We start from the raw sequence: 55,477 nt of genomic DNA on the forward strand, positions 1-55,477 counted from the left end.
GGCTGGCCGACGGTCGGCTGGTCGTCTCCACCTGGGGCGGCAGCGACCAGTCCGGCACGTCCCAGGACGGTGAGGTCTGGATCCTCGGCAACACCGGCGGCGCGACCACTCCGGGCGCAGTGACCACCAAGAAGATCGCCGGTGGGCTGAAGGAGCCGATGGGGCTGAAGATCGTCGACGGGGTCGTCTACGTCACGGAGAAGCAGCGGCTGACCAGGCTGGTCAACACCGGCGGCGACGAGGTGGTCGAGCGGCTGGAGACCGTCGCCACCTGGCCGTACGGGGGCAACTTCCACGAGTTCGCGTTCGGCCTGCTCTACCAGGACGGGTTCTTCTACCTGAACCTGTCGGTGTCGATCAACTCCGGTGGCGCCACCACCAACCCGCAGCCCGCCGCCAACCGGGGCAGCACCCTGAAGATCAGCAAGGACACCGGCGCGGTCAGCTACGTCGCCGGCGGCCTGCGCACCCCGCACGGCATCGGCTGGGGCCCGGAGGGCGGCATCTTCGTCACCGACAACCAGGGCGGCTGGCTGCCCTCGTCGAAGCTGGTGCACGTCAAGCAGGGCCGGTTCTTCAACCACTACACGAACCCGGCCGGCCCGTTCGACGGCAACCCGGTCACCCAGCCGGTGCTCTGGATGCCACAGAACGAGATCGCCAACTCACCCAGCACCCCGCTGTACCTGACCACCGGCCGCTACGCCGGTCAGTTCGTCATCGGCGACGTGACCTACGGCGGCCTCCAACGGGCCTCCGTGGAGAAGGTCAACGGCGAGTACCAGGGCGCCCTGTTCCGACTCACCCAGGGCCTGGAGGCGGGCGTCTCCGAGGTCAACATCGGCCCGGACGGCGCGATCTACGTCGGCGGGCTCGGCGCGGGCGGCAACTGGGGCCAGACCGGCAAGCTGTCGTACGGCCTGCAGAAGCTCACCCCGAACACCGCCACCACGTTCGAGATGCTCGCCATGCGCGCCACCACGACCGGCTTCGAGGTCGAGTACACCCAGCCGGTGTCGACGGCGACCGCCGCCGACCTGGCCGCGCGTTACAAGCTCAAGCAGTGGCGGTACGTGGCGACCTCGAACTACGGCGGTCCGAAGATCGACGAGGAGACGCTGACCGTCACCGCGGCCACCCTCTCGGCGGATGGCAAGAAGGTCAGCCTCACCGTGCCCGGTCGCAAGGCCGGCAGGGTGGTGCACCTGCGGTCACCGCGCCCGTTCACCGCCACCAGCGGCCAGTCACTGTGGAGCACCGAGGCGTGGTACACGCTCAACTCGATCCCGGGCAGTCCCCCGCCGCCGGTCGGCGGGACGATCACCGGCGTCGGCGGCAAGTGCCTGGACGTCGACAACGCGGGCACCGCCGACGGCACGAAGATCCAGCTCTGGACCTGCAACGGCACCACCGCGCAGTCGTGGACGAGGGCCGGCGACACCTACCAGGTGCTGGGAAAGTGCCTGGACGTCGACAACGCCGGCACCGCCAACGGCACGAAGGTGCAGCTCTGGACCTGCAACGGCACCGCCGCGCAGGTCTGGCAGCCGCAGTCCGACGGGTCGATCCGCAACCCGCAGTCCGGCAAGGTCCTGGAGGCGGCCGGCGGTAGCAGCGCCGACCGCACCCAGATCCAGCTCGGCACGTACGCGGGCGGCGCCCACCAGAAGTGGGTGGTCAGTGCCGGGGTAACCGGCTGACGTCGGGCGAGGGGCGTGGTCCGACCTCCCGGTCGGGCCGCGCCCCGAGCCAGTCCCGTCGGGAAGGGACCGTGGCGCCTTCGGTCGGTCAGGGACCGTGCGGCAGCGGCTGCGCCAGCGCGCGGAGGTCCGAGGGGAGCTGGGCCAGGGCGTCCTCGAACTCCCGGTGCCCGATCACCCGGTGCATCGTCTGGAGGACCGCCCGGGTGCCCCGCTCGGCGGCCGGACGGTCGATCCCGGCGCGGTCGGCGACCCGGCGGAGGAACTCGTCGTAGCCGAACGCCTCCGGCGCCTCGGCCGCCTTGACCAGCAACGGGCTCAGCTCGTCGGCCAGGTGGGGGGCCAACGCTCCAGCCTCACCGCCGCTGAGCCGCTCGGTGAGGGTCCGCAGAACGGCCTCGGTCAGTGGGCGCGCCTGCTCCGGCGGAACGCCCGCCCGTGCCGCGACCTTCTCGACGAACCCCAGCTCGGCCATTCCCCCGCCCTTCGTTTCGGAGATGCGTGGCTACCCGGGCCGGTCGACGGCAAACCCGGCGGCCGGAGCGGGACGGGTCTGATGGTTGCTCCGCGAGGCACCGTCACCGTCTCGTACGGTGAGGTCGGACCGGGAACCCGACGGCTGCCCGACGGCGGCCCGTGCCGCAGGAGGAGCAGATGGCCGTCGACCTACCCGACGTGATCGACCGGTACTTCCGGGCCGTCAACGACCGGGATCTGGACGCCTTCGTCGCCTGCTTCGCGGACACCGCGAGCGTCGCCGACGAGGACCGGCTGTACGACGGACGGGCCTCGATCCGCGCGTGGCGGCAGAAGACGATGGATGCCTACTCCTACACCGTCGAGCCGGTACGTGTCACCGAGCAGGCGGGCGACTCCTACCTGGCCCTCACCCGGGTCTCCGGCGACTTCCCCGGCAGCCCGATCGAGCTGCGGTACCGGTTCACCCTGCGCGACGACCTGATCGGCGCCCTGGACATCCGCCCGTAGCAGTTCCGGACCTACCCGGCGGGAGGGACGCCGTGCCACGGGTCTGGCTCATCACCGGTACGTCCCGAGGTCTCGGTCGCGCGCTCGCCGAGGCCGTGCTGGCCGACGGCGACCACCTGGTCGCCACCGCCCGCGACCCGGCTCAGCTCGGCGCCGACGCAGTGGCCGGCGCTTCGGCGGCTGCCGAGGCGCTCGCCGCGTCCGACGCGCGGTGGCGGGAGCTGAGCGAGTCGATCGCCTTCGACGCGACACCCTGACCGCGCCGAATGCCGCACCGACGATGCGTGCGCGGGCGGTCCGCACGTGATCAACCGCCGAACGGACGAGACGGCCCAGGGGTCAGCGGATGACATGATGTGGCGACAACGGCTGTCGCTATTCGAAGGGTTGCTGGTGTCCGATGGCGCACGTCGAGGCGAACACGTCCACCGCACCCGGGCGTGCCGTGGTGACGCTGACCGGCGACCCGCGGCCGGGGGGCTGATGCCGGCCGAGCGACGCGACACCGTGGTCGAGCAGACCGTCCCCGCCCCGGCGGACACCATGACGTACCAGGTGGCGACCGACGTCCGGGCGCTGCGCGCGTTCGTCAGCGCCGGTGCGCTGGCCCGGGGCCTGCCACCGCATCGGGTGGAGTTGCTGACACTGGCCATCAGCGAGCTGGCCAGCAACACCTTGCAGCACACCACCGGCGGCGGCAGGGTCCTGCTCTGGGCCGAGTCCGGTCAGCTGTTCTGCGACGTCGTCGACCGGGGGCCGGCGCGGGAGTTCGGCCAGGGGATGCCGTCCACCGACTCGATCCGGGGCCGGGGGCTGGCGATCGTGGAGCAGGTCTGCGACGAGGTCGCCGTGCTGACCGGGCCCGGGGAGACCGTCGTACGGATTCGCCTGAGCCTGTGAGTCAGGCGGCGATCCACGCCCACTCGGACCGCGTTGGCTGCCACAATGCGGTCAGCCCGGGGCGGACGGTGACCCGGGTCGAACCCGACCGGGAGGACGGCACGATGCCGGACAGCGCACGCGAGGCAGAGCTGCTCGATGCCGAGCGCACCCTTCAGGCCGCCCAGCGGGCCGGCGACGTCGACGCTCTCGATCAGCTGCTGGTCGACCAGCTCATCGCCATCGGCCCGGACGGCCGTACGTACAGCAAGCAGGACGACCTGGCCGCGTACCGGGACCGCCGCTCGGTGGTGCAGGAGCTGGTCGAGGAGGAGCTGGACCTGCTCGTCGTGGAAAAGACCGGGGTGACGTTCTTCCTGGGCCGGGTGACCGGGGTGGCGGAGGGGGCGCCGTTCGCGGCTCGCCTGCGCTACACCCGGACCTGGGTCCACGACGACCCGCACGGCTGGCGGGTTCTCGCCGCGCACATCAGCCCGGCCTGACTCAGCCCACGTCCTCATCCTCGTCATCGAGCAGACCCTGCTCGTCGAGGAACGCGAACCACCGGTCGTCCGCCGGGGTCAGGTCGGCGTACCCCGGCCCGAGCAGGTAGTAGTCCACGAAGGATCCGAGGTCCGGGGCCAGCTCCTCGAAATCGTCGGACATGAACCACTCGGCGCCGTTGGGTGGGAAGTACCAGATCGCTCCGGTGCCGAGGTCCATGAAGATCGGCTCGTCACTGCGGGTGCCCACCACCAGCCAGCCCGCCCGGTCCTCGGGGATGGTGGAGAAGTCCGGCGCGTAGTCGAGGTGGTACTGGATGCCCGCGAGGGTCGACGTGGACGCCAGCTCGAGCCGACCCGCCCGCAGCCCGTCGACCACCAGCAGGAGATCACGCAGGTCGGCCGGGAGACTCGCCGGGACGACGTCGATGGCGGCGCCCTCGCCGAACTCGGCGTACGCCAGGCTGGCCGGCTGGTCGGCCAGGTCGGCCCGCAGCTCCTCGATGAGCTGCCGCAGCTCGGGGTTCACTGCACCACCTCTGTTCGGATGAGGTCCTGTCCGGCAAAGCTCCCGGCTGCCCGGAGACCTGCGAGCCGATGTGCGGATTGGTTCTACCACGCGGCGGCTTCCCGGGGCGTCACCTCGCCGAATCCGCCCACGTCGGCGCACACCATGCCCGTCCGGGCCGCTGGCGTCGAGCCCTTTCCTCAGTTGACGATCGCGTCGACCGGGCCGACGCGCAGGGTGCCGTCGTTGAGGGGGGTGCAGCGGATGCCACCGGTGGTGCGCAGCGCCTTCCACGTCCCCGGGCCGACGGTGACGTCCATCCAGGCGCAGGGCCGGGCCGCCCGGTTGACGCGCAGGCTGACCGGGCCGTCGCCGGAGTCCAGCACCAGCACCCTGCCGATCAGCTCGTCCACGGCGATCCCGGCGGTGAGGATGTTGCGCCGCACCTCCGCCAGGCCGATGCCGACCGGCAGCGACTCCTGGGCGATGACTGTGACGCTGGCGTCGCGGTGCGCCTGTTGGCCGAAGTACCGGTCGCCGACGATGCCGAGGTCGGCCCGGATCCGGACCGCCTCGACCAGCTCACCGGGCGGGGCCGGGGCCGGGCCGTCGGCGGGCCGGCCCAGGAAGCGGTGCACGGGCGAGGCCAGCAACTCGACGATCTCCGGCATGGCAGGAATTGTACGAAGCGGACCGGACTCTCCGGGGCAGGTCCACGGATGACCCGGTGGGACGGCGGCACGTTCGCCGCCGTCCCCACCGTCACGGTTCAGGCCGGCGTGCCGGTCACCGTCAGGTTCCGTACCCGGCCCACGTTGTCGAACGAGCCGAAACCCACCCGCCCGGAGCCGAACGTGGTGTCCTTCGCGGTCATCAGCGGGTCCTTGTGACCGTCGACGTAGACCGCGATCTCGCCGGTCGTCGGCAGGTGCACCACCCGGACGCGGTGCCAGTCGGCATCGGTGATCGCCGGGTTGGCGCCTCGGGACCGGCCGTTCCACTGGTGGTCGATGCGCTCCCGGTCGGCATTGTCGACCTTGAAGATGCCGTTGTGCGGGTAGATGGTGTTGTCGGTGGAGAGGTGGGCGTAGTAGAACTCGGTGTCCGAGCGCCAACCGAAGACGATGATCACGTCGCGGTTGCTGACCTCCACCGGCGTGTCGAGGCGTACGCGGGCGTCGACCTGCACCGACGACCAGGCCGGGCCGGCGGTCAGCACGGCGTACTCGAAGGGCCGGCGCGGCCCCGGCCGGCTCTCCCCGGCCTCGGCGAGGATGACCTCGTCGCGGGTGAACTGCCACTTCGCCGGGGTCACCGGCGCCCAGTTGGACGCCCCGGCGGTGCGGCGCAGGGTGGTGTCGCCGACGTCGCCGTCGGCGAACTCCCTCGTGCCGGTGACCTTCCAGATCTTTCCGTTGGCCTTCGCGACGAGGTAGAGCTCACCGGCGGCGTCGGTGCCGAAGCGCAGGTCCACCCGGTTGGGGTCGCCGGGCGCGCCGGGCCCGGAGAGGTCCCGCATCCGGACCGGGCCGCCCGCCGCGTCGAAGAGCGCGAGTTGGTGGATCGGGGCCAGGCCCTGGCCGCGGCGCATCTCGTTGGCCTCCGTGTAGAGCACCCGGCCGTCGACCAGGTCGCCGAAGACGTACTTGCCGCGCAGCGCCGGCAGCGTGCGCCCCCGGTAGACGAACCCGCCGGCCACCGCGACACCGACGTCGTCGGTGCAGTTCCAGCCCGGGGCGGGGTCGTGGTCGTACGCGGCGACGGGGTACGTGTAGCCGTACCGGTCGTCGTCGGCGGGCAGCGGGAGCAGCCGGTCGCAGGGGCTCGTGGCGGCCTTGTCGAAGACGAAGGAGCCCTCGCGCTCGCTCCAACCGAAGTTGTCGCCGGCGCGGACCTCGTAGATCGCCTCGACGGCGTGCTCACCGATGTGCCCGAGGTACATCCGGCCGGTGGCCCGGTCCCAGCTGAACCGGTGCGGGTCACGGAAACCGAGGGCGTAGATCTCGCCGAGCGCGCCGGCCTGCCCGACGAACGGGTTCCCGGGCGGGATGCCGTAACGCCCGTTGGCAGAGTTGGTGCCCCGAGGGTCGATCCGCAGCAGCTTGCCGTGCGGCAGGGCCAGGTTCTGCGGGTCGGTGTTGCGGGCGCCCTGGCCGCCGTCGCCCACCGCGAGGTACAGCAGGCCGTAGTCGCGGTCGTGACGCTTGGCCGTGGGGTTGAAGTTGATTTCCTGGATGCCGTGCACCTGGCCGCCGAAGCCGATGCGCAGCACCTCCCGGTGCGTACCGGCGAAGGTGGCGGCGCTCGGATCGGTCGCCGTCCACTCGGTGATGACACCGTGGAAGAGCGAGTTGGGCTGAGCGTAATCCGGTGTGGTGGTCGTCGTGGACGCCAGCTCGGTGTGGATGGTGTAGAACCGGCCGTTGACGCCGAACTCCGGGTGGAAGGCGACGTAGCCGAAGCCCTGGCCCAGCCCGCGACCGGAGAAGAACCGCGGCGCGAACGTCGCCGCCACGTCCAGGTAGACGTGCGGCACGCCGCCCTCGACCAGGTAGAGGCTGCCGTTCAGGTCGGGCACCGCCCGCCGGCCGGAGCCGTCGGGCAGCTCCATCACGGTGTTGATCCGGGCGGTCCGCATGAGGCGGGGATCGGTCGGGGCGGGCGTGGGGTACGACTGCGGGAAGCTGGCGTACTCGCTGAGGACCAGCCCGATCCGGGACTGGACCGGCATCTCGGGGATCGGGTCGTCGACGGCGTCGGCGGCCCGGGCGGGCGACGCGAGCAGAGTGGACAGGACCAGCACGAGGGCGGTGAGGCCGGCCGTCAGCGCGGGTCGGCGGGCACCTCGGGCGCGGCGGTGGAGGACGAGCACGCGTGTCTCCTTCTCGGTGGGACGGTGCCGAGGGTGGTCAGCGGGCCAGGTGGCGGTACTGCCTCCGCACGTCGCTCGCGGAGACCACGCTGTCGAGGAACATCAGGCCGTCCATGCGGCAGTCGCACGGGTTGCGCTCCAGGGTGTCCTGGGGGAAGCTCCCGCCGATCTTGACGCCGCGCGGGTCGGAGGCGGTGGTGAGGTGTGGGCCCGGCCCGGACACCAACCAGGGGTCGTCGGTGCGGGTGTAGAAGCCGTCCACCGGCTCGCCGTTGCGGTAGAGGGCGAGGCCGCCGGTGTCGAAGTCGAAGGTGGCGGCGAGGTGCACCCACTCCCCCACCGGCAACAGCTCGCGCCAGTCGGGGTTGGCGGCGAAGGTCTGCGAGTTGCCGCCGTCGAGTCGCCGCCCGAGCGCGACCAGGCGCAGCTCCCCGTCGACGTCGATCAGCTCCAGCAGGGCCCGGACGCCGTGGCCGTCGGAGTCGCCGGTCAGCACCCCGGCCAGCCCGATCGCGTTGTACCGGTCCGTCGGGTCAGCGGTGGTGGAGTTGGGCAGCGGGCTGTCCATGTTCAGCTTGAACCAGCCCATCACGGTGGTGCCCGCGGTGGCACCGAAGGCGCGCAGCGTCCGCACCCCGCTGGCCGACCAGGTGCCCGCCTTCCAGTCGTCGTTGCCGGCCACCGCCGGGTCGACCTGCCGGGTCTGCACCGCGTTGCGGCTGCCCCGGTAGGCGCGGTCCGGCACCCGCATGGCGGCACCGCCGTTGATCAACTCGATCTCGGTGCCGGAGCGCCCCTGGTCGCGTTCCAGCGCGGGGTCGCCGGGCACCGGGTGGTCGAAGTCGTACGCGGCGACCAGGTGTGCGCGCAGGGCCGGGTGGACGTCGTGCGAGATGCTCCGATCCGCCTGCGCCGGTGGCGTCCCCACGCTGGTCAGTGCGCCGATCGCCAGGAGGGAGATGGCCGCTCGGCGGGCCCTGGACATGGCTGTCACCTCGTTTCGCGGCATTCCTGATGCCGGTCACGTAAGCGCTTACGTAAGCGCTTACGTACCCTAGGCTTCGATGAATGCCACTCGCAATAGATCGGGTGACATAGATGTTTCCGGAGGGTTGCGGATGCCCAGGGCCAACCAGCGGCCGCGCCTCGTGGACGTCGCCGAGCACGCCGCCGTCTCGCTGGCGACCGCGTCCCGAGCCCTCGCCGGTCGCGAGGGAGTCAGCGCCGAGGTGGCCGACCGGATCCGGCAGATCGCGGCCGAGCTGGGATACGTCGCCAACCCGTACGCCCGTACCCTCGCCGGTGGAGCCAGTTCCACAGTCGGGTTGATCGTCCACCAGGTCGACGACCCGTACTTCGCCGAGATCGCCGCCGGCGTCATCCAGCTCGCCGCCGAACAGGGTCTGCTGGTGCAGATCTGCCAGTCCGGCCGCGACCCCGGCTACGAGCTGCAACAGCTGCGGCACCTGATCGCCCAGCGGGTCGGCATCGTCCTGATCGGCGGTTCCGGCTACGACGACCCTCGCATGGAGGCCGCCGCCCGCGCCGAGCTGGCCGCGTTCCAGAACCACGGCGGACGGGCCGCCGCCATCGGACGGCACGCGCTCGGCATCGACGCCGTCCTGCCGGACAACGAGGCCGGCGGTCACGCCCTCGCCCAGCACCTGATGGATCTCGGCCACCGGCGGATCGCTGTCGCCGCGGGCAGCGCCGGGCTCACCACGGTCGCCGATCGGCTGGCCGGCGTGTCGTCGGCCCTGCGGCAACGCGGGCGGTCCTCGGCCGACCTCGCCGTCGTGCACAGCGACTTCACCCGCGGTGGCGGGCGCGCCGCCGCCGAGCAGATCCTCAACGAGCACCCGGACACGACGGCGATCATCGCGCTCAACGACGCGATGGCCATGGGTGTGCTGTCGACGCTGCGCACCCGCCGGGTGCCGGTGCCCGCGCGGATGTCCGTCGTCGGCTTCGACGACGTCTCCGTGGCGGCCGACCTAGCCCCCAGCCTCACCACCATCCGTCTGCCGATGACCGAGATGGGCCGCACGGCGCTCACCCTCGCCCTCAAGCCCCGCTCGACCCGCATTCGCCGCCGTCCCACGGGGCACCTGCTGGTCGTCCGCGACTCGACCGGGCCCGCGCCGGCGACCTGACGGTCGACGACGCTGCCCGCGGGTCACACGGCCCATCGGCTCAGACCGCGAGGGCCGCCCGGACGTCCCTTTCCGCCGTGACGCCACCGTCCCCCTGCGAGGTCACCCGGCCGGATTCCAGCACCTGGTAGCGGCTCGCCACCCGCAGCGCGAAGCCCAGATGCTGCTCCACGAGCAGCACGCTGAACCCGGACTGCCGGGTCAGCTCGACGATCCGTTCCTGGATCTCCGCGACCACCGACGGCTGGATGCCCTCGGTCGGCTCGTCGAGCATCAGCAGTCTCGGCCGGGTGATCAGCGCACGGGCGATGGCCAGTTGCTGGCGCTGACCGCCGGAGAGCAGCCCGGCCCGGCGTCGCAGCAGCGTGCGCAGCGCCGGAAAGAGATCCAGCACCTCCGCGGTGGCCACCGCGCCGTCGCTCCGACCGTCGGCGACCAGGCGCAGGTTCTCCGCGGCGGTCAGGTGCGGGAAGCACTGCTGCCCCTGCGGGACGTACGCCATCCCCCGCGCCACCCGCTCGTGCGGCCCGAGACGGGTGACGTCCTCGCCGTCCAGCTCGACGGTGCCGGCGCTCGGGCGCAGCAGGCCGGCCGCGACCCGCAGCAGGGTGCTCTTGCCGGCACCGTTGTGCCCGAGGACCGCGGCGACCCCGTCGGGCGGGACGGCGAGGTCGACCCCGTGCAGCACCCGAGAGCGCCCGTACCCGGCGTGCACCCCGCGCAGCGTCAGCATCATGCCTCCAGACCGGTGGGGGCCGACCCGGCGTCGACCGGGTGGCCCAGGTAGACCTCCTGCACGCGCGGGTCCGCCTGGACCTGCGCCACGGTGCCCTCGCTGAGCACCCGGCCGGCGTGCAGCACGGTGACGCTGCGCGCGAACCGGCGCAGGAAGTCCATGTCGTGCTCGATCACGACGACCGTGCGGTCCCGGCTCACCGTCTCCAGCAGGGCCCCGGTGGCGTCGCGTTCCTCGTGGCTCATGCCGGCGACCGGCTCGTCGAGCAGCAGCAGCCGCGCGTCCTGCACCAGCAGCATCCCGATCTCCAGCCACTGCTTCTGCCCGTGCGCGAGCGTCCCGGCGAGGTGCTCGGCCCGTTCGGCCAGACCGATGGTCTCCAGTGCCGCGGCCACCTCGTCGGGGACGCCCCGACGGCGGCGGGCCAGGGTCGCCCAGCCACGTCGGGCACCGGCCGCGATGTCGAGGTTCTGCAGCACCGACAGCTCCTCGAAGACCGAGGACGTCTGGAACGTCCGCCCGATGCCCAGTCGGCTGATCCGGTGCACCGGGCGGCCCAGCAGCTCGTCGGCACCGAAGCGGACCGAGCCGGTGGCCCGGACCAGGCCGGTGATCGCGTCGACCAGGGTGGTCTTGCCGGCGCCGTTGGGCCCGATCAGGAACCGGATGTCGCCGGCGGGCACCTCCAGCGAGACGCCGTCGACGGCGGTGAACCCGTCGAAGCTGACCCGCACGTCACGGACGGACAACCCGTCCAGTCGGTCGCCGCTCATGCCGCCGGCACCTCCGTCCGCCGCGCGGCACGTCTCCGGGCCAGCGGTGACCACCCGCGCCGGGCCGGTGCCGCGCTGCCGTCGCGGCGGCGGGCCAGCGCCCACAGCGATGCCAGGCCGCCGGGAAGGAACGCCACCACGACCACGAAGAGCAACCCCTGAAGGTACGTCCAGGTGCCCGGGAACCGCTCCGAGAGGGCGGTACGGGCCCAGGCCACCGCCACCGCGCCGAGCACCGGACCGAGCAGGGTCGCCCGACCGCCCACCGCGACCCCGATGACGAACTCGATCGACGGGACGATGCCGATCAGCGCGGGCGAGATGATGCCCACCGCGGGCACGAACAGCGCCCCGGCCAGGCCGGCCATCCCGGCCGCGACCACGTACGCGACCAGCTTGACCGAGGCCGGGTCGTAGCCGAGGAAGCGGACCCGTTCCTCGCCGTCGCGGACCGCCACCAGCAGCTCGCCGTAACGGCTGTGGATCAGCTGACGGGCCAGCGCGAGCAACGCCAGCAGGGTCCCGGCGATGATGAAGTAGACCATCCGCTGGTTGACCGGGTCGTCCAGGTCGTACCCGAAGAAGCCCTTGATGTCGGTGAGCCCGTTGGTGCCGCCCGTGGTGCCCTGCTGCCCGATCAGCAGGATCACCATCGCCGCGGCGAGGGCCTGGCTGAGGATCGCGAAGTACGCGCCCCGCACGCGGCGGCGGAACACCAGCGAGCCGAGCCCGAAGGCGACCGCCATCGGCAGCAGCACCGTCGCGGGCAGCGCGAACCACGGGCTGGCGAACGGCCTCCACCACAGCGGCAGCTCGTCGAGCTGCCCGTACAGCTGCATGAAGTCCGGCATCCCGGCCGGGCCCGCGTCGGCGAGCTTGAGGTGCATGGCCATGGCGTAGCCGCCGAGGCCGAAGAAGACGCCCTGGCCGAGGGTGAGCATGCCGCCCCGCCCCCAGGCGATCCCGATGCCGACGGCGACCATGGCGACGCAGAGGTACTTGGCGAGCAGGGAGAGCCGGAAGTCCGACAGCACCAGGGGCGCGACGGCGAACAGCAACGCCGCACCGAACGCGAAGCCGGCCGCCGTCCGCAGTCGCGGTCGGCCCCCGGGCCGGCTCGGCGGTACGGCGCTGACGGGTGCCGGGTCGACGGCGGTGCTGGGCGGCGCGGGGGTGACGGCGGTCATGCGAGGCTCCTGGTCCGCAGGGTGAACATGCCCTGTGGCCGCCACTGGAGGAACGCGACGATCGCCACGAACACGATCACCTTGGCGACGCTGAGGGTGGTGAGGTACTCCCCGGTGGCCTGGAGCACGCCGAGGGCGAAGGCGACGATCACGCTGCCCTTGAGCTGGCCGATCCCGCCGACCACGACGACCAGGAAGGCGTCGATGATCAGGTTGGTGCCCATGGTCGGGCCGATCGGGCCGAGCAGGGTGAGCGCCACCCCGGCGAGCCCGGCCAGGCCGGAGCCGACGAAGAAGGTCGTCCGGTCGACCCGGGAGGTGGCGATGCCGGACACCGCGGCGAGGTCGCGGTTCTGCACCACCGCGCGGATGCGACGTCCGAGCGGGGTGAGCCGCAGCGCGAGGGTGAGCGCCGCGACGGCGGCCAGGGCCAGGCCCAGGATGAACAGCCGGTTGTTGGCGATGGTCAGCCCGCCGGGCAGCGCCACGTTGCCGGTCAGCAGCTCCGGCGCGCGGGTCTGCACGTTCGGGCTGCCGAAGACGTCGCGGGCCAGTTGTTGCAGCATCAGCGACACACCCCAGGTGACCAGCAGGGTGTCCAGTGGCCGGGCGTACAGCCGGCGGATGAGCAGCACCTCCAGCAGCGCGCCCATCGTGCCGGCGACCACGAACGCCACCGGCAGTGCGACGACCAGCGACAAGCCGGCCCCGGTGATGCTCTGTTGCAGGACGTACGTGGTGTACGCCCCGGCCATGATGAACTCACCGTGCGCCATGTTGATCACGTTCATCTGACCGAAGGTCAGCGCGAGGCCGAGCGCGATGAGCAGCAGCACCGCGCCGATGCTGATGCCGGTGAAGAGTTGACCGAAGAGGACTGTCACGGTGGGTACTCCGTACTGCTGGTCGGGTGGCCCGGGCGGGGCGCGTCGCCGCGCAGCCCGCCCGGGCCGGCGTCGTCAGCTCAGGCCACTCGCCCACGGATAGGTCTTGAGGAACGGGTCCGGCTGCACCGGTTTGCCGGAGTTCCACACCTCGGTGATCAGACCGTCCGCGCCGATCTTGCCGATCCGGGCGGTCTTGGCGATGTGCTGGGTCTTCCCGTCCACCGTGACCATGCCCTCCGGCGCGTCGAAGGTGATCCCGTCCGAGGCGGAGCGGACCTTCTCCACGTCGAAGACGCCGGCCTTCTCGACCATCGCCTTCCAGAGGTACACCCCGACGTACGCGGCCTCCATCGGGTCGCTGGTCGGCTTGTCCGCGCCGAACTTCGCCTTGTACGCGGCCACGAACTTCGAGTTCGCCGCCCCCGGGGTGGTCTGGTAGTAGTTCCAGGCGGTCAGCTGCCCCTCCAGGTACTGGGTGCCGATGCCCTTGACCTCCTCCTCGGCGATCGAGACGGACACCACCGGCATCGCGGCGGCGGTCAGACCGGCCGACTTGTACTCCTTGAAGAAGGCCACGTTGCTGTCGCCGTTGAGAGTGTTGAAGACGGCGTCGGCGCCGGCCGACTTGACCTTGTTGACGATGGTGCCGAACTCGGTGGAACCGAGTGGCGCGTAATCCTCACCGAGGACGGTCATCCCGTTGGCGGCCGCGTACGCCTTGATGATTTTGTTGGCGGTTCGCGGAAAGACGTAGTCGCTGCCGACCAGATAGACCGACTTCGCACCCTGCGCCTTCAGGTAGTCGAGCCCGGGAACGATCTGCTGGTTGGTCGTCGCACCGGTGTAGAAGATGTAGGGCGACTGTTCGAGCCCTTCGTACTGCACCGGGTAGAACAGCAACGCCTTGTTCTTCTCGAACACCGGCTTGACCGCCTTGCGACTGGCCGACGTCCAGCAGCCGAAGACGGCGGCAACCCGGTCCTCGGAGATGAGCTTCTCGGCCTTCTCCGCGAAGGTGGGCCAGTCCGAGGCCCCGTCCTCGCCGACCGGCTGGATCTTCTTGCCGAGGACGCCGCCGGCCGCGTTGATCTCCTCGACGGCGAGCATGATCGAGTCGCGGACGGTGACCTCGCTGATCGCCATGGTGCCGGAGAGCGAGTTGAGCAGCCCCACCTTGACGGTGTCGCCGGAGACGTCGGCGGTGACGCCGGTCGCGCCGCCCTCATCGGTGGTCTTGCTGCCGCACGCGGTCATCGCGGCCGCGGCGACCAGGGTCATGGCGCCCGCCAGGATGCGGCGGCCCCGGAATAGTGACATCTATTCTCCCTGCGGTGCACTCAAGTGGCGAAAGGACGGTCGGTGCGGTCCGGTGGAGCTGACGTGGGCGATGCCGAGGTCGACGGGTGGACGCCGCCCGGGGCACCGGATCGGATATGGGCACCGAAAGCGTCGACCGGCATGATTGCGCGCGTGTTTCCCAGCCCTTAATTGACTGTTTCCGCGCGATGGGGCCCGCGCACACCAAAAACGGCCGGCACCGTTGGGGAGGAAACGGTGCCGGCCGCTCGGAAAAACGCAGAATAGGTGTCGCCACAATGGTCGACGGGCAATTCCGTCGACGGTGGGGACACAGTGGTGAGATCCGGCCGCAGGGCCAGATACTTCACGCAGGAAGCATCTTAGGACGGCATCGGGTGGCGCTGTCAAGGGTCCGGGTGGGCCGGGCGGCGGCGCCAGGGCTCAGAGCTGGGCGAGCACGCTGAAGTCGAGCCCGTCGGCCTCGGCCAGGTAGATGCGCTGGCGTACGTGCCGTTGGCGTAGCCGCAACCGCCCGCGTGGCCCGTGGTAGGCCACCGTGTCAGCGGCCGTCTCGATAGCCCGTACGTCGAGGGTGCGGGCCTGGCCGATCAACGCCGCCAGCAACATCACGCCCTCGTAGCAGGACTCCCCCAGGCTGCCCAGCGGCGGCGCCTCCACCCCGAAGCGACGGGCGAACTCGCCGTGGAAGTCGAGGTTCTCCTGGGTGACCAGCCCGGCGAAGAAGCCCGCCGTGCTGTACAACCGCCGGGTCGCGCCGGCACCACTGGCCAGCAGCATGTTCTCGTCCATCAGGGTGCTCAGCCGCAGGCACCGCTGGTCCAGGCCGGATCGGGCGAACGCCCGGTTGAACCGCACCGCGTCGGCACCGACCAGCAGCATCAGCACCCCGTCGGCGTCACTGTGCTCGATGCGGCGCAACACCTCGGTGAAGTCGTGCGCGTCCAACGGCAGGAAGTGCCGGCCCACCACCTGCCCGCCGCCGCGCAGCGCGTACCGCTGGGCCGCCCGCGCGGTACGACGCGGCCACACGTAGTCGTTGCCGACCACGAACCAGCGACGCACCCCCTGCTCTCCCGCGAGCAGCCGCATCGCGGGCCACAGTTGGGCATCCGGCGTCTCGCTGGTCAGGAAGACCCCCTCGGTACGTTCACCACCCTCGTAGAGTGCGGTGTAGACGTACGGCACCCGGTGCGCGACGCGGGGCGCCAGCGCCTGGCGCACCGAGGAGATGTGCCACCCCGTCACCCCCTGCACCGCCCCCACCGACACCAACGCCTCGACCTCGGCGGCCACCTCGGCCGGCGGTGCGCCGCCGTCGACCGGCACCAGCCGCACCTCCCGGCCCAGCACACCGCCAGATCGGTTGATCTCCTCGACCGCGAGCTGCGCGCACAGCTCGCAGGTGGGACCGAACATGCCGGCCGGCCCGCGCATCGGGTAGACCAGCGCGATGCTGACCACGGCACGGTCGACGGTCAGCCACGGCGGTGCCGGCGCGGACATGAGCACATGATTGCCCGGCCCACGACCGAAGGCCAGGACTCACCACGGACCGGGACGACTCGCTACCATGACAGGGCCACCGGACCAGGGAGTTCCATGTCAGACGTGCCCGGGGCGCCAGCCGACCTGCTGCGCTCGCTCACCCGCGCCGAACGGCTGCTCTCTCGCCGGCTGGGCGCCGTCCTCGCCGAGGACGCGCTGAGCATCGAGGCATGGCGGGTGCTCTGCCTGCTCGCCGACGGCCAGGGCCACCCGATGAGCGAGGTGTCGGCCGAGGCGTCGCTGCCTCCCGGCACCCTCACCAAGCTGGTCGACCAGCTCGTCGACCGTAATCTCGTCTTCCGCCGCACCGACCCGATGGACCGTCGGCGGATCCGCGCCTATCTCACGGCCCGCGGCCGTCGCGAGCACGACCGCCTCGACCAGCGGGTCCGGGCCAACCTCGCCGAGCTGGGCGTGCCACAGTCCGGCGAGCTGACCGGTCAGCTCGCCGACCTGATCAGTCGTCTCGACCCGGCCCGCCGCCCCGCCGAGGCGATCGCCCCACGCCGGTGACGAGGCTCAGTCCACCCTGGTGAGCAGCGGCTTGCCCTTCTCGACGACGTACGTGGCCAGTTCGACGGCGACGCCGTCGCCGACGTTGCGAGCCTGGTGGTGGACCCCGTAGGGCACGGTCAGCGCATCACCGACGGTGCACACCACCGGCGACTGACCGTCGAGCGTGTACTCCAGAGACCCCTGGAGCACGCAGATGATCTCCTCGCCCGGGTGGAAGTGCTTGAACGGCGGCGAGTCCGGGGTGAACTCCACCCGACTCTGCACGACCTCCCGCCCGGGGATGCTGAGATCGTGCTTCTGCAGGTCGACACGCCACAGCCCCGGCGCTGCCTCCACAGCCGTCGGACTGATGCCCTCGGGCCGATCTCTTCCACTCATCACGGCCTCCTGTGAGCCGGCGGTCGGCTTGGCCTTCCGAGGATATGGGGCCGCAGACCCGTCCCGGGGCGGGATGGGCGAACACGAAGGCGCACGGCGCCGCGGGGTCGAGTGGTGCGGGCGCCTCGCGTCACCCGGTGAGGTGGGCACGCAGGGTGTGCGCGTCGGGCGCGGTGGCGGTCCACAGTGTCGCCGGGCCCCCGGCCAGCGGCAGTCGGGCGACTGTCCCGTCGACCGTCGCCGGTTCGGCGGGCCGCGACGGGTCGACCACCAGCAACGAGCCGGTGGCCGATGCGCCGCCGAGCACCGCGGGGCCGGCCCAGCCGGGCGCGCGCGGCCCCACCGCCAGGGACTGGCGCAGCAGCGGCCGACCACCGTAGTCGACCTGCGTGTGCACGACGGCACCACCGGGTGCCTCGCCGTACCGGCCGCAGATCAGCTCGTCGCGCCAGCGCAGGCTCGCCCCGGCGGCCACCGCGACGCGGGACTCGGCGAGGTGCGCGCAGCCGGCCGCCGCGACCAGCTGTTCGGGGAGCCAGTGCAGCGTGGCCCCGGCGTGCACCACCGCGGACACCGCCATCCGGGACACCGCACCGGGCCGGCCCGGCAGGGCGATCGACGCGGCCACGGTGTGCACGCGGACCGCGGCGCCCGGTCCCACCTCGATCTCCAACCGCAGGTCGTCACCGGCGAGCGGGCCGGCCGCCCCGCCGACGAGGTGCACCGTGGCGACACCACCGTCGGTCGGGGTCTGGCGCAGCAGGAGCGGCGTCTCTCCGTGCAGCTCGACCAGGACCGTGCCACCCCGGCCGTCGGCCCGGGCGACCAGCCGGGCGAGCGCCCGCATCAGGCCGGTCCGACCGGTACGGCGAGCGGGTGCAGGGCGGCGTGGTGGGCCAGCTCGTGCCGGATCCAGTCGGCGACCCGGCTCGCCGTCGGGTCTCCCACGATGGACAGGAAGAGGGTCGGAAGGTCACCGCGCCGGGCCCGCGCGTCACGGTCCATCACGGCGAGGTCCGCGCCCACCATCGACGCCAGGTCGGTCTTGTTGATCACGAGGAGGTCGGCGGCGGTGACCCCCGGCCCGCCCTTGCGGGGCACCTTGTCCCCGCCCGCCACGTCGACCACGAAGATCTGCCGGTCGACCAGCCCTCGGCTGAAGGTGGCGGTCAGGTTGTCTCCCCCGCTCTCCACGAGGACCAGGTCCAACGGGCCGACCGCCTCGGCCAGCTCGTCGACGGCGTCCAGGTTGGCGCCGATGTCGTCGCGGATCGCGGTGTGCGGGCAGCAGCCGGTCTCCACCGCGCGGATCCGGGCCGGGTCCAGCACGCCGGCCCGCCGCAGGAAGTCGGCGTCCTCGGTGGTGTAGATGTCGTTGGTGACGACGCCGAGCCGCAACTCGTCGGCGAAGGCCCGGCAGAGCGCGGCCACCAGGGCCGTCTTGCCGGACCCGACCGGGCCACCGATGCCGACCCGCAGGGCACGACCGGCACGGGCCAGCGGTGGGTGCGGGTCGACCCCCGGCTCGGGATGGGTGTGCGGGACGGTCTCGTCGTGCGGCGGGGCGGTCGGTGGCGGCGTGGTCGGGTCGACGGGCGTAGCGCTCGGCACAACAGTCTCAGGACGCAAAGAGACGCACCTCCCAGGTGGCATGGATTTCGGCATGGATGTCGGCGAGTGGAGCGGCGGCGGCCGGCAGCCGCTCCGGTGGGTCGTCGGCGGCCCGGGCCGCTTCGGCAGCCGTGCCGTCGCAGGCGTCGGCGAGGCCGACCAGCAGGGCCTGGACCTGGTACGGGTCGAGGCCGAGCAGGCGTACGCCGGCACTGGCCGCCCCGGTCACCGTCCCGTAGGCGGCGACCGTTGCGGTGTCGAGACGGGACAGCCCCGCCGCGGCGCAGAGCAGCCCGAGCACCAGCGGCTGGTGTGCGCCGCCGGGCGACGCGGGCAGATCGCCGAACGGGGCGTCCGGCCAGATGGCCCGCCCGGCCCGCAGCAGCGCCCGGCCCTGCCGGCGGGAGACGGTCCGCAACGTCGGCGCCGCGGTACGCGCGTCCAGCTCCACGTCGAGCTGGGCCAGCGTGCGCGACCGCGCCGCGGACCGGGCCAGCGCGTCCGGCCGTCGGGCCGACCCGGCGGATTCGGCCACGCCCGCGGACCCGGCTGCCTCGTCCGCGTCGGTGATCCCGGGCACCGCGGCCCGGTGTGCGGCCGCTGCGAACGCCGCACCGACCAGCCCGGCGGTGGCAAGCCGCCCGGCCAGGAACGCCTCCAACGAGGCCAGGTCGGTGACCCGGCCGGCGGCGACGGCCGCCTCCAGCCCTCCGGAGTGCGCGTGCGCCCCGGCCGGGAAGCGCCCGTCGGCCACCAGCAACAGCAGGCTCGGCGTGGCCATCAGAACAGGAAGTACCGCTGGGCCATCGGCAGCCGGGTCACCGGGTCCGGCTCGACCACCACACCGTCGATCCGCACCGTGAAGGTGTCCGGGTCCACCTCGATGCGCGGCATCGCGTTGTTCTCCGGCAGGTCGGCCTTTCCCCGTGACCGCACGTCGCCCACCGGCACCACCCGGCGGCGCACGTCCAGCCGAAGCCCGGCGTCCAGGGCCGCCGGCGCCACGAACGCCAGGCTGGTGGCGGCCGCCGCGGCACCGTACGCCCCGAACATCGGCCGCGGCAGCATCGGCTGCGGCGTCGGGATCGAGGCGTTCGCGTCACCCATCTGGGCGTACGCGATCATGCCGCCCTTGAGCACCAGGTGCGGTCGTACGCCGAAGAACGCCGGGTCCCAGAGGACCAGGTCGGCGAGCTTGCCCGGTTCGACCGAGCCGACCTCGTGCTCCAAGCCGTTGGCCATCGCCGCGCAGATGGTGTATTTCGCCACGTACCTTCGGGCCCGGTGGTTGTCGGCGGCGTTGTCGCCCGGCAGCGCGCCGACCCGCTCCTTCATCACGTGGGCGCTCTGCCAGGTCCGCAGGATCACCTCGCCGACCCGGCCCATCGCCTGCGCGTCGGAGCCGATGATGGAGATCGCGCCGAGGTCGTGCAGCAGGTCCTCGGCGGCCATCGTGGACGGCCGGATCCGGCTCTCGGCGAAGGCCAGGTCCTCCGGCACGGACGGGTTGAGGTGGTGGCAGACCATCAACATGTCCAGGTGCTCAGCGAGGGTGTTGGCGGTGTACGGCCGGGTCGGGTTGGTCGACGACGGCAGCACGTTCGGCTCGCTGGCCACCGTGATGATGTCCGGTGCGTGCCCGCCGCCGGCGCCCTCCGTGTGGTACGAGTGGATCGCCCGCCCACCGATCGCGCGCAGGGTGTCGGCGACGAAGCCGGCCTCGTTGAGCGTGTCGGTGTGGATCGACACCTGGACTCCGGACGCGTCGGCCACCCGCAGGCAGGCGTCGATCGCCGCCGGCGTGGTGCCCCAGTCCTCGTGCAGCTTGAAACCGCCCGCACCGGCCCGCAACTGTTCCCAGAGCGCCTCGCTGGAGACGGTGTTGCCCTTGCCGAGCAGCAGCACGTTGACCGGCATGGTGTCCAGCGCCTCGTGCATCCGGGCCAGGTGCCAGGCGTTCGGGGTGACGGTGGTCGCCCGGGTCCCCTCGGCCGGCCCGGTGCCACCGCCGACCAACGTGGTGACACCGCTGGCCAGGGCCTCCGTGACGATCTGCGGGCAGATGAAGTGCACGTGGGTGTCGACCGCGCCAGCGGTGAGGATCCGCCCGTTGCCGGCGATCACCTCGGTGGACGGGCCGATGACCAGGTCGGGGTGGACACCGGGCATGGTGTCCGGGTTGCCGGCCCGGCCGAGCGCCACGATGCGCCCGTCGCGCAGCCCCACGTCGGCCTTGACCACTCCCCAGTGGTCGAGCACCACCGCGCCGGTGATGACGGTGTCCAGTGCCCCCTCGGCGCGGGTGGCCCGGGACTGTCCCATCGACTCGCGGATCACCTTCCCGCCGCCGAAGACCGCCTCGTCACCACCGACGCAGTGATCAGTCTCCACCTCGATGAGCAGGTTGGTGTCGGCCAGCCGGATCCGGTCACCGGTCGTCGGCCCGTACAGGTCGATGTAGCGGTCCCGCCGCACGGCGCTCACTCCGGTGACCCGTCGGCCGCCGGCCGGTCCAGCGGGCCCGCGCACGCGCCGCGCAGCCCCGGCACGACGCGCGCGCCGCCGAACGGGACGAGGTCGACACTGCGGTTGATGGCCGGCTCGAACCGGACCGAGGTGCCCGCCGGCACGGCGAGCCGTTGCCCCCAGGCCGCGTCCCGGTCGAACGACAGGGCCGGGTTGGCTTCGGCGAAGTGGTAGTGCGAGCCCACCTGCACCGGCCGGTCGGCGGTGTTGACCACGAGCAGGGTGGTCACCGGACGACCCACGTTGATCTCGACCGGGCCGGCCGCCGGCAGGATCTCCCCCGGGATCACGGGATCGGGTGGTGCACCGTCACGAGCTTGGTGCCGTCCGGGAACGTCGCCTCCACCTGCACCTCCCTCAGCAGCTCGGGGATGCCGTCCTGGACGTCGTCGCGGCCGAGCACGCCCCGGCCGGCCGACATCAGGTCGACCACGGAGCGGCCGTCGCGGGCCCCTTCGAGCAGGAACGCGGTGATCACCGCGACGGCTTCGGGGTAGTTGAGGCGCAGGCCGCGCTCGCGGCGGGCGCGGGCGACATCGGCCGCGACGTGGACGAGCAGGCGGTCCTGCTCGTGCGGGCTGAGAAACACGGGCTTCTCCCGGTGGGGTGGGCGTGCCCGGCTCGCCGTCGGCCCGCAAAGGGCCACGCCGGGCAGCAGATCACCCGGGGGTACGAGCTGGAGTCACACGACCGCCGAGTGTCCCGCCGACGGGGCGATCCGGGACTCCACCATCCCGGCCCGCGCGACGGGCAACCGGCGGTGTCGGGTCGGATGCGGACCGCACCGCCCACCGCTGAGCCGACCGTAGAGGATCACCACCGGCCGGGGCAACAGCCGATCCGGGATCGCGCCGGCCCACTTCTGGGTGCCGGTGCTCATTCCCCTCGCCGACAACCCGGGGAATGATCACCGGATGACGGCGACGAGGGGTACGCGCGCACTGCTCGGTGTTCTGTTTCTGACGGCGGCCACGGTCGGGGCGTGGCTGCTCTGGCTGGGCTGGGACACCGACTACACGGTCGACGCGCAGACCGGCGCGAGCAGCGGCCCGTACGAGCCGTGGCAGGTGATCGGCTGTGTGCTGACGCTGGTCCTGCTGGCCGCGCTCGCCGGGACGCGGCTCAGCCCGTGGCTGGTGGCGCCGGTGATGACCGTGGCGTTCACGGCGGTCTGGTCGTGGCGGGCCGCCGGGACCGACGACAGCGGGCTGTGGGTGGTCGGGGCGATTCTGGTGCTGGTCGGGATGGCGGCCGGCAGCACTGTGGTGAGCCTCGCAGGGCGGCGGGTCGGCCAGCGGTTCGCCGGCTGACCTGCCGCGGGCCTGTTTCGTGAGGGCGATGCCTACTCCCACCAGCGGATCAGTTTCACCCCCTTGGCCAGCTCCACCCGGAAGCCGGTGGTGATCTCACCGCTGTCGCCCGGCGCGAGCGACAGTCACCAGGCCAGTTCTCCCATGGGTGCGTCACTCTCTGTGCCTTCCACGGCAATCGCAGGCGGTACGCGGTACGCGGTGGGTGTACCTTGGCCAGTTGCCAGATGCGGCCCGGCCAGTTCGCCGGCAGATTGGCGGCACGAGGGGGCAGGCCGATGGTCGATGACGACGTAGCGCAATTGGCTGAGATCTGGGGACCTCCAACCTGTTCCGCTCCGGTCCACGCTGATCGCCTGGCTCAGTTCGCAGGTGTCGTGCCTGAGCTACTGCTGGCCTGTTGGCGTACGTACGGATTCGCCGGCTTTGGCAGCGGGTCGTTCTGGTTGTGCGATCCCGATGTGTGGCAGCCGGCGATCGACGCGTGGACCAACGGCCTTGCCCTACCGGAAGAGGAACGATGGGTTGCCGTGAGCCGTAGTGCGTTCGGCGATGTGCAGGTGTGGGGGCAGCAGACAGGCTCACGGTTGACGATCACCGCGCAGTACGGGTGGGTAGTCCACACGGATCGGGCGGGCCGCGCGATGTCGGACGATCGCCGCGATGACCGGCTCTACGCGCTGTTGATGTGCCAGGACCGCAGCAGCGTTGACCTTCGCGGCGCCGACCGGAAGCCGTTGTTCGATCGGATACTCGCACTGCGTGGTCCGGTGGGCCCCGACACCATCTATGGCTTTGTCCCAGCCTTGGGTCTCGGCGGGGCGCTGCGTCCCGACCAGGCCGAGATCTTCGACGGACCCGTCCATCTGGAGCTGCTCGCCGAGCTCTCCGAGCGCCGCATCATGGACAAGGAAGACCTCCTGCACATGTGGATCGGTCAGTGACCGGCCCAGGCGCCGCCGACAGCCGGACGGCAGCTGGGCACCACCGAACACGGCCGCGCCTTCGCGTGTGCCCGTCAACCAGCCGACCGGGCCGGCGTTGATGGTGTGGCGGCCGGTGCGGGCCACCGATACGGGCCTGAAGGGACGTGCCGCACGCCTCCTGACCAGTGACCCGACCGACGATGCCGGATGGCCTGCCGACCTGCCGGCAGGTGTGACGGACGTGGTCATCGTCGAGGACACGCCCAGCGCTACAGCCACTCTGACGGTGCAGACCAGCGGGGACGCCGCGCCGACGAGCACCCGGGTCAGGTTTGACCAGCTCGCGGTGTGCGATGCGGTCGTAGAAGGGTGACTGCGGCCCCTTCTCATCTGCGCGCCACGGCCAGCCTTGGTCGACTCAATCGCCGGTTGGCCGGAGGCAGCCGGTCAGCGGGATCCGGCGGGCTGCGGCGCCGGCACTCCGGCGAACGGGACGTCGACGTGGTCGGCGGTCCCGGGCTGGCCGTCGGGGTGCTGCCACAGCCCTCGGTCGCGCAGGATCGGCAGCACACCCTCACCGAACCAGTACGCCTCCTCCAGGTGCGGATAGCCGGAGAGGATGAACTCGTCGATGCCGAGCGCGTGGTACTCGGCGATCCGGTCGGCGATCTCGCGGTGGCTGCCGACCAGCGCGGTGCCGGCCCCGCCACGGACCAGCCCGACGCCGGCCCACAGGTTGGGCGAGACCTCCAGGCTGTCGCGGGAGCCGCCGTGCAGGTCGAGCATCCGGCGCTGCCCCTCGGACTCACTGCGCCGTAGCCCGTCCTGCACCGCCCGGATGTCGGCCTCGGCGACGCCGTTGAGCAGGCGGCGGGCCTGCGCCCACGCCTCGTCGGCGGTGTCCCGGGCGATGACGTGCAGCCGGATGCCGAACCGCAGCTCGCGCCCGGCGTCGGCGGCCAGCGCGCGGACCCGGTCCAGTTTGTCGGCGACCTGGGCCGGCGGCTCGCCCCAGGTGAGGTAGACGTCGCTGTGCCGCACGGCCACCGGCAGGGCGGCGGCGGACGAGCCACCGAAGTAGACCGGCGGCACCGGGTCGGGCAGCCGGTGCAGCCGCGCCTGCTCGACGCGCAGGTGGGCGCCGGTGTGGTCGACGGTCTCACCCCGCCACAGCGCGTGCACGACGTGCAGGAACTCGTCGGCCCGCGCGTACCGGGAGTCCTTGTCCAGGAAGTCGCCGTACGCCCGCTGCTCCTGCGACTCGCCGCCCGTGACGACGTTGAGCAGCAGTCGGCCCCGGGACAGCCGCTGGAAGGTGGAGGCCATCTGGGCGGCCAGCGTCGGGGCCAGCAGCCCGGGTCGGAACGCGACCAGGAACCTGAGTCGCTCGGTCACCTCGGTGAGCATCGCGGTGCTCAGCCAGGCGTCCTCGCACCAGGCACCCGTCGGGGTGAGGGCGCCGACGAAGCCCAGTTGCTCGGCGGTGCGGGCGATCTGCCCGAGGTACGCCACGCTGGCCGGGCGGGCACCTCCGGCAGCACCGGTCGGTACGCCGTGGCCGCCCCCGACGATGTCCCGGCTGTCGCCGTTGGTGGGCAGGAACCAGTGGAAGGTGAGGGTCATCGCGGCTCTTTCCTCGGGTGCGCGGCGGGTGCGGGGACTGGTGCACGCGCCGCCGGCGGGCACCTCCTGAGGGGTGGGACGATCCCGCCGGCAGCCTACCCATAAAACCTATCGGGTTAGTAGGCTACCTGCCACGGCGCCGACGCCTGTCGATGCGCCCCAATCCGCATGTTCGACCCGAGGAGCCGCCATGCCCACCCCGTCGACGAGCCGTCCACCGCATCGCCGCCTCCTGACGGCCGCCCTCACCACCGTGGCGCTGCTCGCCACGGCAGCGGTGAGCGCGTGCGGCGGGTCCGCCGATGCCGACGGCACCGCCAGCAAACTCCGGATCGGCTACCAGCGCTTCGGCGGGCTGAGTCTGGTCAAGGCGCGCGGTGCGGCGCCGGACGTGGAGTGGTCGCTGTTCGAGAGCGGTCCGGCGCTCACCGAGGCGCTCAAGGCCGGCTCCATCGACATCGGACAGGTCGGCGAGGCGCCACCCGTCTTCGCCGCGGCCGGGAAGATCCCGTTCTCCATCATCGGCACCTCGGCGCCGATCCCGCAGGGTGAGGCCGTGCTCGTCAAGGCCGATCGAGGCTTCCGCAGCTTCGCCGACCTCAAGGGCAGAACCGTGGCCCTCAACAAGGGGTCGAACGTGCACTGGCTGCTGGTCCAGCTACTCAAGGCGAACAACATGACCCTGAAGGACATCCAGGTCAAGTACCTCAAGCCCGCGGAGGGACGGCCCGCGTTCGACGGCGGTCAGGTCGACGCCTGGGTGATCTGGGACCCGTACTTCGCGCTGGCCGAGCAACCGGGTGTCCAGGTGCTCGCCGACGCGACCGGACTGGCGAGCAACCGCGAGTACGTCCTCGCCGCCCCGGACGCCGTCACGAAGCGACCGGACGAGATCCGGGCCTTCCTCCAGCGCTACCGCGAGGTGACCGACTGGGGCATCGCCCATCCCGAGGAGCGGGCCAGCACGCTCGCCCCAGAGCTGAAGATTCCGCAGGACGTCACCAGCCGGGCCCTGGCCCGCAGCGCCAGACCCCTCGCCCCCGTCACCCCGGCCATCGGCGACGAACTTCAGGCCATCACCGACAGCTTCATCGCCCTGGACCTCATCCCGGGGCCGGTCGACATCCGGACCCGGGTGGACAGCCGGTTCAGTGAGGTGTTCCAGTGAGCCGTACGACGCTGGTCGAGGCGCCCGCGGAGATCGCGGCGGTGCCGGCGGTCACGCCCCGCCGTGTTCGCCCGGCCCGACGGTGGTGGCGGCTGGCCAGCCCGGTGGCGCTGGTCCTGGGCTGGGAGCTGGCCTCGCGGACCGGCCTGCTGGCACCCGAGAAACTGCCCGCGCCGAGCGACGTCCTGGCCACCGGCTGGCGGCTGAGCCAGGACGGGACGCTCGGCATCCACCTGCTGGACTCCCTCACCCGAGCCGGGGCCGGGCTGTTGATCGGCGGCGTCCTCGCCCTCGCCCTGGGCACCCTGGCAGGGCTGCTGCGGCTCGGCGACGACCTGGTCGACCCACCGGTGCAGATGGCCCGGATGCTCCCGCACCTGGGCCTGGTCCCGCTGCTGATCATCTGGGTCGGCATCGGTGAGTCACTCAAGATCAGCCTGGTGGCTCTGGGCGCGTTCTTCCCGATCTACTTCAACACCTACGCCGGCATCCGGGACATCGACGAGCGGCTGGTGGAGGCGGCCCGCACCTGCGGCCTGGGTCAGGCCGCCCGACTGCGGCACGTGGTGTTGCCGGGCGCGCTGCCGGCCCTGTTCCTCGGCCTGCGGCTGGCGATCGGGGCGGCCTGGCTCAGCCTCGTCGTCGGCGAGCAGGTCAACGCCCAGACCGGGATCGGCTTCCTGATGATGGAGGCACGGGAGTTCAGCCAGACCGACGTGGTGGTGCTGGGGCTGCTCGTCTACGCGCTGCTCGGGCTGATATCCGACCTTGCGCTGCGCGTCCTGGAGAGGAGGATGTTGACATGGCGTCGCGGACTGCGGGCCACCTGAACGACCCGGCACCGGTGCTGACCGCCCACGCGGTGCGACGGTCCTTCGGGCCGACGGTCGTGCTGGCCGGGGTCGACCTGGCCATCGCACGTGGCGAGGTGGTGGCCCTGCTGGGCGGCAGCGGTTCCGGCAAGAGCACGCTCCTGCGGGTTCTCGCCGGGCTCGACGGTGAGGCCAGCGGCACGAGCGTCGTGCACGGCACCGCCGCCGTGGTCTTCCAGGAACACCGGCTGCTGCCCTGGAAACGAGTGGCGGACAACGTCGGGCTCGGGCTGTCCGGGCCGGACTCCACCGACCGGATCCGGCGGGCGCTGGCCGAGGTCGGGCTCGCCGATCGGCACCGCGCCTGGCCAGCGGAGCTGTCCGGCGGGCAGGCGCAACGGGTGGCCGTCGCGCGGGCACTGGTGCGCGAGCCGGACGTGTTGCTGCTCGACGAGCCGTTCGGCGCCCTGGACGCGCTCACCCGCCTGCGGATGCAGATCCTGCTGCGCCGGCTGCGCGCCGAGCACGGCTTCGCGGCCCTGCTGGTCACCCACGACGTGGAAGAGGCGCTGTTGCTCGCCGACCGGATCCTGCTGCTCGACGAGGGCCGCATCGCCGCGGAGCTGCCCGTCGACCTGGCCCCCACCCGTACGCCGGACGACCCGGCCTTCGGCGCGCTGCGCCGCCACCTGCTCGACCGACTCGGCGTTCCCACCACCTGACGAGCGGAGATGCGATGACCCGCTGGACCCCCGACCCCACGTTCTACCCGTCGCCCCGCGAGGCGGTGACCGCACCGGCGGAGAAGCTCGCCTACGTGGCCGCCTTCGACCGTACGGCCAGCCGCCCGGACGCCATCGTGGTGTTGGACACCGACCCGGACTCCCCCGACTACGGCCGGGTGGTGGGCTGGACCGACCTACCCCACGTCGGCGACGAGCTGCACCACTTCGGTTGGAACGCGTGCAGCAGCGCGCTCTGTCCGACCGCCCCGCACCCGCACGTCGAGCGGCGCTACCTGATCGTGCCCGGCCTGCGGTCCTCGCGGATCCACGTGATCGACACCCAGCCGGACCCGCGTCAGCCGCGGGTCATCAAGGTGATCGGCCCGGAGGAGCTGGCGAAACGCGCCGGCTACTCGCGCCCGCACACGGTGCACTGTGGGCCGGACGGGATCTACCTCTCCGCGCTCGGGGGCGCCGACGGCGCGGAGGGCCCCGGGGGCATCGCCATCCTCGACCACACCACGTTCGAGGTCCGCGGGGCGTGGGAGGCCGACCGGGGCCCGCAGTTCCTGGCGTACGACCTGTGGTGGCACCTCACCCAGGACGTGCTGGTCACCAGCGAGTGGGGCACGCCGTCGATGATCGAGGACGGGATCATCGGCGAGTTGCTGCTGGGTCGACGCTACGGTCACGCCATCCACTTCTGGGACCTGGCGAAACGTCGGCACGTCCAGCGGGTCGACCTGGGCGATCAATATCAGATGCCGCTGGAGCTGCGCCCGGCGCACGACCCGTCGGCGTCGTACGGGTTCGTCGGGGTGGTGATCAGCGTCGAGGACCTGTCCGCCTCGGTCTGGCTGTGGCACCGCGACGGCGACGCCTGGGCGGTCACCAAGGTGATCGACATCCCGGCCGAGCCGGCCGACCCGGCGGATCTGCCCGACCTGCTCAAGCCGTTCGGGGCGGTGCCACCACTGGTGACCGACATCGACCTGTCCGTCGACGACCGATTCCTGTACGTCTCCTGCTGGGGCACCGGAGAGCTGCGCCAGTACGACGTCAGCGACCCACTGCACCCCGTGCTGACCGGCTCCGTGCATCTCGGTGGGATCGTGCGTCGCACGGCGCACCCGTCCGCCCCGGACGAGGCCCTGGCCGGCGGCCCGCAGATGGTGGAGGTGAGCCGGGACGGGCGGCGGGTCTACGTCAGCAACTCGCTCTACGGCGCGTGGGACGACCAGTTCTACCCCGACGGGGTGGGTGCCTGGCTGGCCAAGCTCGACGTGGACGTCGAGGCCGGCGGGCTCACCCCCGACGAGCGGTTCTTCCCGCACGGGGAGGAGTTCCGGGGCCTGCGGGTGCACCAGACCCGGTTGCAGGGCGGCGATGCGTCCTCCGACTCGTACTGCTTTCCGTGACCGTCTCCACCCTGGCGACGCTTGCCGCGCTCGGCGCGTTCCATGGTCTGAACCCGGCGATGGGTTGGCTGTTCGCGGTGGCCCGGGGCCTGCAGGAGCGCAGCCGGTCGGCGCTGCTGCGCGCCCTGTCGCCGATCGCGGCCGGCCACCTCGCCTCGGTGGGGATCGTCGCGGCACTGGTCACCGCGACGCGTTCGGTGACGGCGAGCACCGCCCTCGCGGTGGTCGGCGGCGTGCTGCTGGTGGCGTTCGGGTTGTGGCGGCTGCTCTCCGAGCGGCACTTCCGCTGGGCGGGGATGCGGCTGTCCGCGGCGCAGCTCGCCGGCTGGTCGTTCCTCATGTCGTCGGCCCACGGCGCGGGTCTGATGCTGTTGCCGGTGCTGGTGGCCGAGCCGGTGCCCGCGGGTCACTCCGGGCACCTGTCCAGCGCGCCGGCGGGTGCGCTGCCCGGGCTCGCCGCCGCCGGCGTGCACACCGTGGCGATGCTCGGCACCGCCCTGGTCATCGCCATGCTGGTCTACCAGGTGCTCGGGGTCGGGGTGCTGCGTCGGGCGTGGTTCAACGTCGATCGGCTCTGGGCCGGGGTGCTGGTGGCCGCCGGGTTGGTCACGCTGCTGCGGGCGTAGATCGCCCATCGTGGACGGACGTGATCTGTGGTCTCATGACGGCATGATCACTCCGACTCCCCTCATGCGTCTGGTGGCTGGTGTGTGGGGGTTCAAGACCCTCGCGGCCGGCGTCGAACTCGGTCTGTTCACCCGGCTCGCCGGGGGTCGGACGATGACCGTCGAGCAGGCCGCCGCCGAATTCGGGCTGCCCAACCGGCCCGCGGACCTGCTGCTGGCCGCCAGTGCGTCACTCGGCCTGTTGGAGAAGGCCGGCGACGGTTACCGCAATTCCGAGTTGGCCGAGCAGTTCCTCGTCGAGGGCCGCCCGTACTACTTCGGGGCGCAGGTCCGCTACTCGGACCTACGCACCTACCTGCCCTGGCACCGCATCGGCGAGGCCCTGCGCACGGATCGGCCGTTGACCTGGGACCCGGAGGCCCAGCAGTCGATGTTCGACACCGAGGACCCGGAGATGCTGGCCCAGTTCTGGGACGCGATGTTCTCCACGTCCAGCTTCACCGCCGCCGCGCTGGCCGACGCGTACGACTTCTCCGCCCACCGCCGACTGCTCGACGTCGGCGGTGGGGCCGGGGCGTTCCCCATCGAGTTCTGCCGCCGGCTGCCCGAGCTGCGGGCCACCGTCCTGGACCTGCCGCACGTCTGCGTACGGGCACAGGAGCGGATCGCCGAGGCCGGCCTGACCGGGCGGATCGACGCGGTGAGCGGCGACTTCCTCGCCGACCCGGCGCTGCCGGACGGGCACGACGTCATCCTGCTCAGCATGATCCTGCACGACTGGGACGAGCCGACGAACCGGGCGCTGCTGGCCCGGTGCCACGCGGCGCTGCCGCCCGGCGGGGCGATCGTCGTCTGCGAGCTGCTGCTCAACGACGAGCGGACCGGGCCGCCGGAGGCCGCGCTGATGGGGATGAACATGCTGGTCGAGACCGAGGGCGGCCGCAACTACTCGGGTGCCGAGTATGCCGCCTGGCTCACCGACGCCGGTTTCGTGGACGTGCGTACCGTGCCGTTCGACGCCCCGGGCGCCAACGGCGCGGTGGTGGCCCGGCGGGCCTGACCGACGACGACACCCGGCCCCGGTGCGAACCGTGGGCCGGGTGTCGCGGCGCCTCACGGCGCGGGCGTCCGATCGGCTACCGGGACGGGTCAGGCGCGAGCCTTCGCCGGCTGCTTCATGAAGTCCATGATCGCCTTGTTGACCTCGTCGGCGTGGGTCCACGGGATGCCGTGCGGCGCGCCCTTGAGCGTGATGAGGTTGGCGGTCGGCATCATCGGCCCGAGCCGCTGACCGGTGACCGGGTAGGGCAGCACGTTGTCCTTGTCACCCTGCACGATCAGGATCGGCACGTCGATCTTCGGCAGGTCGGGGCGGAAGTCCTCCTGCCAGGCGTCCACGCTGTCGTGGGTCGCCCTGGCCGAGGCCATCGCGCCGATCTGCCAGTGCCCCCGGTACGCGTCCTCACTGACCAGCTTGCCCTTGTTCTCGCTGTAGTTGAAGAACGCGTCGCAGAACTGGGTCAGGTAGGCGTAGCGGTCCTTGATGATGGCCTGCTGGAATCCCTTGAAGAGGCTCGTGTCGACACCCTCCGGGTTGTCCTTCGCCTTGGCCAGCATGGGCTGCAGCGGGCTGAGCAGAACACCGCGGCTCACTCGCTGGGAGCCGTAGTTGCCCAGGTAGCGAACGACCTCGCCGGTGCCCATCGAGTGACCGACCAGGGTCACGTCGTTCAGGTTCAGCTCGGTCATCAGCACGTCCAGGTCCGCCGCGAACGTGTTGTAGTCGTACCCGAACGTCGGCTGGGCCGAGTTGCCGTAACCGCGTCGATCGTAGGTGATCGTCCGGTATCCGGCGTTGAGCAGCGCGTTGGTCGCCTTCTCGAAGGTCGCCCCGTTGAACGGGAAGCCTGCGATCAGCACGACCGGCTTACCGGAACCGTGATCCTCGTAGTACAGGTCGATGGGCGCGGAGTTTTCCGTCCCCACGGTGATGAAAGGCATGTTTGTCTCCTGCTCCGGTCTCGGGCTCTCGGACGCCCCGCGCTTTCCCGTCGGGTCGCCGGATATGCCGGCCGTCGACAGCACAGCCCGACCACTCAGCCATCGACAGTTATCGACACCTTCGGTAGGGTCGGCGGTAGGAGAGTTTCGCGCACCCGGTCTACAACGGGTGGGCCGCATCGTTCGACTTCGGCCCCAACGACTGGGGCTACCTGCGCGCCGAGTGCATCGGCGGGTACGACTCGTGGTGAGCGGCCGGCGCACCCGAGCGACAGCCGGCCTGCTGACCGCAGTCGTCGCCGCGACAGCGTGAGCCGCCGAGATCGACTCGGTTTTCAGAAAGTCGGGGTGTCCCATCGACGTCGACACCGCGACTTCCTGAAACGCGGGTTGATCATCGTCGCGGTCTCGATGAGTGGGAGGATTTTTCCGGATGCTGGACGCCGCCCCAGCCAGACGGTGAGCGGCTACCCGAGGTCCGACGACGCGGGCGCGGGCGCGGCCGCCGACAGGGGCGATGCGTTCCCGCCCTGGCCGCGTGTCCGGCGAGGCCCGAGCGGGCGGCCGCCGCTCCCCCGGCGGCCGCCCTGCTCGCCCGGTCAGCTCTGGTAGACCTCCAGCGCCGCCAGTTGCCCCGCCGGCCAGCCGGTGTTGCCGGTGACCGTGATGCGCAGGTAACGCGTCTGCGCGGCGGTGAAGGTGATGCTCACCTGGTTGCCGGTGGCGGGGTTGAAGGTGCGTCCCGCCGAGCCGGCCAGCGTGCCGAAGCTGCCGCCGTCGGTGCTGCCCTGAACGGCCAGGGTCTGCGTCCGGCTGGCCCACGCCGACGAAGGGGGCAGCTTGAGCACCACCCGCCCGACCGTGCGCGCGGCGCCCAGGTCGACCTGCACCCACTGCGGGAACGCACTGTTGGCGCTCTCCCAGTAGCTGTTCGCGTCACCGTCGACCACGTTGCCGGAGGCGTAACTCTGGACGTGACTGCTCTCCAACGTGGGTCGACCCCGGGCGAGGTCCGAGTTGGCGGCGGCGTCCGTGGTGGCGGTGACCGCGTTGGAGGCCGCCGAGGTGTTGCCGGCGGCGTCGCGGGCGGTCACCGTGAAGGTGTACGCGGTGGCCGGGTTGAGCCCGCTCACCGTTGCCGTGGTGCCCGTGACGGTGGCGACCACCGCGCCGCCCTGACGTACCTGGTAACCGGTCACCCCGGTGTCGTCGGTGGACGCCGTCCACGTCAGCGACACACTGGTCGACGTCTTGCCGGTGACCGTGAGGCCGCTCGGGGTGGTCGGTGGGTTGTCCGGGACGGTGGTGCCCGCGTACACCTCGACCTGGGCGAGTTGGGCGGCCTGCCAGCCGGTGTTGCCGCTGATGCTGAGGCGGACGTAGCGGGCCGTGGTGGTCGTCAGCGTGCGGGTGACGGTGTTGCCGGTCGCCGGGTCGAAGGTGAACGCGGAGGCCCCGGCGATGGTGGCGAAGGAGCCACCGTCGACGCTGCCCTGCACGGTGATGGTCTGGGTACGCGCGCCCCAGCCGGTGGGCAGCCGCAGCACCAGCTTGTTGACCTGGTGGCTGGCGCCGAGGTCGACCTGCCACCAGTGCGGGAAGGCGCCGCCGCTGCTCTCCCAGTAGCTGCCGACGTTCGAGTCCACCGCGTTCGACGCCGGGAACCCGCCGCCCTGGCTGCTCGCCGAGGTGGGCCGGCCGGCGGCCAGGTTCCCGCCGGTCGGTGGCGGCGGGGTGCCGATCATCGGTGGTGTGGGACGGACCGCGGTGAGCGCCAGCTGCCCCTTGAGCATCCGGCCGCCGTCGGCCGTGATCCGCAGGTAGTAGTCGGAGGAGCAGGCGACGCCGTCCTCGTCCAGCGCCCGGATGTTCGCCCCGGCCGGGGTGGTGGCCTGGGTCTCGGAGGTCTTGGCGATCTGGTTGCCCTCGTTGTACTCGTCGAACATGGACACGTAGAGGCCCTGGGAGCCGAGCCGGACCATGTTGTAGATGTGCCGCCAGTAGAAGTCGCCGTGCTTGCGGTGGCCCCCGGCGAGGTCGCCGGGCATCACGCAGGGCAAATAGTCGATGCCGCGCGCCGCGCAGTCGGCCATGTCGCCGACGTTGACGTTGTTGTAGTACGAGTCCAGCTCCTCCACCGTCCTGGCCCGGTAGACCATCCACGGCGAGATCGCGTGGAACGCGTGGTAGACGTCGAGGAAGCCGGGGCGGGAGTCCTCGATGCCCTGCCGCCACCAGGTGGGCACGCCACCGATGACGTAGCAGCCCTGCGCCTTGAACCAGTTGATGACCTCCAGGCAGGGCCCGGGGGTGAAGGGTCGGCTGGGCTCGCTGAAGCCGAACCCCCAGATGCAGACGACCGGTTTGCCGTTCTGCCGGGCGTACGCGGAGGACGCGGTGTACGCGGCCATCTTCGTCGTCCAGTCGGTCTTGATGTCCGCCTGGAAGGTCAACCAGTCGGTGACGTCGTACATGATGTAGAACTTGCGGTTGTGGCGCTCGGCGGCGGAGCGGACCTTCTGCGTCATCGCGTCGCGGGTGGGGCCCTCGTCGCCCATCGGGTTGAACCGTTGCAGCGCGGCGGTGTCGCAGCCGTTCTCCTGCATCCAGCGGAAGTGGGTGTCCACTGTCTGCTGGTCGTAGGAGGAGAAGAGGGTGGCCGGCTGGCCGTTGCCGAGATTGGGGTACGCGGTGGGATAGGTGCGCGTGTACTCGCGCATGTCCGGCCAGGACACGATGGTGGTGTTGGCGGGCGAGGGCGGCTGGAAACGGTCACGGCTCCAGTGCCACCAACCGCCGATCGGCGCCGAGTCACCGGGGGCGCTGAACCAGCCCTGGTAGCCGACCGTCACCTTGCCGACCACGTCCCCGGGGGGACTGGCGGCGGAGGCGGGGCTAGCCAGGGTGGTGAGCAGCTCGGTGCTGGAGGCGGCGGCGAGGGCGGACCCCGCCATCACCGATGTGACGAACCTACGGCGGGAGACCGCCATGACGACCACTCCTTCGGGACGGAAGGCATTGACGGCCATCGTGGCAGCAGTGGATGCCGACCCGCAAGAGTTAGACTGATCGATGAAAATCCCGATCAGATGACGGGAATTACCCGCTGAGCCATCAGTGGGTCAGGGCCTGGTCCAGGGCGCGCACCGGGGACAGGATCTGGCTGCCGGCCTGGCGACGGCGGGCGTCGCGCACCGTCATCCGTACACCCTCGGTGAAGCCGACCTTCGGGTGCCAACCGAGCAGCTCGCGCGCCTTTCTGGTGTCCAGCGCCATGTTGCGGACCTCCCCCGGCCAGGGCAACGGCTCGTAGCGGGCCGCGTTGCCGACGCCGGACGCCTCGCGGACGGTGTCGTACACCTCGTTGATGCTCGTCTGCCGACCCGAGGCGATGTTGACCATTCCGACCCCGTTGTTGTGGCTGGCGACGGCCACCGCCTCGGCGACGTCACTGACGTGGATGAAGTCCCGTGTCTGCGTGCCGTCGTCGTAGATCACGACCTGGCGGCCACCGAGCAGGGCGTCGGCCATCAGGGACACGACCCCGCAGTCGCCGCCCTCCTGCCGGGGCCCGTAGACGTTGCCGAAGACCATCGACGTGTACGACAGGCCGTGCTGGCGTCCGTACCAGTCGAGATAGTGCACGCCGGCGGCCTTGCTGATGCCGTACGGGCTCACCGGTGCGATCGGGTGGTCCTCGCGGACCGGCAGGTCGTGGGCGGGGACGCTGCCGAAGATGGCGCTGCTGGCCGCGTTGACCACCAGCCGTACGCCGCTGCGGGCGCACGCGTCCAACACGTTGACGGTGCCGAAGACGTTCACGTCGGCGTCGTAGAGCGGTGATCGGCGACCCGCGGGAACGCTCGGTTGCGCGGCGAGGTGCACCACGACGTCCGGCTGCCACTGGTGGATGACCTCGACACCTTCCGGCGTCCGCACGTCACCGGAGACGACGTCCGCCTCGGTCAGCCCGCCATAGGCGGCATCGGCCAGATTCTCCAGCCGGCCGGTGGAGAAGTTGTCGAGCACCCGGACCTGACTGCCCATCAGCATCAGTCGGGCGACCACGTGGCTGCCGATGAAGCCGGCGCCTCCCGTGACCAGGACACGCCGGGGGGTGAGGTCGGTCGACGGGTCGACACCGACGGCGGTAGCTGGCAGATCCATGCGGAACTCCTTGGAACGACAGGGCTGTCGGCCCGCTCCGGAAACCAGGACGGCCGGGCACGACAGTAACCCACCAAACAACCATCAAAAGGACTTTTGCCCCAACCGCGGGGGCAGGTATGCGTGCTTCATGGTTAGAAGTCCTATTTTTGCGCATCCGGCACTATTGGGGCTTTTGTCGCTAGTAATTTACTCCCGGGGTGCTGGTCGGCATGCCCGGCAGGCACCGGACGGAGGAGGAGGTCGGCGTGTTGAGGAAGACCCCAGGTCCCGTCGCGGCAGACACATCCCCGGTACTGGGCATCGACGGGGCGGCCACGTACGACGTCACCACCCCCCGATCACCGTCGGCGTCCGGCCTGGGCATTCCGACCCGACTCGAGGAACTCCTCGACCGCGCTGAGCGGGCCACCCGATCGGACCAGAACGGGCGGCGGACCCGCGTCGTGGTGCTCGAGCCCAACGACACCGTCACGCCACCCGACCGCCTCGACGAGGAGTTCGACGTGGCCGCCCGACTCCCGGTGCCGGCCTGCGCCGAGGATCTCGTACGGCTCCTGGTCCGCGTCCGCCCCCGGCTCCTGCTGCTCAAGCACTCACTGGACAGCATCGACGAGCGCATCATGACCAGCTGCATGAGCGTCGGCGTCGAGATCATGGTGCTGGCCCGGCCGGTCTACGGCCTGCTGCGGGCACCCGCCATGGCTCGTTTCGGTGGGCTGCCGTGGATCCGGCTGGGATCAGGCGCGGGCCGACCCCGCCGCGAGTGGCCGAAGCGGTTCTTCGACCTCAGCGTGATCCTGCTCAGCGCCGTCGTGGTGGTCCCGCTGATCGTCGCGATCATCGCCGTCGTGTCGTTCACCGGCCCGCCGTTCTATCTCCAGCAACGCGTCGGAGCGGGTGGCCGGCTGTTCCGGGTGGTCAAGTTCCGGACCATGCGGGTCGGCGCCGAGCAGGCCACCGGCCCGGTCCTGGCCCAGCGGGACGACGTCCGGATCACGCGGGTCGGACGCTGGCTGCGACGGTCCCGTCTGGACGAGCTCCCCCAGCTGTGGAACGTGGTGCGCGGCGACATGAGCCTGGTCGGGCCCCGCCCCGAACGCCCGGAGTTCATCGCCGGCTTCGAACGGCTGCCCCACTACGACCTGCGGCACCTGATCCGACCGGGGCTGACCGGCATCGCACAGCTCACCGGCGGGTACGCGGCAACCGTCGAGGACAAGCTCCGGTGCGACCTGCTCTACCTCAACTGCCGCTCGGTGCGCGTCGACCTGGCCCTGCTCCTGCTGACCGTCGTCGAGCTGTTCCGGGGGTTCCCCCGTGGCTAGCGCCGCCACCGCGGTCGGGACCCGGGTCACCCGCAACACCGCCAGTATGCTGGCCGCGCGGGTGATCATGGCGCTGTCCGGGCTGGTCTCGGTGCCGGTCATCTACCAGCACCTCGGGCCGCAGGAGTTCGGGATCTGGGTGGTGCTGGCCGGTCTGCTGGCAATGGCCGCGCTGATCGACCTCGGACTCGGCTCCGCGCTCGTGCGCGAGGTGGCCCGGGCCGAGAGCGCGGCCGACCGCGAGCTGGTGCGACGACTGCTCGGGCTGGGGCTGGGCTGGGCCGTGCTGCTGGGCCTGCTCACCCTGGGGGCGATCGGCGCCTGCTGGCCGTGGCTCGCCGGGCTGCTGCGCCTCGGGAACCTGGCCGACGAGGCGTGGCACGCCACCCTCTGGTTGGTCGTCGGCCTGGTGGCCGGTGCCGTGGAGCTGCCGTGGCGGGCCGTGCTCGAAGGCGGTCAGCGCTACGGGTCACTCGCGGCGATCACCGCCGGCACCGCGATCCTCGCGGCCGCGCTGGCCATCCTGGTCGTACGCCTCGGTGGCGGCCTGGTGGCGTTGGCCGCCTCGGCCGCCGCGACCGGCGCTCTGCGCACCCTCCTGCTGGCCTCGGCCACCCACCGCCAGTGCCCGGACCTGTCCCCCCGCTGGGGGCGGATCGACCTGGGCGACGTACGCCGGATCGGTGGCTACGGCATGCGGGTGCAGGTTTCCAGCGGCGCCGGCATGGTCAACGTGGAACTCGACCGCCTCGTCCTCGGTGGCGTCTTCGGCCCCGCCGTCGCCGGCGGCTTCGACCTGGGCAGTCGCCTGCTCAACCTGCTCCGCCTACCGCCGGGTTTCGCCCTCATCGTGCTGTTCCCCGCCGCCGTCGCCCGCACGGTCACCCGGGGTGCCGGCTGGTTGGACCGGTTCTACCTGGTCACCACCCGTTATCTCGCGCTGTTTCTCGCCCCGGCCACCGCGGCCCTCATGGTGAGCGCCGATCCGCTGGTCCGGCTGTGGCTGGGGCACCAGGTCTCCTGGGCCGCGGCGAACATCGTGATCCTCGCGCCCGCGTACGCCCTCAACCTGATCACGGGGGCGGCGACGATCGTCGCCCGCGCCGAGGGTCGACCCGGGTTGGAGACGCGGTACGTGCTGCTCTCCGTCGTCCTCAACCTCGCCCTCACGGTGCCGCTGCTGCTGCTGTGCGGGCCACTGGGCGTACCGCTGTCGACCGCGCTGGCGGTGGTGCTCAGCACCGGGTACTTCCTGGCGTACTTCCACGCGGCCACGGCCCGGCCGCTGGCGCCGCTGGTGCGGGCGGTCTGGCCGCCGGTCGCCGCGGCGGTCGCGGCCGGGGTGGTCACCGCGGCGGCCAGCCAGTTCCTGCCGGACGGGCCGGGACGACTCGACGCCGCCCTCGCCGTGTCCACCCGGGTGGGTCTGACCCTGCTCGTCGCCGCCGCGTTGCTGGCCGCCAGCGGGCACGTGGGCGCGAGCGACCGGATGCGGCTGCACCGGCTGCTGCGCGCCCCCGCAGCCCTACTGTCGCCGACGACAGGCGGCCCGCGATGAGCGTCGACCACCGCACCGCTCGGTGCCTGGTGTGTGGGCCACGGCAGGAGCACCGGCCCCGACTCGGCGGACTGCTGCGCCGCTGCGAGGCCTGCGGGTTCAGCTGGACCGCGCAGGAGCAGGCCGGGGTGGACGGGCTCTACGACGAGGACTACTTCGCGGCCGGCGGCTACGACGACTACTTCCGGGCCGAGCCCCGCCGGTTCGAGGCGAACAGACGGCTGCGCTGGCTGCTGTCCACCGTCCGCCCCGGGGTCCTGCTCGAAGCTGGTCCCGCGGGCGGCTACTTCCTGGAAGCCGCCCAGCAGGCCGGCATCACCGCCAGCGGCATCGAGGTCAGCCACGCCGCCGCCCGCTTCGCCCGCGACCACCTGCACGTGCCCGTACGCCAGGGGCACTTCGAGGACATCGCACCCACCCTCACCGCCGACGTCGTCTGCGCCTTCCACGTCCTCGAACACGTCGAAGACCCCCGCGCCTTCCTGCACGCCGCCCACGACGCCCTCACCCCCGGCGGCTGGCTCGCCCTCGAAGTGCCCAACATCGCCTCCGCCGCCGCCCAGCGCCTCGGCACCGCCTGGCCGGGTCTGCAACCGCGCTACCACCGTTGGCACTTCACCCCGGACACGCTGGTCCGGCTGGTGACCGACGCCGGCTTCGAGGTGGTCCAGCAGGACACCACGGTCTTTCGCTACTACATGCCGCTGCGCTACCGGCTGCGGCACGCACGACACCTCCTACCCGCCGACCTGATCGGGCTCCGCTCACCGCGGCTGACCCATCCACGCCTCGGCGATCTGCTCCGGGTGATCGCCCGGACGCCACGAACCAGACGGAGTACCTGATGAAACTGGATGGGATCGAGCTGGTCCGTTGCCAGCTCTGCGGCCGCGCCGGCGGGCACTCGCCGACCCTCGGCGACCTGCTGTGGAGCTGCCCCGACTGCGGCTTCGTCTGGACCGCCGGCAGCGCCCCGGCGCCGGAGGAGCTGTACGACGAGGCGTACTACACGACGGACGGGTACCAGGACTACTTCACCTCCGCCGACCAACGCCGGTTCGAGGCGGGCCGGCGGCTGCGCTGGCTGCGGTCCACCGTCCGCCCCGGCGTCCTTCTCGAGGCCGGCTGCGCCGGTGGCTACTTCCTGGAGGCGGCCCACCGCGCCGGCATCAGCGCCAGCGGCATCGAGGTCAGCCACGCGGCGGCAGGTTTCGCCCGCGACCACCTGCACATGCCCGTACGCCAGGGCTACTTCGAGGACATCGCACCCACCCTCACCGCCGACGTCGTCTGCGCCTTCCACGTCCTCGAACACGTCGAAGACCCCCGCGCCTTCCTGCACGCCGCCCACGACGCCCTCACCCCCGGCGGCTGGCTCGCCCTCGAAGTACCCAACATCGCCTCCGCCGCCGCCCAGCGCCTCGGCACCGCGTGGCCCGCGATCGCCCCGGCGTACCACCGCTGGCACTTCACCCCGGACACGCTGAGCAAGATGCTGGTGGAGTCCGGGTTCCGCGTGATCGCCCACGACACGGTGTTCTCGCGGTTCTACTGGCGTCCCTGGGGGCGGCTGCGCAACGCGAGGGATCTGCTGGTCGCCGACGTGGCGGCCAGCGGCTCGCCCCGCGTGACGCATCCGCAGCTCGGCGATCTGCTGCGGGTCTTCGCCCGGCGCGACGACCGGGCGGTGGCGTGATGAGTACACCCCACCTGTCGGTGCTGCTGGTCAGCTGGAACACCCGAGAGCAGACCCGGCAGTGCCTGGAGTCGCTGGCCGCGACCGCCGACGCCGACCTGGACTACGAGGTGGTGGCGGTCGACAACGGCTCGTCCGACGGTTCGGCGGACCTGCTGGCCGGCCAACCCCGGGTGCGCCTGATCCGCAACAACCACAACACCGGGTTCGCCGCCGCGGTGAACCAGGCGTACCGCCGGGCGACCGGGGAGCTGATCCTGCTGCTCAACAGCGACGTCCGGTTCCACCCGGGCGCGCTGTCCCGGATGATCGACTACCTGCGGGAGCGGCCGGACGTGGCGGGGGTCAGCCCGCTGTACCTCAACCCGGACGGCACGTTCCAGCAGCACTACGTCCAACAGCCGAGTTTCGTCGCGACCATCGCGCTGGTCACCGCGCTGCGCCGACTGCCCGGGTTCCGGCAGGCGCTGCACCGCTTCCAGATGCGCGGTGAGGATTTCAGCCGTCCGCGGCAACTCGCCTCGGGCAGTTGCATGCTGCTGCGCCGTGGGGTGCTCGGGCAGCAGACCATCTTCGACGAGACCTTCCCCGTCTACTGGAACGACGCTGTCCTCGCCCGCCAGCTCGACCAGGCCGGGCACGAGCTGTGGATGCTCCCGGACGCGGTGGTGACGCACAGCCGGGGCGCCTCGTGCCGGCTGCTCGGGCCGACCATCCGCTTCCGACACCTCCTGGGCAGCCTGGTCGGCTATCTGCGGATGACCCAGCCTCGGCACCGGATGATGGCGTTCCGGGCCGCCCTGCTCGCCGACCACCTGGTCAAGCGGCTCTTCGGCCGACCCGTACAACTGGGCCTGACCGACCTGCTGGCCGCGCTGCGCGGCGACGTCGGCCCGCTGCCCGACGGCGACACCCGCGACTGGGTGGTGCTGTTCAGCCGCTCCCGCTGGTCCGTCGACGGCCATTCCTCGGTGCTGGGGCAGTTGGCGGGTGGGCAGCGGTTGCTCTTCGTCGATCCGCCGGCACGGCGTCCCCGCTGGCGGTGCGAGGTGACCCCGATCGGCTCGGCGGCCTGGCACGCGGCGCCACCGACCGCGCTGCCCCTGGGCGACTCGGTGCCCCTGATCAACTGGATCAACCGTCGGGTCGCCGCCAGTGCGCTGCGGGGCTGGCTCGACCGCCAGGCCGGCGCCCGCCTGCTGCGACTCGACGACGAGCGCGCCCGCCCGGTGCTCGGCCGGCTGGGCGAGGACGAGCTGCTGCCGACCGGAGCGCCCCGGCCGATGGAACGGACGGGCCGTGGCTGAGCACGCGACCCTGCCACCGGCGGCCCGACCGGCACCCACGGTCGTCACCCCCACCGACGACCGGGACTGGGTGGTCGTCTTCAGCGGCACCCCGTGGGCGAACGGCGCCCACCGGCAGCACGCGCTGGCCCGTCAGATGACTGTGGACCACCGGGTGCTCTTCGTCGACCCGGCCGGGCACCTCCCCCGGTGGCGCGTCCGCGTCCGGCAGGTCGCCGACGGCCTGTGGCAGTGCGCCGGGCCGGCGCTGCTTCCGCTCGGCCGCCACCTGCCGCTGGTCAACCGGGCCAACCGCTGGTTCGCCGCGCGCCTGCTCCGCCGGTGGTTCCGGCAGCGCGCCGATTCGGTACGACTGCTGTGGCTGGACGAGGACCTGGCCGCGCCGGTCGCCGCCCGGCTGGACGCGGCCGCCGTGGTGTACGACGCCACCGACCTGGACTGGACGTTCACCCGACGCTGGAACCGTCGGCACCTCCGCCGCGCGCTGCGCTCGGCCGTGGGCGCCGCCGACCTCGTGCTCGCCTCGTCCAGCGCGCTGCCGGAACGGATGCCCGCCTTCGATCCGGCGCCGGTCGTGCTGCCCAACGGATGCGACCCGGAGCACTTCTCGCCGGACGGCCCGGTCGCGCCCTGGCTGACCGGGCTGCGCCGGCCCCTGATCGCTTACAGCGGAGCGGTCGACACCCGTGCCTTCGACGCGGACCTGGTCGCCGAGGTCGCCCGGGCGCACCCGGAGTGGACCTTCCTGCTCATCGGCCCGTCGACCCGCGCCGGCCGCGCTCCGCTGACCCAGTTGTCCAATGTGGAGCTTGTCGACGCCGTCGGATTCGCGGACGTTCCGGCCATCCTGCGGGCCTGCGACGTCACGATCATCCCCTACCGGGTCGGCGGCCTGGTCGACTACGTGCACCCGAAGAAGTGCTACGAGTACCTCGCCCTCGGCAAGCCCGTCGTCGCGACGCCGCTGCCGGCGCTGCGGGCGTTGGCCGACACCATCGCCCTCGCCGGCGACGCGCCGAGCTTCGCCGCCGCCATCGGCGACGCGCTGGGTGCCGGTTCACCGGAGCAGGCGGCCCGACGCCGGGCGCTCGCCACCCGCAACAGCTGGTCGGCCCGGGGCGTACAGCTGCGCTCACTGCTGGCGGGGTTGCCCCGATGAGAGTGCCGATCGTCGCACCCACCGTGCTGCTCGGTGGCGCCGGGCTGGGCGGTCTGGTGACCGTGGTGACCCTGCTGCCCGGGCCGATCGGCCTGGCCGCCGCCGTCGCGGTGCTGAGCTGGGGCGTGTTCCTGCTCTGGCCCTGGGCCGTGCTGCCGGTCGGAATCGTCGGCGGCGCCGTGGTCGGCGCCCTGCTCAGCGGCGGGGACGTGCGCGGGTTCATCGCGGTGAAGGTGCTGCTGCTGGCCACCGGCGGTGCCGCGCTGGCCCTACGCCACTGGCTGCGGGTGGAGGCGCCACCGCGACGCACCGCCGCCGACCTGGGCATGCTGGGCCTGATCGGCCTGACCGTCGTGGCGGCGATCTACGGTCTGGCCGTCGGCAACCTCCCGACGGAGGTGCTGGTCGCCGCGTACCAGGTGGCCACGATCCCGGTGTACTTCTTCGTCGCGACCCACACCCTCACCACGCCCCGTCGCGTCCTGGCCGCCGGTGTCCTGTACGTGGTGCTGGCGGCCGCCTTCACCGCCATCTCGGTCGCCGCGCCGGGGCGGCACGGCGGACTCATCACACTCATGGCGATCCCGGCGCTGATCTGGGTCGCCGGCCGGTTGAGGGGTTGGCGTCGCAACGGCGTCCTCCTGCTCGGCGGGTTCTTCGCCGTCGACGTGCTGCTCGCGTCGTACCGGGGAATCTGGCTCGCCGCCGCGCTGACCTTGCTGATCATGCTGGTCCGCGGTGGCCGCACCGTCCGGACCGGCCTGGCCGCCACCGCCGTCGCGGCGGTCGCGGTGGCGTCGGTCCTCGCCCTGCAACCGGGGGTACGCGAGAGAGCCGGCGAGATCACCAAGGGATTCCAGCAGTCGGCCGGCTACCGGGGTGTGGAGTCGTCGGTGGGCCTGAACGTCTTCGCCGACCAGCCGTTGGTCGGGGCCGGGCTCGGCCAGACCACGCCGGACATCTACCTGTCCGGCTTCACCTTCACCGACGTCGGGCCGGTCTACCACGCCTTCTACGTCACCGTGTTGGCCAACCTGGGGCTGGTCGGCCTTCTGCTGGTCCTCTGGCCGATCCTGCGCAGCATCCTCGTCGGACTGCGCGGTCGCGACGGGATCACGCTGCCGTTCGCGGCGCTGTCCTGCGGTTTCCTGGCCGCCGCCGTCTTCGCCGCGCCGACCGACGGGCACTGGGAGCTGGGCCTCCTGCCGGCGCTGACCCTCCTCACGGCCCAGCAGGACGGTGAGCGGCTCCGGCGACTCGCCGGAGCCCCGCTCCTGCGCCGGCAACTGCACCGGACGGGAGTCACGGCATGAGACAGCCCGCCGCCACCGCCGTCGTGGTCACCCACAACTCGGAGCGACAGATCGTCGCCGCCCTGACCGCGCTGCGGCAGGCCGAGCTGCCGGTGCGGTTGGTGGACAACGCCTCCACCGACGGCACGGTCGAGCTCGTCCGACGCCGCTTTCCGGAGGTGACGGTCCTCGCCAGCCCGACCAACACCGGGTTCGCCACTGCCGTGAACCGGGCCGCGGCCGGAGTCGACACCGATGTGGTGCTCCTGGTCAACCCGGACTGTGTGGTCACTCCCGGCACGGTGGCGGAGCTGGTCCGGGTCATCCGTGCCCGAGGATCGGTGGGCATCGTGGGACCACGGCTCATCGACGCGCACGGCCGGATCGCGATCAGCGCCCACCGGTTCGAATCCCTCGTCACGGTGCTGGCCAGCCGCTTCGGTGGGGCGCTGGTGCCGGTCGGGCTCCGGCGGCTGCTCAGCGGCCGGCAGCGCCGGGCCGCGTACGACGCCTGTGTGCGGGGTGCGCAGCCGGTGGCGGTGGACTGGCTCTCCGGTGCCTGCCTGGCGGTGCGGACCGACCTGTTCGTGGCGATCGGCGGGCTCGACGAGGGCTACTTCCTGTACTACGAGGACGAGGAGCTGTGCCTACAGGCCGCCCGCCGTGGCGCCGAGGTGCTGTACGTGCCCTCGGTGACCGCCGTGCACACCGGCGGCGCGAGCAGCTCCGACCCGGCCTGGATCTGGCCACACCTGTACCGCAGCATGCTGCGGTTCTTCGCCCGCCACCGAGCCGGCACCCTGCGCGCCGTACGCGGTGCCGTGCTCCTGCGCGCGCTGATCGGTATCGGTCTGGCCGGGGTGCGGTGGCCCGTACAACCCCGCGCCGGAAGGGCACGACTGCGGGCCTGGGCCCGCGTCGGCCGAATCGCGATCACCCGACCTGAGACGAGAGGAGGAGCGTGATGCACGTCCTGACCACGGTCGTCGGCAAGCGCACCGAGCACTGGACGGACCTGTTCGACGTGCTGTGCGAACAGCCGGACGTCACCCTGACCGTGCTCGCCGCGGACGTGTCCCCGACGACGCGACGCGAGCTGGCCCGGCTGGCTCGCAGACACCACCGGCTGCGGTACCACGTCGTCCCGCACCTGCTCGGCGAGTCGCTGACCGGGCACATGGCGTCGGTGCTGTTCCGGCTGCCCGGCCAGCACGACGTGACCACCGCCCGTCCCGACATCCTGCACGTCATCGGTGAGGCGGCGTACCTCACCACCTGGCAGGCGCTGCGGCTGCGTCAGCGCTGCTGGGCCGGGGTCCCCACCACGTTGTACGCCGCGCAGAACGTGGTCACGCGCTTTCCGGTGCCGTTTCCCCGGATCGAGCGGCAGTCCTACCTGTCCGTGAACCACGCCTTCCCGATCACTCCCGCCGCGCTTAACGTGCTGCGGGTCAAGGGCTACCGGGGCCCGGCGACGATCGTGCCGCTCGGCGTGGACACCCGGGTCTTCCGCCCACTGCCCACCGATTCGGCCACGCGCCCGTTCACGGTCGGGTTCGTCGGGCGGTTCGAACCGCACAAGGGCGTGGCCGACCTGCTGCGCGCCGCCGAGCTGGTCAACTGCGACGTGTCGCTGGTCGGGGACGGCAGCCTGAGCGGCGAGATCGAGCGGGCCGCCGCGCGGCGTCCCGGCCGGGTGCACCGGCACGGCTGGGCCGGGCACGCCGAGCTGCCCGCCCTGCTGAACCGGATGGACGCGCTGGCGATGCCGTCGGTCGAGGTGGTGCAACGCAACACCCTGCCGTGGATCGGCATTCCGCTGCGTGAGCAGTTCGGTCGGGTGCTGGTCGAGGCCATGGCCTGTGGCGTACCCGTCGTGGGCAGCGACGTCGGCGAGATCCCGTACGTGGTGGGCGACGCCGGTCTCGTCTTCCCCGCCGGCGACGTCCCCGCGCTGGCCGCCCGCCTCGCGCGACTGCGCGACGATCCCGCACTCGCCGGCAAGCTGGCGAACCGAGGGCTGCACCGAGCCGGCACGGAGTTCGGCTGGGACCGCATCGCCGAAACCCTCTGCACGACCTGGCGCGGACTGCGGTCCCCCACCCGCTCCCTTCGCACACCGCCCGCCGAGGCCGGGCAACCAACAAGAGAGGCGATCGCCTGATGAGCGCGTCGATAGATGTCAAGGGCCTGCTCGGTGTCTCCTGGCGCCGGGTGGGCGTACCGCTGATCGGCCTGTGCGCGGGCCTGGCCGCCGCCCAGGGAGTCACCCAGCTCCTCCCGGCACGCTACGAGGCCGAGGCGTCCGTGCTGGTCAGCGCCGAGCAGACCGAGGAGGACAAGCCGGCGGACCTAGCCCTCGCGCAGAACCTCACGCCGACCATCGCCCGGCTGGTCGGATCCCGGGAGGTCGCGATCGAGGCGGCACGCTCGCTGCAACTGCCCGAGCACGCGGTGCTCGGGCACGTCAGCGGAGAGTACGAACTCGGTCTCCAGATCATCACCGTGCACGCGAGCGCCGGCACCGGTACGCAGGCCGCCGCGATCGCGAACGCGGCCTCCCGTGCCGTCAGCCAGCAGTTGAGCCGATTGGACATGGGCGGCTCGACCAGCATCAACGCCCGGGTGCTCGACACCGCCAGCCCGCCGGTCACGCCCGCCTTCCCGAAGCCGATGTTGAACGGCGTGCTCGGGGCCCTGGCCGGTCTGCTGGCGGGGTGGGGCGCGACCCTTCTCCGTGACCGGTTCGACAGCCGGCTGCGCGACGTCGGGCAGATCGAGGCGCGCCTGGGCCTGCCGGTCCTCGGAGTGCTGCCGAAGCTGCCGCGCCGGTTCGCCCGCCACCACGCGGCCGCGCTGTACCGCCGCACCGACGTCGCCGACGCCGTACGCGCCACGATCTCGACGCTCAGCGTGCTCACCGCCCCGCTGCCACGTCGGAGGCTGCTGGTGACCAGCGCCCACGACGACGACGGCAAGGCGTTGGTGACCGCGCTGCTCGGTCTCGGCATGGCCGACGAGCACTGCCGCGCCACACTGGTGGACGGGGCGGTCCGGGACCCGGTGCTGTCCGGTCACTTCCCGGAGGCGCCGCACACCTGGCAGCAGGTGCTGACGCAGAAGTGCCCGCCGGTGCGTCTGGTCGACTTCCCCACCCTGACCGTGCTGCCCGCCGAGCCCCGCGAGGGCTCCGACACGCAGGCCCTGCACGATCTGGGCGGGCTGCTCAACACCCTGGGCGAGGACGAGGACTGCGTGCTCGTGCACGCTCCGCCGATCCTGGCGGGGCGGGAGATCTCGGCGTTCGCCCAGCACGCGGACGGCGTGCTGCTGGTCGTACGGGCTGGTCGGACCAACCTTGACGACAGCACCCGGGCGGCCCGACTCGTCCAGCGGCTCGGGCTTCCGCTGGCCGGTGTCGTGGTGATCGGCGCGGTGTCCCGGACGGACCACCGGCAGGGCGGCGAGCAGCCGGACCTGGTGCCGGACACGGTCCAGAACACCCTGGCGCTGCCGGCGGCAAGAGCGGGCGCCCAGGGCGCCGTCATCCGGGAACTGGTCAGCGCTCTCGTCGAGGACTCCTCCGGCAGCACGCCCGGGCGGCACCGCCGACAGACCCGGGACCCGGGCGAAGCGGCGGGCGCGACCGGACACGGCCGGACGGTCGAGGGCACCACTGTGGAGGGCACGACGGCACGGCACGCGCCGGTCAGGCACACAACGCCGGTGCAGAACGTGACGCCGTCGCAGAACGTGAAGCCGGTCGAGCGCGCAACGCCGGTTCAGAGCGCGACACCGGTCGAGCGCCCGACGCCGGCCGAGCGCACCCCGGCCGGCCCGACACCCGGTCCCGTCGACGCACCGGTCGAGTCGAGCCGGTTCGAGGATGCCATCACCCAGCCCAACCCGGTGGTGCGGGACGTCCCGGATCACCCCGGGCCGGTGGCGACGCCGAGCGTCCAGCCTGATCCCACCGAGGCCCCTCCGGTCTGGGGCGGCCCCGCCGTGGTGGGCGTCCGCGGGCGACCGCTGGCCCAGCCCGAGGCGACCCGGAGGCCGCCGACGGCCGAGGCAGCGGCCGAGGCGACGGCGACGGAGCAGTCCCCGGACGCATCGATGTCCAACCTCGCGGAGCGCTGGCCGGTCTACGGGCAGGCGCTTCTCGCTGCCGCACGGTCGAGCACGGAACGACCCTCCTCCGGGTCCATCGTCCTGCGCCGGGCGGTGGCCGTCGGCGATGCCGAGCGCCGGAGCTGACGACGGCTGGGACGACCGCCTCCGGCCCGCAGGGATCAGGCGGACCGCCCAGATGACTACCCGAGACACCGATAAGGAGATCTGCCGATGAGTGAGATGTTGGTGCCGACACAGGCGTCCGAGCCGATGCTGGACGACCCGCGCGCCCTCTACTGCGACCTGCTCAAGAAAGCGCTGACCAGGTACGTCTTCCGCGAGACGTGGATGCCCTACCAGCCGCGCCGGGGGTCCCTGCACGGCAAGCTCTACCAGCGTGGCCGGCACCTGCTGCAACGCAAGGGGCTGGAGCTGGTCCTCCAGTTCCCGTTCGACGAGGAGGCACGGGCCACCGGCCGGGACTGGCCGCCGGAGGCCGAGACCATGATCGGTCTGCGCCGGCTGGACAATCTGGAGCGGTGCATCGCGGACGTGCTGGACCGGGGCGTGCCCGGCGACCTGATCGAGACCGGCGTGTGGCGGGGCGGGGCGGTCATCTTCATGCGCGGGATGCTGCGCGCCTACGGTGACCGGGACCGGACGGTGTGGGTCGCGGACTCGTTCCGGGGTCTGCCGAAGCCGGCGCCCCACCGGATCGAGGACGTCGAGGACGGGCTCTGGCAGGTGCCCTTCCTGGCCGTGTCGCTGGAGCAGGTGAAGGCCAACTTCGACCGGTACGGGCTGCTCGACGACCAGGTCCGCTTCCTCAAGGGCTGGTTCGCCGACACCCTGCCGGACGCGCCCGTGGAGCAGATCTCGGTGATGCGTCTCGACGGAGACCTCTACGACTCGACGATGGTGGCGCTGCGCTCGCTCTACCCGAAGCTCTCGGTCGGCGGGTACGTGATCATCGACGACTACCACGCGGTACGCGGCTGCAAGCAGGCCGTCGACGACTTCCGCGCCGCGCACGGCATCGTGGACGAGCTGCACCAGGTCGACTGGACGTGCCGCTACTGGCGGCGGTCGCGCTAGGTCTGCCCCGGCGAGGTCGGCGGGTGGGAGGTTCGAGGACTTCCCACCCGCCGTTGTCGTGCGGTCAGGATGCCACGGCCGACGGTCTGAGGCTCGAGATCGTGCGCGCCTGCCGCACTGTGGCCTTTCAGCCCCGCGGTGCGACCCGGATACGGTTCCCGTCAGGATCGGCGGCGAGGAAGGTCAGCCCAAATCCCGCATCATGAGGCTCCCGCAGGATCGTGACCCCCTGGGACTGCCACTGCTTGAAGATCGCGTTGACCTCGTCGGGTCCACCGCCGCCGATGGCCAGGCACACCTCACTGGTACGCGGAACGTCCGGCGACAGACCCTCGAACTGGCCGGACCAGACAGCGAGGTCAGCGCCCGGCCCGAGGTCAAAGGTGATGTATCCCGGAGTCTCGAACGAGGGCCTCAGGTCAAGGAGCTCGCCGTAGAAACGAGCTGCGGCGGGAGCGTCGTTCACGTAGACGATGGACACGACGGATCTGGTCATGGTTGTTCCTTCTCACGGCTCGTAGGTGTGCATCCACCAGCCTGGCTGGAATATGCGCCGCATCGTGTCGCAATTTCCTGGAAAGCTCCGCGTGTGAACCCGGACCGTTTCTTCGCACTGATGCTGCTGCTCGAATCGAGGGATGGCGCGACCACCCAGGAACTTGCCTCGGCGCTCGGGGTTTCCCTCCGAACCATCACCCGGGACCTGAACTGGCTCCGTGACGCCGGTCTGCCGGTGACCGCCCACCGGGGCCGCCTCGGCGGCGTGACCATGCTGCCCGGGTCCGGGCTCGACCTCACACGACTCACGCCTGGCGAGCATGACCATCTTTCGCTCATCGGGCTGGATGAGAAGCAACGCGCGGACCTCAACGCATCGGCCGAGAGCCGACGCGCGCTCGCCAAGCTCGCCGCGAGACAGTCACGTCGAGTTCATGAGCTCCTGCCGCTCACCGACGTCGTGCACGTGGACAGCCGTCCCTGGCACCAGAGACGCGCTTCCGGCACGAGTCCGGCTTCACTGATCGGCGCGGTGCGGCGAGGTCGCCAGCTACGGATTGAGTACGACAGCCCCCGCGAGCCGTCCCCACGCGACCTGGTCGTGGATCCCTACGGGCTGCTCGCCAAGGCCGGCATCTGGTACCTCGTCGCCGACCGTGCCCGGGTGCCACGGATGTACCGACTCGAACGGATCACCACGTGGAAAGAAGTCGACCAGCCACGACGGCTCCGCGAGAACCACACCCTGGCCACCGTCGCCGCAGCGCTCACTGATCAGTGGGAGCACCACCACGCGCTAGAGGTCAGCGCCACCATCGACCGGACCCAGATCGAGCGAGCGCAACGGATCTTCGGCCTACGACTCGTCCGGGACGACGATGAGGAATCCGGGAACGGCCACAAGGTAACGATTCGCTTCCCGCATCTGGAGGACGTGCGAGCACTACTGCCGTTCGGGAACGCCGTCACTGTGCACGGCCCCACCGAAGCCAGGGCTCACCTCCGCGACCTCGCCACCAACCTTGCCCACCACTACGCGCCGGCACCAACGTCCTGAACAGCAACACCCAGCGCTGTCGGGCAAGGAGGGCTCGTCGCCGCAGGCGAGATCCGCGCCCGGCCGACGAGGACGAGTAGCCCTCGGGCTGACAGCGCCGTCCTAGTTCGCCGGTGGCGTCTGCGGGTTGGCCGCGAGCCACTGCGCCACGCGGTCGTCGCGCAGGGCCGTGAAGAGCGCCGGGGCCCGGACCTCGTCCAGCCGTACCGCGGACCCGGCGGGGGTCTGCAGGTTGGCGTCACTGAAGGGGACGGTGACGAACTGGACCGTCTCGGGCTTCACCTTGCGCAGCGCGAGGGTGAGGTCGGCCAGATTGAGGTCGCGGTCGACGATCAGCGACTCCGCTGCCGTGGTGAGCACCCGGTCGAGCCGGGTCGGGCTGGTGAGCAGACTCGTCGCGGTGACCCGCTCGGCGAGGGCACGCACCACGAGCTGCTGGTCGTGGATGCGCCCGAAGTCACCGCCGGGCACGCCGTGCCGCTGCCGCATCAGGTCGTCGGCCGCCTTGCCGTCCAGGTCGTGACAGCCGGCGAGCCAGGTGACGCCGGTGTCCGAGGACTTGACGGTGTACGGCAGGCACACGTTGATGCCCTCCACCGCGTCGACGAGCTTGCGGACGGCGGCGAAGTTCGCCACCAGCACTCCGTCCAGCGGCAGGCCGGTGAGTCTGGCGACCGTCTCGGCGGCCAGCGCGGCCCCACCGAACGCGAACGCGGCGTTGATCTTGTTCGGTCCGCCGGACCAGGTCTGCCCCGCGGCGGGCACGTGGACGTAGCTGTCCCGGGGGATGGAGACGACGGTGGCACCGTCGCGGGCGGCGTTGACGTGCACCAGCATGATGGTGTCCGACCGCTCCCCCGGATAGAGGGCCTGGTCCGGCTCGCCGTCGCGGGAGTCCGACCCGAGCAGCAGGAGGTTGAGCGGTCCCGACTTCCACCGGCGCTCGTCGCGGGGGCCGGTGCCCTGACCGAGGATGTCCTCGCGCTGCACCCGGCTCTCGTACCGGTGCTTCAGGCCGAAGCCGACCGTGACGACGCCCCCGCAGAGCACGCCGAACAACGCGATCAGGGCGACCATGGCCTTCTTCCAGCGCGCCACGGCCCGCCATCGCGACGTCGCGGGCGGGACCGTCCGGCGGGGGTTTCCGGGCACCATCTTGACCACCTCTGACCAACCTGTCGGGACGCCTGAACCTGTTGCGGGGCAAGGGAAGTCGGCGTGAGCGGCTGACACCCTTCCACCTAAGGAGTATTTAATCACTCTTTAGGGTTTCCATGCCGCTTTATCCTCTTTGCCCGATTCACCCGATGCCATTCTGGCCTCCGGGTTAGCGAGGGGGGTTTGGGCATGTACGGAGTACCCACCAAGGGGCCACACATCGGCGGCGGTCTCGCCGCCACCGGGGTCGCCATTCAGTCGTGGTTGCTGGTCGGCGTCGGGCTGGTCGTGCTGGGCCTGGCGTTGTGGTTCGTCGCGATGTTGGGCCGCGAGCGATGACGGCTTCCCCACGGGGGGCGTGGTTGCGCGCCAGTGCGGGGATCCTGTTCGGCATCGCCGTCGCCGCCGCCACCCTGTGGCGGTGGCACGACATCGCCAGCGGCGAGGCGTGGCTCAACGCCAGGCTGGTCGACGCGGTCGGGTTGGCCGACGCCAGGTCGATCGGCGCGGCCGTCATCTTCCCGCTGGACGAGCGCTGGGTCGGCTTCATGGTCTCCAGCGGCTGCTCGGTCGCCATGTTGCTCATCCCGCCGATCGTGCTGGCCTCGACGCTCGTCGGCTTCCGGCGCATCTCGGTGTCCCGCGGGCTGAACGCCCTGGCGATGGCCATCGTGCTGCTGGTCACGGTGAACCAGTTCCGGCTCGCCGCGGTGGTGGTCTCGATGCAGACCTGGGGCTTCCGGCTCGGCTACGAGCGCAGCCACGTGCTGATCGGCTCGGTGATCACGACCGCTGGCCTGATCGCTGTCGCGATCCTGTTCGTGGTCCTGGTCAGCCGCACCAAGCGGCTCCGTGGAGGGATCGCCGGTGTCCACTGAGACCCAGTCCCTCGCACTGCTCAACACGGCGGCGTTCCTGCTGTGTGTCAGCTTCTGCGCGTACGTGCTGAGCATCCTGGTGTTCCACCTCAAGAGCCGACGTAGTCGGGGCGGCAGCCCGGACGGCTTCGACTGGCACATCATCGTGCCGTGCCGCAACGAGGCCTCGGTCGTCGGCGGCACGGTCCGGCGACTGCTCAGCGACTTTCCCCAGGCAACCGTCTGGTGCGTCGACGACGCCTCCGACGACGGCACGCTCGCCGAACTGGCCGCCTTCGCCGACCAGCCTCGGGTGCACGTCATCGAGCGTCAGCTGCCGGACGCGCGGCAGGGCAAGGGCGCCGCTCTCAACGCCGCCTGGCGCCGCATCGAGCAGTGGTTGCCGGCCAACGCCGACCGCACCCGGGTGATCGTGGGCGTCCTGGACGCGGACAGCCGACTCGACCCGCAGGGTCCCGTCGCCCTCTCCGGGCGGCAGTACTTCGGCGGGGAGGAGGTCGGCGCCGTGCAGGTGGAGGTGCGGATGCTCCAGTGCGCACCCCGTCGGTACGCCCCGACGACCGAGGTCAGCGGCTGGGGACGGCTGCTGATCCGGTTGCAGGACATGGAGTTCCGCGCACCGATCGCCGCCATGCAGTCCCTACGCCGACGGACCGGCAGTGTCGCGATGGGCGGCAACGGCCAGTTCACCCGGCTGTCGCTGCTCAACGAGATCGCCGACGAGCACGGCACACCGTGGCACGGGGCCCTGCTGGAGGACTTCGAGCTGGGCCTGCACATCCTGCTGGCCGGTGGGCGCACCGAGTACTGCTCGGAGAGCTGGGTGGCCCAGGAGGCACTGACCCGGATCGGGCCGCTGGTGCGGCAACGCACCCGCTGGGCTCAGGGGTCGATGCAGTGCGGCCGCTACCTCGGCAGGGTGCTGCGGTCACCGCGGATCCGCAACTCCGCGACCCTGGAGATCGCCCACTTCCTGGCCGCACCGTGGACCCAACTGCTCGGTACGCCGGTCTATCTCGCCTGCCTCGTGGTGATGAGCTACTACATCGACAACACCACCGGTGGGTTGCAGGGCTGGTGGAGCAGTGGCGGCTGGGGCGTACCCCCGCTGGTGCTCGTCTTCGGTGTCGGGCCGTTCGCCCTGTGGGGCATCGTCTACCGCTCCCGGTGTGAGCCGCAGTTGTCGGTGACCAGAGCGTTGCTGCTCGGTGTCTGCCACTGGCTCTACAGCTACGCCCAGTCGTTGGCGGTCTGGCTGGCCTTCGCCCGCATGGTGACCGCCCGCACCGACTGGCAGAAGACCGCGCGTGCCGCGGATCCGCCCACACCACCGGCCCCGGTCCGGGCCGTGGGTCGAGTGGCCGTGCCGGCCCAGCCGCGCCGGGTGCAACCGCCGCGCAGATCTGGTCGCGCCGACGGACCCCGCTCGATCAGGCCGCCCCGGCACCTGACCCACCTCTCGCACCTCACCACCACCCCCACCACCACAGACCGCCCCACAATCGCCCACGTCAGAAAGTAGACATCTATGCCACGAGTTAGATCCGGTCTCGCCCGTACCGCCGCGGTGCTGGCCGGTGGCCTCGCCATGGTCGTCCTGGCGGCCTCTCCGGCCATGGCCGACACCTCCCAGTCCTCAGCCTCCGCACTACAGATCAGCCTGCTCGGTGGTGGCCTCGCGAGTTCCGGCACCGCGTCGGCCACGAACGACGGCACCACCGAGTCGATCTCCGGAAACCAGACTCCCCCTCTGGGCGTGCTCGGCGGGCAGACCGTCATCACCGCCGGGGTGTTGGTCCAGAACGTCCGGGCCTTCAACGACGGCACCTCGGCGGCCTGCGCCGGCGTGCTCGGCGTCGGCGGCACGGTGACCATCGGTCCCGGCGGGTCGTGCCTCGTCACGCCCGGCGCCGGGGTGTCGCTGGTCCTCGGGACCAGCGGCCTCGCCTCGATCGCCCTGGTGGCCGACGCCATCACCTCGCAGTGCACGGCCACCAGCAGCCCGTCGGCGACGGGTTCGACGAGCCTGGTGAACGCCCGGATCACGTCGACGCTGCTCGGCATCGAGACGACGCTGCTCAGCCTGCCGGTCAACCCGGCGCCCAACACCGGGCTGAACGTCCCGGGGCTGCTCAACCTGACCCTCAACGCACAGTCCAGCTCGGGTGTCGGTCAGTTGACCGTCACGGCGCTGAACCTGACGGCGCTCGGTGGAGCGCTGGCAGGGGTGACCATCGGCACGTCCAGCTGCGGTGCCAACGCGATCGCACCCCCCATTCCGGTGATCCCGCTGGCCGGGGCACCGATCGCGCTCGGTATCGGCGCACTCGTGGCCGGCACCACCGGCGGGTTCTCGCTCTGGCGGCGTCGCCGCGCGGCAGCCAGGAGCTGACCCGACATGTGTGCGAGCAGATCGACATCACGAGAGGTTTTGATCCTGGCCGGCACCAGGCCGGAAGGGGTCAAGACCGCGCCTCTGAT

Annotated in this window: 58 protein-coding genes (2 of these 58 only partly in view); 33 read left to right on the forward strand and 25 right to left on the reverse strand. The window is 71.6% G+C overall.

Translation table 11 applies throughout. The features are described from left to right. Positions 1-1,700, forward strand: the 3' portion of a protein-coding gene (locus LADH09A_RS05475) for a ricin-type beta-trefoil lectin domain protein (RefSeq protein WP_238643633.1). It extends 706 nt beyond the left edge of the window; only the last 1,700 of its 2,406 coding nucleotides appear in the window; its start codon lies beyond the left edge, outside the window; its stop codon occupies positions 1,698-1,700. A gap of 88 nt (positions 1,701-1,788) precedes the next feature. Here LADH09A_RS05475 and LADH09A_RS05480 read toward each other — a convergent pair whose 3' ends face one another. After that, positions 1,789-2,175: a DUF2267 domain-containing protein gene (locus LADH09A_RS05480; protein ID WP_238643634.1), complete on the reverse strand. Its 387-nt coding sequence runs from the start codon at positions 2,173-2,175 to the stop codon at positions 1,789-1,791. A 179-nt stretch (positions 2,176-2,354) separates the two neighbouring features. Between LADH09A_RS05480 and LADH09A_RS05485 the strand changes: the two genes are divergently transcribed. The 4 genes from LADH09A_RS05485 (at position 2,355) to LADH09A_RS05500 (ending at position 4,069) form a co-directional block, all read left to right on the forward strand. Next, positions 2,355-2,687, forward strand: coding sequence for a nuclear transport factor 2 family protein (locus tag LADH09A_RS05485; protein WP_238643635.1), 333 nt, complete (start codon positions 2,355-2,357; stop codon positions 2,685-2,687). Positions 2,688-2,719: 32 nt separating this feature from the next. Further along, complete coding sequence (locus LADH09A_RS32030) at positions 2,720-2,944, forward strand: hypothetical protein (protein WP_372492230.1); 225 nt, start codon at positions 2,720-2,722, stop codon at positions 2,942-2,944. 226 nt (positions 2,945-3,170) lie between these two features. Beyond that, complete coding sequence (locus LADH09A_RS05495) at positions 3,171-3,587, forward strand: ATP-binding protein (protein ID WP_238643636.1); 417 nt, start codon at positions 3,171-3,173, stop codon at positions 3,585-3,587. A gap of 104 nt (positions 3,588-3,691) precedes the next feature. Beyond that, on the forward strand, positions 3,692-4,069 hold the full coding sequence (locus tag LADH09A_RS05500) for a nuclear transport factor 2 family protein (RefSeq protein ID WP_238643637.1): 378 nt from the start codon (positions 3,692-3,694) through the stop codon (positions 4,067-4,069). A gap of 1 nt (position 4,070) precedes the next feature. On the opposite strand, the gene LADH09A_RS05505 is transcribed toward LADH09A_RS05500, so the two are convergent. The 4 genes from LADH09A_RS05505 to LADH09A_RS05520 form a co-directional block, all read right to left on the reverse strand. Next, positions 4,071-4,598: a hypothetical protein gene (locus tag LADH09A_RS05505; protein ID WP_238643638.1), complete on the reverse strand. Its 528-nt coding sequence runs from the start codon at positions 4,596-4,598 to the stop codon at positions 4,071-4,073. Positions 4,599-4,777: 179 nt separating this feature from the next. Then, positions 4,778-5,248 (reverse strand): molybdenum cofactor biosysynthesis protein, encoded by a 471-nt coding sequence (locus LADH09A_RS05510; protein ID WP_238643639.1) that lies wholly within the window; start codon positions 5,246-5,248, stop codon positions 4,778-4,780. A 98-nt stretch (positions 5,249-5,346) separates the two neighbouring features. Next, positions 5,347-7,449, reverse strand: coding sequence for a PQQ-dependent sugar dehydrogenase (locus LADH09A_RS05515; RefSeq protein ID WP_238643640.1), 2,103 nt, complete (start codon positions 7,447-7,449; stop codon positions 5,347-5,349). A gap of 37 nt (positions 7,450-7,486) precedes the next feature. Beyond that, on the reverse strand, positions 7,487-8,434 hold the full coding sequence (locus LADH09A_RS05520; RefSeq protein WP_238643641.1) for a LamG-like jellyroll fold domain-containing protein: 948 nt from the start codon (positions 8,432-8,434) through the stop codon (positions 7,487-7,489). Between the two features lie 133 nt (positions 8,435-8,567). On the opposite strand from LADH09A_RS05520, the gene LADH09A_RS05525 reads away from it, so the two are divergent. Continuing rightward, on the forward strand, positions 8,568-9,602 hold the full coding sequence (locus LADH09A_RS05525) for a LacI family DNA-binding transcriptional regulator (protein ID WP_238643642.1): 1,035 nt from the start codon (positions 8,568-8,570) through the stop codon (positions 9,600-9,602). A gap of 40 nt (positions 9,603-9,642) precedes the next feature. On the opposite strand, the gene urtE is transcribed toward LADH09A_RS05525, so the two are convergent. From urtE to LADH09A_RS05555, 6 genes are all read right to left on the reverse strand, one after another. Then, on the reverse strand, positions 9,643-10,335 hold the full coding sequence (gene urtE, locus LADH09A_RS05530; protein ID WP_238643643.1) for an urea ABC transporter ATP-binding subunit UrtE: 693 nt from the start codon (positions 10,333-10,335) through the stop codon (positions 9,643-9,645). Next, a complete protein-coding gene (gene urtD / locus LADH09A_RS05535) occupies positions 10,335-11,111 on the reverse strand; it encodes an urea ABC transporter ATP-binding protein UrtD (RefSeq protein WP_238643644.1) in 777 nt (258 codons plus the stop codon). The genes urtE and urtD overlap by 1 nt, the downstream gene beginning before the upstream one ends. Next, positions 11,108-12,298 carry an urea ABC transporter permease subunit UrtC gene (urtC, locus tag LADH09A_RS05540; RefSeq protein WP_238643645.1) on the reverse strand — a complete coding sequence of 397 codons (1,191 nt, stop codon included), beginning with the start codon at positions 12,296-12,298 and terminating at the stop codon, positions 11,108-11,110. Before urtC ends, urtD begins: the two co-directional genes overlap by 4 nt. Continuing rightward, the gene (gene urtB, locus LADH09A_RS05545; RefSeq protein WP_238643646.1) at positions 12,295-13,182 is read right to left on the reverse strand and encodes an urea ABC transporter permease subunit UrtB; all 888 of its coding nucleotides are present in this window, start codon (positions 13,180-13,182) and stop codon (positions 12,295-12,297) included. The genes urtC and urtB overlap by 4 nt, the downstream gene beginning before the upstream one ends. Before the next feature lie 75 nt (positions 13,183-13,257). Further along, on the reverse strand, positions 13,258-14,502 hold the full coding sequence (gene urtA / locus LADH09A_RS05550) for an urea ABC transporter substrate-binding protein (protein WP_238643647.1): 1,245 nt from the start codon (positions 14,500-14,502) through the stop codon (positions 13,258-13,260). A 423-nt stretch (positions 14,503-14,925) separates the two neighbouring features. After that, complete coding sequence (locus LADH09A_RS05555; protein ID WP_238643648.1) at positions 14,926-16,008, reverse strand: substrate-binding domain-containing protein; 1,083 nt, start codon at positions 16,006-16,008, stop codon at positions 14,926-14,928. A 96-nt stretch (positions 16,009-16,104) separates the two neighbouring features. On the opposite strand from LADH09A_RS05555, the gene LADH09A_RS05560 reads away from it, so the two are divergent. Next, a complete protein-coding gene (locus tag LADH09A_RS05560) occupies positions 16,105-16,563 on the forward strand; it encodes a MarR family winged helix-turn-helix transcriptional regulator (protein WP_238643649.1) in 459 nt (152 codons plus the stop codon). Between the two features lie 6 nt (positions 16,564-16,569). Here the strand turns inward: LADH09A_RS05560 and LADH09A_RS05565 are convergent, their stop codons facing one another. From LADH09A_RS05565 to LADH09A_RS05600, 8 genes are all read right to left on the reverse strand, one after another. Continuing rightward, on the reverse strand, positions 16,570-16,944 hold the full coding sequence (locus tag LADH09A_RS05565) for a cupin domain-containing protein (protein WP_238643650.1): 375 nt from the start codon (positions 16,942-16,944) through the stop codon (positions 16,570-16,572). Between the two features lie 130 nt (positions 16,945-17,074). Further along, positions 17,075-17,791: an urease accessory protein UreD gene (locus LADH09A_RS05570; protein WP_238643651.1), complete on the reverse strand. Its 717-nt coding sequence runs from the start codon at positions 17,789-17,791 to the stop codon at positions 17,075-17,077. Continuing rightward, a complete protein-coding gene (ureG, locus tag LADH09A_RS05575) occupies positions 17,791-18,573 on the reverse strand; it encodes an urease accessory protein UreG (protein WP_308194477.1) in 783 nt (260 codons plus the stop codon). The genes LADH09A_RS05570 and ureG overlap by 1 nt, the downstream gene beginning before the upstream one ends. Next, on the reverse strand, positions 18,563-19,336 hold the full coding sequence (locus LADH09A_RS05580) for an urease accessory protein UreF (protein WP_238643652.1): 774 nt from the start codon (positions 19,334-19,336) through the stop codon (positions 18,563-18,565). The genes ureG and LADH09A_RS05580 overlap by 11 nt, the downstream gene beginning before the upstream one ends. Beyond that, the gene (locus LADH09A_RS05585) at positions 19,336-21,039 is read right to left on the reverse strand and encodes an urease subunit alpha (protein WP_238643653.1); all 1,704 of its coding nucleotides are present in this window, start codon (positions 21,037-21,039) and stop codon (positions 19,336-19,338) included. The genes LADH09A_RS05580 and LADH09A_RS05585 overlap by 1 nt, the downstream gene beginning before the upstream one ends. Beyond that, complete coding sequence (locus LADH09A_RS05590; RefSeq protein ID WP_308194478.1) at positions 21,036-21,371, reverse strand: urease subunit beta; 336 nt, start codon at positions 21,369-21,371, stop codon at positions 21,036-21,038. Before LADH09A_RS05590 ends, LADH09A_RS05585 begins: the two co-directional genes overlap by 4 nt. Next, complete coding sequence (locus LADH09A_RS05595) at positions 21,368-21,670, reverse strand: urease subunit gamma (protein ID WP_179779476.1); 303 nt, start codon at positions 21,668-21,670, stop codon at positions 21,368-21,370. The genes LADH09A_RS05590 and LADH09A_RS05595 overlap by 4 nt, the downstream gene beginning before the upstream one ends. 93 nt (positions 21,671-21,763) lie before the next feature. Next, complete coding sequence (locus LADH09A_RS05600; protein WP_238643654.1) at positions 21,764-21,961, reverse strand: hypothetical protein; 198 nt, start codon at positions 21,959-21,961, stop codon at positions 21,764-21,766. Positions 21,962-21,995: 34 nt separating this feature from the next. Between LADH09A_RS05600 and LADH09A_RS05605 the strand changes: the two genes are divergently transcribed. From LADH09A_RS05605 to LADH09A_RS05615, 3 genes are all read left to right on the forward strand, one after another. Continuing rightward, on the forward strand, positions 21,996-22,391 hold the full coding sequence (locus tag LADH09A_RS05605) for a hypothetical protein (RefSeq protein WP_238643655.1): 396 nt from the start codon (positions 21,996-21,998) through the stop codon (positions 22,389-22,391). Positions 22,392-22,669: 278 nt separating this feature from the next. Continuing rightward, on the forward strand, positions 22,670-23,335 hold the full coding sequence (locus LADH09A_RS05610) for a GAD-like domain-containing protein (protein ID WP_238643656.1): 666 nt from the start codon (positions 22,670-22,672) through the stop codon (positions 23,333-23,335). Between the two features lie 67 nt (positions 23,336-23,402). Beyond that, positions 23,403-23,690, forward strand: a complete 288-nt coding sequence (locus tag LADH09A_RS05615) for a DUF7161 family protein (protein ID WP_238643657.1) — start codon at positions 23,403-23,405, stop codon at positions 23,688-23,690. Positions 23,691-23,764: 74 nt separating this feature from the next. On the opposite strand, the gene LADH09A_RS05620 is transcribed toward LADH09A_RS05615, so the two are convergent. Next, positions 23,765-24,940, reverse strand: coding sequence for an LLM class flavin-dependent oxidoreductase (locus tag LADH09A_RS05620; protein ID WP_238643658.1), 1,176 nt, complete (start codon positions 24,938-24,940; stop codon positions 23,765-23,767). Between the two features lie 190 nt (positions 24,941-25,130). Between LADH09A_RS05620 and LADH09A_RS05625 the strand changes: the two genes are divergently transcribed. From LADH09A_RS05625 to LADH09A_RS05650, 6 genes are read left to right on the forward strand one after another with little or no spacing between them, the layout of a single operon-like run. Continuing rightward, a complete protein-coding gene (locus tag LADH09A_RS05625; protein ID WP_238643659.1) occupies positions 25,131-26,108 on the forward strand; it encodes an aliphatic sulfonate ABC transporter substrate-binding protein in 978 nt (325 codons plus the stop codon). Then, complete coding sequence (locus LADH09A_RS05630; protein ID WP_238643660.1) at positions 26,105-26,938, forward strand: ABC transporter permease; 834 nt, start codon at positions 26,105-26,107, stop codon at positions 26,936-26,938. The genes LADH09A_RS05625 and LADH09A_RS05630 overlap by 4 nt, the downstream gene beginning before the upstream one ends. Beyond that, positions 26,911-27,642 (forward strand): ABC transporter ATP-binding protein, encoded by a 732-nt coding sequence (locus tag LADH09A_RS05635; RefSeq protein WP_238643661.1) that lies wholly within the window; start codon positions 26,911-26,913, stop codon positions 27,640-27,642. Before LADH09A_RS05630 ends, LADH09A_RS05635 begins: the two co-directional genes overlap by 28 nt. 14 nt (positions 27,643-27,656) lie before the next feature. Then, positions 27,657-29,063, forward strand: a complete 1,407-nt coding sequence (locus tag LADH09A_RS05640) for a selenium-binding family protein (protein WP_238643662.1) — start codon at positions 27,657-27,659, stop codon at positions 29,061-29,063. Next, on the forward strand, positions 29,060-29,689 hold the full coding sequence (locus LADH09A_RS05645; protein ID WP_238643663.1) for a hypothetical protein: 630 nt from the start codon (positions 29,060-29,062) through the stop codon (positions 29,687-29,689). Before LADH09A_RS05640 ends, LADH09A_RS05645 begins: the two co-directional genes overlap by 4 nt. 43 nt (positions 29,690-29,732) lie before the next feature. After that, the gene (locus LADH09A_RS05650; protein WP_238643664.1) at positions 29,733-30,749 is read left to right on the forward strand and encodes a methyltransferase; all 1,017 of its coding nucleotides are present in this window, start codon (positions 29,733-29,735) and stop codon (positions 30,747-30,749) included. Between the two features lie 89 nt (positions 30,750-30,838). Here the strand turns inward: LADH09A_RS05650 and LADH09A_RS05655 are convergent, their stop codons facing one another. The 3 genes from LADH09A_RS05655 to LADH09A_RS05665 all read right to left on the reverse strand — a co-directional run bounded on the left by LADH09A_RS05655 (position 30,839) and on the right by LADH09A_RS05665 (position 35,857). Continuing rightward, positions 30,839-31,690 (reverse strand): alpha/beta fold hydrolase, encoded by an 852-nt coding sequence (locus tag LADH09A_RS05655; protein WP_238643665.1) that lies wholly within the window; start codon positions 31,688-31,690, stop codon positions 30,839-30,841. Between the two features lie 599 nt (positions 31,691-32,289). Further along, on the reverse strand, positions 32,290-34,680 hold the full coding sequence (locus LADH09A_RS05660) for a galactose-binding domain-containing protein (RefSeq protein ID WP_238643666.1): 2,391 nt from the start codon (positions 34,678-34,680) through the stop codon (positions 32,290-32,292). A 124-nt stretch (positions 34,681-34,804) separates the two neighbouring features. Beyond that, positions 34,805-35,857 carry a GDP-mannose 4,6-dehydratase gene (locus tag LADH09A_RS05665; protein WP_238643667.1) on the reverse strand — a complete coding sequence of 351 codons (1,053 nt, stop codon included), beginning with the start codon at positions 35,855-35,857 and terminating at the stop codon, positions 34,805-34,807. 248 nt (positions 35,858-36,105) lie between these two features. Here LADH09A_RS05665 and LADH09A_RS05670 point away from each other — a divergent pair, with 248 nt between their 5' ends. From LADH09A_RS05670 to LADH09A_RS05720, 11 genes are all read left to right on the forward strand, one after another. Further along, entirely contained in the window at positions 36,106-37,185 is a 1,080-nt protein-coding gene (locus LADH09A_RS05670) for a sugar transferase (RefSeq protein ID WP_238643668.1), read from the forward strand. Further along, a complete protein-coding gene (locus tag LADH09A_RS31835; protein WP_238643669.1) occupies positions 37,178-38,743 on the forward strand; it encodes a lipopolysaccharide biosynthesis protein in 1,566 nt (521 codons plus the stop codon). The genes LADH09A_RS05670 and LADH09A_RS31835 overlap by 8 nt, the downstream gene beginning before the upstream one ends. Continuing rightward, the gene (locus tag LADH09A_RS05680; RefSeq protein ID WP_238643670.1) at positions 38,740-39,588 is read left to right on the forward strand and encodes a class I SAM-dependent methyltransferase; all 849 of its coding nucleotides are present in this window, start codon (positions 38,740-38,742) and stop codon (positions 39,586-39,588) included. Before LADH09A_RS31835 ends, LADH09A_RS05680 begins: the two co-directional genes overlap by 4 nt. Then, positions 39,588-40,439 (forward strand): class I SAM-dependent methyltransferase, encoded by an 852-nt coding sequence (locus tag LADH09A_RS05685; protein ID WP_238643671.1) that lies wholly within the window; start codon positions 39,588-39,590, stop codon positions 40,437-40,439. The genes LADH09A_RS05680 and LADH09A_RS05685 overlap by 1 nt, the downstream gene beginning before the upstream one ends. Then, complete coding sequence (locus tag LADH09A_RS05690; protein WP_238643672.1) at positions 40,439-41,746, forward strand: glycosyltransferase family 2 protein; 1,308 nt, start codon at positions 40,439-40,441, stop codon at positions 41,744-41,746. The genes LADH09A_RS05685 and LADH09A_RS05690 overlap by 1 nt, the downstream gene beginning before the upstream one ends. Next, positions 41,739-42,905: a glycosyltransferase gene (locus tag LADH09A_RS31840; RefSeq protein ID WP_238643673.1), complete on the forward strand. Its 1,167-nt coding sequence runs from the start codon at positions 41,739-41,741 to the stop codon at positions 42,903-42,905. Before LADH09A_RS05690 ends, LADH09A_RS31840 begins: the two co-directional genes overlap by 8 nt. Next, positions 42,902-44,218, forward strand: coding sequence for an O-antigen ligase family protein (locus tag LADH09A_RS05700; protein WP_238643674.1), 1,317 nt, complete (start codon positions 42,902-42,904; stop codon positions 44,216-44,218). The genes LADH09A_RS31840 and LADH09A_RS05700 overlap by 4 nt, the downstream gene beginning before the upstream one ends. After that, positions 44,215-45,162: a glycosyltransferase family 2 protein gene (locus tag LADH09A_RS05705; RefSeq protein ID WP_238643675.1), complete on the forward strand. Its 948-nt coding sequence runs from the start codon at positions 44,215-44,217 to the stop codon at positions 45,160-45,162. Before LADH09A_RS05700 ends, LADH09A_RS05705 begins: the two co-directional genes overlap by 4 nt. Further along, positions 45,162-46,361: a glycosyltransferase family 4 protein gene (locus tag LADH09A_RS05710; RefSeq protein ID WP_238643676.1), complete on the forward strand. Its 1,200-nt coding sequence runs from the start codon at positions 45,162-45,164 to the stop codon at positions 46,359-46,361. The genes LADH09A_RS05705 and LADH09A_RS05710 overlap by 1 nt, the downstream gene beginning before the upstream one ends. After that, positions 46,361-48,454 (forward strand): hypothetical protein, encoded by a 2,094-nt coding sequence (locus LADH09A_RS05715; protein ID WP_238643677.1) that lies wholly within the window; start codon positions 46,361-46,363, stop codon positions 48,452-48,454. Before LADH09A_RS05710 ends, LADH09A_RS05715 begins: the two co-directional genes overlap by 1 nt. A gap of 87 nt (positions 48,455-48,541) precedes the next feature. Further along, entirely contained in the window at positions 48,542-49,405 is an 864-nt protein-coding gene (locus tag LADH09A_RS05720; protein ID WP_238643678.1) for a TylF/MycF/NovP-related O-methyltransferase, read from the forward strand. Positions 49,406-49,532: 127 nt separating this feature from the next. On the opposite strand, the gene LADH09A_RS05725 is transcribed toward LADH09A_RS05720, so the two are convergent. Then, positions 49,533-49,901 (reverse strand): VOC family protein, encoded by a 369-nt coding sequence (locus LADH09A_RS05725; protein WP_238643679.1) that lies wholly within the window; start codon positions 49,899-49,901, stop codon positions 49,533-49,535. 93 nt (positions 49,902-49,994) lie between these two features. Between LADH09A_RS05725 and LADH09A_RS05730 the strand changes: the two genes are divergently transcribed. Continuing rightward, entirely contained in the window at positions 49,995-50,960 is a 966-nt protein-coding gene (locus tag LADH09A_RS05730) for a helix-turn-helix transcriptional regulator (protein WP_238643680.1), read from the forward strand. A gap of 102 nt (positions 50,961-51,062) precedes the next feature. Here LADH09A_RS05730 and LADH09A_RS05735 read toward each other — a convergent pair whose 3' ends face one another. After that, positions 51,063-52,115: an LCP family protein gene (locus tag LADH09A_RS05735; protein WP_238643681.1), complete on the reverse strand. Its 1,053-nt coding sequence runs from the start codon at positions 52,113-52,115 to the stop codon at positions 51,063-51,065. A 192-nt stretch (positions 52,116-52,307) separates the two neighbouring features. On the opposite strand from LADH09A_RS05735, the gene LADH09A_RS05740 reads away from it, so the two are divergent. The 5 genes in view from LADH09A_RS05740 to wecB are tightly spaced (at most 23 nt apart) and all read left to right on the forward strand, a layout consistent with a single transcriptional unit that may run on beyond the window. After that, the gene (locus LADH09A_RS05740; RefSeq protein WP_238643682.1) at positions 52,308-52,457 is read left to right on the forward strand and encodes a hypothetical protein; all 150 of its coding nucleotides are present in this window, start codon (positions 52,308-52,310) and stop codon (positions 52,455-52,457) included. A gap of 23 nt (positions 52,458-52,480) precedes the next feature. Then, positions 52,481-52,996, forward strand: a complete 516-nt coding sequence (locus LADH09A_RS05745; protein WP_238643683.1) for a hypothetical protein — start codon at positions 52,481-52,483, stop codon at positions 52,994-52,996. Continuing rightward, on the forward strand, positions 52,986-54,518 hold the full coding sequence (locus tag LADH09A_RS05750) for a glycosyltransferase (RefSeq protein WP_238643684.1): 1,533 nt from the start codon (positions 52,986-52,988) through the stop codon (positions 54,516-54,518). The genes LADH09A_RS05745 and LADH09A_RS05750 overlap by 11 nt, the downstream gene beginning before the upstream one ends. A 6-nt stretch (positions 54,519-54,524) precedes the next feature. Continuing rightward, positions 54,525-55,388 carry a choice-of-anchor P family protein gene (locus LADH09A_RS05755; protein WP_238643685.1) on the forward strand — a complete coding sequence of 288 codons (864 nt, stop codon included), beginning with the start codon at positions 54,525-54,527 and terminating at the stop codon, positions 55,386-55,388. A 6-nt stretch (positions 55,389-55,394) separates the two neighbouring features. Then, on the forward strand, positions 55,395-55,477 hold the start of the coding sequence (gene wecB / locus LADH09A_RS05760; RefSeq protein WP_238643686.1) for a non-hydrolyzing UDP-N-acetylglucosamine 2-epimerase. It continues 1,078 nt past the right edge of the window; 83 of the gene's 1,161 nt are visible here — the first part of the coding sequence; the start codon lies at positions 55,395-55,397; the stop codon falls past the right edge of the window.

Origin of the sequence: Micromonospora cabrerizensis (genome assembly GCF_022230955.1) — a bacterium.
GTDB lineage: Bacteria > Actinomycetota > Actinomycetes > Mycobacteriales > Micromonosporaceae > Micromonospora > Micromonospora cabrerizensis.

Excerpts from the sequence above, each read along its gene's own strand:
- LADH09A_RS05480 (WP_238643634.1), bottom strand. The coding sequence starts at position 2,175 with ATGGCCGAGCTGGGGTTCGTCGAGAAGGTCGCGGCACGGGCGGGCGTT.
- LADH09A_RS05485 (WP_238643635.1), top strand. The coding sequence starts at position 2,355 with ATGGCCGTCGACCTACCCGACGTGATCGACCGGTACTTCCGGGCCGTC.
- LADH09A_RS05495 (WP_238643636.1), top strand. The coding sequence starts at position 3,171 with ATGCCGGCCGAGCGACGCGACACCGTGGTCGAGCAGACCGTCCCCGCC.
- LADH09A_RS05500 (WP_238643637.1), top strand. The coding sequence starts at position 3,692 with ATGCCGGACAGCGCACGCGAGGCAGAGCTGCTCGATGCCGAGCGCACC.
- LADH09A_RS05510 (WP_238643639.1), bottom strand. The coding sequence starts at position 5,248 with ATGCCGGAGATCGTCGAGTTGCTGGCCTCGCCCGTGCACCGCTTCCTG.
- LADH09A_RS05520 (WP_238643641.1), bottom strand. The coding sequence starts at position 8,434 with ATGTCCAGGGCCCGCCGAGCGGCCATCTCCCTCCTGGCGATCGGCGCA.
- LADH09A_RS05525 (WP_238643642.1), top strand. The coding sequence starts at position 8,568 with ATGCCCAGGGCCAACCAGCGGCCGCGCCTCGTGGACGTCGCCGAGCAC.
- urtE (WP_238643643.1), bottom strand. The coding sequence starts at position 10,335 with ATGCTGACGCTGCGCGGGGTGCACGCCGGGTACGGGCGCTCTCGGGTG.
- urtD (WP_238643644.1), bottom strand. The coding sequence starts at position 11,111 with ATGAGCGGCGACCGACTGGACGGGTTGTCCGTCCGTGACGTGCGGGTC.
- urtC (WP_238643645.1), bottom strand. The coding sequence starts at position 12,298 with ATGACCGCCGTCACCCCCGCGCCGCCCAGCACCGCCGTCGACCCGGCA.
- urtA (WP_238643647.1), bottom strand. The coding sequence starts at position 14,502 with ATGTCACTATTCCGGGGCCGCCGCATCCTGGCGGGCGCCATGACCCTG.
- LADH09A_RS05555 (WP_238643648.1), bottom strand. The coding sequence starts at position 16,008 with ATGTCCGCGCCGGCACCGCCGTGGCTGACCGTCGACCGTGCCGTGGTC.
- LADH09A_RS05560 (WP_238643649.1), top strand. The coding sequence starts at position 16,105 with ATGTCAGACGTGCCCGGGGCGCCAGCCGACCTGCTGCGCTCGCTCACC.
- LADH09A_RS05565 (WP_238643650.1), bottom strand. The coding sequence starts at position 16,944 with ATGAGTGGAAGAGATCGGCCCGAGGGCATCAGTCCGACGGCTGTGGAG.
- LADH09A_RS05570 (WP_238643651.1), bottom strand. The coding sequence starts at position 17,791 with ATGCGGGCGCTCGCCCGGCTGGTCGCCCGGGCCGACGGCCGGGGTGGC.
- LADH09A_RS05580 (WP_238643652.1), bottom strand. The coding sequence starts at position 19,336 with ATGGCCACGCCGAGCCTGCTGTTGCTGGTGGCCGACGGGCGCTTCCCG.
- LADH09A_RS05600 (WP_238643654.1), bottom strand. The coding sequence starts at position 21,961 with ATGAGCACCGGCACCCAGAAGTGGGCCGGCGCGATCCCGGATCGGCTG.
- LADH09A_RS05605 (WP_238643655.1), top strand. The coding sequence starts at position 21,996 with ATGACGGCGACGAGGGGTACGCGCGCACTGCTCGGTGTTCTGTTTCTG.
- LADH09A_RS05610 (WP_238643656.1), top strand. The coding sequence starts at position 22,670 with ATGGTCGATGACGACGTAGCGCAATTGGCTGAGATCTGGGGACCTCCA.
- LADH09A_RS05620 (WP_238643658.1), bottom strand. The coding sequence starts at position 24,940 with ATGACCCTCACCTTCCACTGGTTCCTGCCCACCAACGGCGACAGCCGG.
- LADH09A_RS05625 (WP_238643659.1), top strand. The coding sequence starts at position 25,131 with ATGCCCACCCCGTCGACGAGCCGTCCACCGCATCGCCGCCTCCTGACG.
- LADH09A_RS05635 (WP_238643661.1), top strand. The coding sequence starts at position 26,911 with ATGGCGTCGCGGACTGCGGGCCACCTGAACGACCCGGCACCGGTGCTG.
- LADH09A_RS05640 (WP_238643662.1), top strand. The coding sequence starts at position 27,657 with ATGACCCGCTGGACCCCCGACCCCACGTTCTACCCGTCGCCCCGCGAG.
- LADH09A_RS05650 (WP_238643664.1), top strand. The coding sequence starts at position 29,733 with ATGATCACTCCGACTCCCCTCATGCGTCTGGTGGCTGGTGTGTGGGGG.
- LADH09A_RS05655 (WP_238643665.1), bottom strand. The coding sequence starts at position 31,690 with ATGCCTTTCATCACCGTGGGGACGGAAAACTCCGCGCCCATCGACCTG.
- LADH09A_RS05660 (WP_238643666.1), bottom strand. The coding sequence starts at position 34,680 with ATGGCGGTCTCCCGCCGTAGGTTCGTCACATCGGTGATGGCGGGGTCC.
- LADH09A_RS05665 (WP_238643667.1), bottom strand. The coding sequence starts at position 35,857 with ATGGATCTGCCAGCTACCGCCGTCGGTGTCGACCCGTCGACCGACCTC.
- LADH09A_RS05680 (WP_238643670.1), top strand. The coding sequence starts at position 38,740 with ATGAGCGTCGACCACCGCACCGCTCGGTGCCTGGTGTGTGGGCCACGG.
- LADH09A_RS05685 (WP_238643671.1), top strand. The coding sequence starts at position 39,588 with ATGAAACTGGATGGGATCGAGCTGGTCCGTTGCCAGCTCTGCGGCCGC.
- LADH09A_RS05690 (WP_238643672.1), top strand. The coding sequence starts at position 40,439 with ATGAGTACACCCCACCTGTCGGTGCTGCTGGTCAGCTGGAACACCCGA.
- LADH09A_RS05700 (WP_238643674.1), top strand. The coding sequence starts at position 42,902 with ATGAGAGTGCCGATCGTCGCACCCACCGTGCTGCTCGGTGGCGCCGGG.
- LADH09A_RS05705 (WP_238643675.1), top strand. The coding sequence starts at position 44,215 with ATGAGACAGCCCGCCGCCACCGCCGTCGTGGTCACCCACAACTCGGAG.
- LADH09A_RS05710 (WP_238643676.1), top strand. The coding sequence starts at position 45,162 with ATGCACGTCCTGACCACGGTCGTCGGCAAGCGCACCGAGCACTGGACG.
- LADH09A_RS05715 (WP_238643677.1), top strand. The coding sequence starts at position 46,361 with ATGAGCGCGTCGATAGATGTCAAGGGCCTGCTCGGTGTCTCCTGGCGC.
- LADH09A_RS05720 (WP_238643678.1), top strand. The coding sequence starts at position 48,542 with ATGAGTGAGATGTTGGTGCCGACACAGGCGTCCGAGCCGATGCTGGAC.
- LADH09A_RS05725 (WP_238643679.1), bottom strand. The coding sequence starts at position 49,901 with ATGACCAGATCCGTCGTGTCCATCGTCTACGTGAACGACGCTCCCGCC.
- LADH09A_RS05735 (WP_238643681.1), bottom strand. The coding sequence starts at position 52,115 with ATGGTGCCCGGAAACCCCCGCCGGACGGTCCCGCCCGCGACGTCGCGA.
- LADH09A_RS05740 (WP_238643682.1), top strand. The coding sequence starts at position 52,308 with ATGTACGGAGTACCCACCAAGGGGCCACACATCGGCGGCGGTCTCGCC.
- LADH09A_RS05755 (WP_238643685.1), top strand. The coding sequence starts at position 54,525 with ATGCCACGAGTTAGATCCGGTCTCGCCCGTACCGCCGCGGTGCTGGCC.